This is a genomic window from Aeromonas sp. 600479, from assembly GCF_049175515.1.
In the GTDB taxonomy this organism is placed as follows: Bacteria; Pseudomonadota; Gammaproteobacteria; order Enterobacterales; family Aeromonadaceae; genus Aeromonas; species Aeromonas veronii_A.
In genome coordinates, this window is record NZ_JAAKVF010000001.1 from 173,015 (window position 1) to 230,685 (window position 57,671).

Consider the following 57,671-nt stretch of genomic DNA (forward strand, 5'->3'; position numbering starts at 1 on the left):
ACGCGATGGAACAAGAGTTGCAGTGCAGTTTACGTTTAGGTAAGGTGCAGACAGGATTTAGTTCACCAAGAAGTCTGTATGAACAACAAGGATGAAGGACGGCGCTTCAGCATCAGTGAGCTGGCTCGGGAATTTGATATTACGACGCGCAGCATCCGCTTCTATGAGGATCAGGGATTACTCAATCCAGCCAGGGAAGGGCAGACCCGCATCTACAGCAAGCAGGATCGGGTTCGCCTCAAGCTTACCCTGCGCGGCAAGCGACTAGGTTTCAGCTTGGCCGAAATTAGAGAACTGTTTGATCTCTATGATGCAGATAAGAGCAGCCGTACCCAGCTGCAAACCATGCTCGGGCTGGTCACCGAGAAACGGAAGACGCTGCAGCAACAGATGGAGGATATCAGGATGGTGCTGCTGGAGCTGGATGCCGCCGAGCAGCGCTGCCAACAAGCGCTTAGCCAGCTGGGATAACCGGTTGTGGCTGTGGCTGACCTGATTGTTCTTTCAGTCCGCTCACAAGATTCCTTATAGCAAAAAGCCACTCCTGAGAGTGGCTTTTCTGCTACCTGACAGTTCGTGATTAAACGCGAACGAAGTCCAGGTGAACCAGCTTGTAACGTACAGGGTGACGCTGGATAGCTTTCACTTTTACGTTAACTTCTTCGCCGTTGATAACCAGGGTCAGTACAGACTCGTAGAATTCCGGCTTTTCTTGGGCCAGGATGAATTTCTTGTGGTCAACGGTGATGGACTGGGCTTCTTTACCTGCACCATAAACGATGGCAGGAACTTGGTCAGCTTGACGCAGGCGGCGGCTCGCACCTTTCCCCAGGTCAGAACGGACTTCAGCTTGGAATACGAAAGACATAGTATGTATCTCTTTTAAAGGAATGTATGGTGCAGACTGCGACCGGTCGGCACCTCGCAAAACGAGCGCGAATACTACCACGGGCCAAATGCGGATACAAGGTACCGATTCTGCATTTAGCGTCCCTGCTCCAGTCGGGCAAATTGCTGCTGACGCTGGGCCGGGCTCAGGGCATCAAACTTCGCCAGGGTCTCGGCGCGCGGACAGTAAAGGCCATCCCCCGTTCTGACCCGAATGCTTTTGCCAAGCCGTTGCTGATTCTCCGCCACCAGCGCCAACAAATAGCTGTAGGTATCAGCCCCCCGGGCACTGGATAGCTGGTTGGCAATGCGCCACAGGGTCTCCCCTGCCGCGACCTGATGACACACGGTTTGTGGGTCGCCTGCTGCCGGATCAGAGAGGGTGAGCATGGCATCACTGCCTGCGGATAAGCTAGCCTTGCTGCTGACGAGCGCCATATCGGCGCTCGCTACTCCCTCATATCCTTGTGCACCACTCATCCCCGCAGTGCGAAACGTCACGCCTAATTGAGCCAGCAGAGGTTCGCTCTCGTCGGTATCGGTGGAAATATCGACACCACCGAACGTGTTTTGGGGTGTGCGGAACTCGGCGATAAAGGGCGCGATGGATTGCGCGCCATAACCAGGGAAACCACTCCCCTGCTGCACGATTGCACCCACCTGACCAGGTACGACCCCGTAAGCCATCTCATCGATGCGTCGCAGCCTTGCCAAATAGGTTTTAGAAAGCTGCGCCTCCCCCTCGAACAAATCGAAAGGGGGGACCAGCCGGGCGGGAAAGAGGATCTGCCAGCGACCATGCTTCTGCTTCAGGGCCAGTGGCGGGAACTGGTTGCCACGCCACGCAACAAACATGGCGGGCGGCGTGCGTGTCAGGGGGTAATATTCCGGGTTCAACTGCACCCAGGTTTGTTCCGCGATGGGCTGATAACCGCTGATCACCACCTGCGCCACGCTCAACCAGATCCCCAGCATCCTTGCCTCCCTGACTTCCGTTTAAAAGGGCCCGCCACCTTGGCAACCCCTTCCCACACTCTATATCACGCAGTTAAAACAGACAGATAGCAGCTTAGCACTGAGCAATGGCGTTCAGCACCCGTTTATCGGAGACCGGATAGGGGGTCCCCAGATTCTGGGCAAAAAACGACACCCGCAGCTCCTCGATCATCCAGCGAATATTGGCCACCTCGGTGGGAATAAGCTGGGATTTGGGGATCTTGGCCAGCAGCGCCTTGTACTCCGACTCCACGCTGTGCACCTTGAGCATGTAGACCCGATCCCGGTTGGGATCGATGGCAAGCTTCTCGAGGCGCCGTTCGATGGCCCGCAAATAGCGCAGCAAATCAGGCAACCGCTGCCAGCCGGTCTCGGTGACAAAGCCTTTGTGGATAAGGTTGCCGAGCTGCTGCTGGATATCCGACATGGCAAAAGCGGTGTCGAGCTGCATCTTCCCCTTGAGCCGCTTCTTGATCTCATGGGAGAGCGTCAGCACGGCTTCCACCTGCTTGGCCACCTCCACTACCGCATCGTTGAGCTCGGCGCGGACAAACTCCTTGAGCGCCTCGAAACCGGCCTCGTCCCAAGCCAGCCCGCCATGCTGTTCGATCAGCTTGTCGCAGCCACAGGCGATACAGTCATCAATCAGCTCCGCCACCTTACCAAAGGGGTTGAAATAGAGCCCGAGCTTGGCCTTGTTGGGCAGCTTCTCCTGCAGATACTTGATGGGAGATGGCACGTTGAGCAGCACCAGCCGGCGCTGGCCCGCCCACATCAGCTGCTGCTGCACCACCGGACTCTCCACCAGCTGGATGGCGACCGAATCCTTCTCGTCTACCAACGCCGGATAGGCTTTCACCTCGAAGCCACCGCGCTTCTGGCTGTACTCCTGAGGCAATTCACCAAAGCTCCACAGAGTGAGGCCGGACTGCTCGATGTCATCGTCCGCCACTTGTGACAGGGTCTCCTGCACCTTGCCGCGCAGCGACTCTTTCAAGGCTTCCAGATCTTTGCCTTCCGCCACCTTCTTGTGTTTGTCGTCCACCACCCGGAAGGTGAGTTTCAGGTGATCGGGCACAGCAGTCCAGTCCCAGGATTCACGAGGTACGGTGACGCCGGTCATGCGGCGCAGCTGACGCTCCATCTCGTCCAGTAGCGGCCCCTGTTCGGGGTTGATGCTGGCTAGCAGCGCATCGGCATAGTTGGGGGCCGGTACGAAGTTCTTGCGCATCGGTTTTGGCATCGACTTGATGAGGGCTACCAACAGCTCGTGACGCAACCCAGGGATCAGCCACTCGAACCCCTTCACCTCCACCTGATTCAGGAGCGGCAGCGGAATATGCAGGGTCACACCATCAGCCGCCTCCCCCGGCTCGAACTGATAGGTCAACTTGAGCTTGAGGCGCCCCTGCTGCCAGAAGTTGGGGTAGTCGAGATCGCTGATGTGGGCCGCATCCCCCTTCATCAGCATCTCTTTTTCGAAGTTGAGCAGCTCGGGATCCTGCTTTTGCGCCTCTTTCCACCACTTGTCGAAGTGACGGGCAGAGATCACCTCCTCCGGCAAACGGGCATCGTAGAAGCGGAACAGGTCCTCGTCATCCACCAGAATGTCGCGCCGACGGGATTTGTGCTCCAGCACCTCCACCTCGGCCAGGAGCTTGCGGTTATCGCTGAAGAAACGGTGGCGGGTCTCGAAATCTCCCTCCACCAGGGCGCGGCGGATAAACAACTCACGGCACAGCGCCGGATCAATGCGGCTGAAGTTGATGGTGCGCTCATTGACCAGGGTCAGGCCATAGAGGGTCACCTTCTCCTTGGCCATCACGGCGCCGTTTTTCTTCGACCAGTGGGGGTCGCTGTGGTGCAGCTTGATGAGATGGCCCGCCAGCGGCTCCACCCACTCGGGCTCAATCTTGGCGTTGATGCGAGCGTAGAGGCGCGAGGTTTCCACCAATTCTGCGGCCATCACCCACTTGGGTGGCTTCTTGAACAGGCCCGAGGCCGGGAAGAGGTGGAAACGGCCATTGCGAGCACCGAGGAACTCGGGCTTTTCCAGATCCTTGTTGCCGATATGGCTCAAGAGGCCGGTCAGCAGGGCGCAGTGCACCGTCTTGAAATCCGCCGGTTCATGGTTGGCTTTAAAACCAAGCTCCTTGACCGTCTGACGCAGCTGGAAGTGAATGTCCTGCCATTCACGCACCCGCAGGTAGGAGAGAAACTCCTTCTGGCACATGCGGCGAAACGGGTTGCTGCCAAGGGTATCCTGCTGCTCTTTCAGGTAATTCCACAGATTGACGAAGGCGAGGAAGTCGGAATCCTTGTCCTCAAAGCGTCTGTGCTGCTCATCGGCAGCCTGCTTCTTCTCCATGGGCCGCTCGCGGGGATCCTGAATGCTGAGGGCCGCGGTGATCACCATCACCTCGCTCAGGCAGCCGGTCTGCGCCGCGCTGATCACCATCTTCGCCAAACGCGGATCAAGGGGGATGCGCGAGAGCTGGCGACCGGTCTCGGTCAGCTGCAACTTGGCTTCGCGCTCGCCGGTGGCGGGCAGCTCGCGCACCGCCTCCAGCTCTTTCAAGAGAGTCAGGCCATCCTTGATATGGCGCGACTCGGGTGGCTCGACGAAGGGGAAGGCCTCCATATTGCCAAGGCCGAGCGCCAGCATCTGCAGGATGACCGATGCCAGGTTGGTACGCAGGATCTCGGGGTCGGTAAAGGCGGGACGGCTGTTAAAATCCTCCTCCGAGTAGAGACGGATACAGATACCATCTGCCACCCGGCCGCAGCGGCCTTTACGCTGGTTGGCACTGGCCTGGGAGACCGGCTCGATGGGCAGGCGCTGCACCTTGGTGCGCCAGGAGTAGCGGCTGATGCGGGCGGTGCCCGGATCGATGACGTAACGAATGCCAGGCACCGTCAGCGAGGTCTCCGCCACGTTGGTGGCGAGCACGATGCGCCGTCCGGCATGTTGCTGGAACACCTTGTTCTGCTCGGCGTTGGAGAGGCGGGCGTAGAGCGGCAGCACCTCGGTATCGCGCAGGTTGAGTTTGCGCAGGGCATCGGCAGTATCGCGGATCTCCCGCTCGCCGTTCATGAAGATAAGGATGTCCCCGAGCCCCTCGCGGGACAGCTCTTCCACCGCGTCGAAGATCCCCTGCAGTTCGTCGCGCTCCTCCAGCCCCTCACTCTTGTCACTGCTTTTTTTATCAACAAACAGTGGGCGGTAGCGCACCTCCACCGGATAGGTGCGGCCGGAGACCTCGATCACCGGCGCCTTGTTGAAATGGCGGGAGAAGCGCTGGGGGTCGATGGTGGCCGAGGTGATGATCACCTTGAGATCAGGGCGCTTGGGCAGTAGTTGCTTTAGATAGCCCAGGATGAAGTCGATATTGAGGCTGCGCTCGTGGGCCTCATCGATGATGATGGTGTCGTACTGGGTCAGCATCCGGTCATTCTGGATCTCCGCCAGCAGGATACCGTCGGTCATCAGCTTGATGTGGGTCTGCTCGCTCACCTGATCGGTAAAGCGCACCTTGTAACCCACGTAGTGGCCAAGCTCGGACTCCATCTCCTCGGCAATACGGGCCGCGACGGTGCGGGCCGCCAAACGGCGTGGCTGGGTGTGGCCGATAAAGCCCTTCACTCCGCGCCCGAGCGCCAGACAGATCTTGGGGATCTGGGTGGTTTTGCCCGAGCCTGTTTCCCCTGCAATGATCACCACTTGATGCTCTTGAATGGCCTTGGCGATTTCAGCCTGCTTCTGGCTGACCGGCAGGTTGTCCGGATAAGTGACCTTGGGCACTCCGGCCAGACGGGTTTGATAGCGCACTTCGGCGGCGGCCAAATCAGCGGCGATGGTCTCAAGCACGGCGGCCTGTTTGCCTTCAGGCAGCTTCTTGACCCCGTGCAGACGGCTGGAAAGGCGGCGGGCGTCGAGATTCATGCAGGCAGAGAGACGGCGGCGCAGCGCCTCGATAGAGAGAGACAAGGTACAAATTCCTTAAATAGGTGCCCAGAGGGGCCATATCGATAAGCTGGGAGCGATCCTAAAGAGCGAGCGGGGGCGGTGCAAGCCTTAACGTAGCGTTATATATGGGAAGACAGAGAGATTGGCCGCTCCTCAAACATGACAAAACAACCATTGTAAGATGGCATAACATAGATAAATGGCAGCATATGAAATAGCCAAGGCAAGCCGAAGCTTGCCTTGGGAGAGAGAAAAACAGGGTTAACCGTGTGTGTGATGGACAAAACAGGTAGTGAGCTGGGCGTGAATGGCCTGCATGACGTTGTGGCGATTGATGACACCGAGCAGACGCCCTTCCTCCACCACCGGATAGATCTTCGGCTTTTGCCCCATCATCATCTCCGCCAGGCTCAAAATGCTGGTATCGGGTCCCACCGACAACACCTCCTTGCGCATCACATCCTTGACCTGCGCCACCTGTTCGCAGTGATAGGCCTCCTTAAGCAGCACTGCGATGCAATCCTGCTCGGAGATCCAGCCAATCAGATGGCCCTGACCATCCACCACCGGGCCACCGAGCTGATGACTGTTCAGAAATTTCTCGACCGCAGCTTGCACCATCATGTCGGCAGTGAAGGTGATGGGTCTGCTCTGCATATAATCCTTGGCTTTTAGCGATTCCATATCTGCTCCCCTACGGTAGTCCATCAAGCTGGCGTCTTGTGCGCCGGTACCGGCACCATGCTCGGCTTGTTCCAAGCATAGCTGGCTCGCGGCAGTATGAGTCAGCGGCCAGCCTCTCCCTCAATTGATGGCATGATCCGGCTCGCGATCCGGAATGGCTGCCATCATCATCTGCGGCAGGTGATCGGCCAGCACCGCCACCACAGCGGGATCGACCCGCCCCTGATCCGCCAGTTGCTGCATAAAGGTCAATGCGTCACGGGCAGGCAGGCCGCGCCGATAAGGTCTGTCCTGCACCATCGCCTGAAAAATATCAGCGACCCGCAGGATCCGCGCTTCGAGCGCCATGGCGGATGCCGGCAGGTGGAACGGATAGCCCTCCCCATCAGGCTCCTCATGGTGATAGGCCGCCCAACAGGCAATCTGTTCAAACCCTTCGATATGACGCAAGATCTGGTAAGTCTCGAAGCTGTGGGTATTGATGATGGCCCGCTCCTCCTGCGTCAGGCTGGCTGGCTTGTCGAGGATTTCGTCCGGAACCCTCAGCTTACCCAGATCGTGCAGCAGCCCGGCAATTTCCAGCATGTCGCAATGCATGGCACTGACCCCCATCTGCTCTGCCAATGCCCGAGACAACCTGCTAACACCAAGTGAATGGGTCATCGTGAATGGACTTTTGGCATCGACGATGCCGGAGAAGATCCTCGCCAGCACCTTCAGCTCACCATTGTTTGTGATACAGGGTTCTCGCTTTTGCAGCATATCCAGCATGTAATCGTTGATTGCACGCGCTTCCAACTGCAGCCAGAATGCCTCCGAACGAGACGCTTTGAGGAAAGCATCCACCAATTCTGGGGCAAAAAATTCGCCACTACACGCTGCCAGCCTCTCCCGGATCTCGGCGGTGTGCATCAACAGCGAACCGTCAGCGTAATAAGGAGCGGCCAGTGCATCGCAGCGATCAACTAGAAAGATAAGATTGGCCTGCCGGGCAACCTTGCGGTCAACTGCCACCATGTCACGCAACAGATACCAATGGGTATGGTGATAACGGATAGGCAGTGCCAGCGGGGCCAACAAACGAAAATCTTTGAGCAACTGATAACCCACCTCGCAATGACGCTGGGAGGACTCCCAATCGAACTCACTGACCAGATGGTGGTGTGTAATGGTCGAGGATACACCTATATCGTGCAGCACTCCCAGCTCAAACAGCAGACGACGCTCCGCTTCACTCATCCCCAAAAACCGGCTGCACTCGGCGGCCATGATCCCGACCCGTTTACCGTGGGCCACATCGCCAATGCCCACCAAGTCCAGTGACGCAGACAAGGCATACACCACCTGTCTGAGATCTACCGGTAACGAGAACAATCTGGCTCCCTGCACTCTATTCATGATCTCTGTCCCACGCGATGTTGTCGTATCAAACTGATGCTGTTTTATGCCTTGCCTTCTATCAATCTAGTCAATAGCACAGCCTTTTACCTTGTTTTTATAGGCATTTATGACCCTGACACCTTGCAAAGACAAAGGTCACAGCTGGATTTATTTGGCCACTCCCATTCAAGTCATTTTTATCCTTTCAAAAATATGCGAGCACACTCTTTTAAATATCGCGATGAGATTGTGAGCAGTTTTAAAACTCATCTCTGAGCGAAAAAATCAACACCTCCACTTTACTTAATTATGACTTAATCAGAATTAAAGAGTGCTCGGCTTGCCAGTAAGATATTTGAATAAAGACACACCACTACGGACATAGCAGCCCTCATCTCCTAAATTGATTAGCCGAACTGTGAACTCCACCACCCATTTATTCGCCTTATCGCCATCGATAGCGGTAGATACCTCATGCCTTCTCGATACAGCCTTCCATGCGCCCTCCAGCCCACCCGATAGCCGGCGACTGAAGGGCTAGAGAAAAAATATCGGATAACCAGCGGTTATATTCGCTGTTAGGCGACAAGGATAAACGGGATTTATAGAGTGAAATGGTTTAAAGCTGATTTCCAAGCTGCGGTTAAATGGGGCTATTCAGGTCATATCACTCTTTATAGATCATAACGACAGCGATAAAGGGAAATGTGCCCATCTGGGTATTCCATTCCCTCCAACAGCCTGTACGGGATGATATTTCCAATGTGTTAAACGCACGCGGCTTTCATCGCATATTTTGTGTACCAATTCACATCAGATTAGGATGTGGAGCCAATAATGGCCACCGCTGGTAGTACCACAGCAGCCGCCAAGCCCAATATCTTGCCATCATGAGCGATGACATCGGCTACTGAAACATCAGTGCCTACAACCGGGGATGGTGGGCTGCCAGACCCCGAACCTGGACAGGATCGCCAATGAAGGGGCCCTCTTTACCGATCACTACTGATGTCATTAAAAAATCATCACATCCTGAGAGATAGACTGGTCTTATAGACTCGGTTAACAGAGCAGAAATGCACAAGATGTCGGGATCAACTGCCCAATAAACCGCCACCTGCACGGCTCGCCCTTCGTTCTGTCTGCGCTATGGTTTACCATGCAGGCAATTGTGGTGCCTGGCACCGCCCACCCTGGCGCCAGGCGCCGTCATCGGATACCTCATCTCGAGCAACATGAGCAAAACAGCACACGCGGGCAACGAGCCAACCTTCTACTTCCACGTTTTGCAATATGTCTTTTTTAATGACCTGATTTATAAAGGTTTATGGCTCTAACGCTGATGAGAGTGGTACACAACTGGGACGTGGTGAAATTTGAGGGGCATTGCTACAGATAGTAACACTCTTCGACTGAGCAACTTAACCGACAGGATTTCATCCGTTTTTGCCGTACGTTTTTGCCGTAATAGAGCCAAGCCAGACCCGTCCAGCTGTTTCATATTTGAAACACCACATGCAGAAGTTCGTGGGCATAAACTGCAGAAGTTCATTTTCCTGTTATATTTAAATCAGTTGCTGAAAAATTCAAACAACCTCACTCGAGCCTGAAAGGCTCCCCCATGTAGAAAGCCCCCACCAGCAGACCATAAACAAGCCGCACTCGCTCATCCCTGCCCAGCAGCACACCGAGTAGCACTTCGCCGCTTGCCAAATCGTCACCATGCCAGAAGCACCAGAGGGCTGCCTCCACTACATCCAGCCAGCTGGCATGGCCCAGCTGATTGCGAGACTTGCGCCGCCAGCTACCACGCACCACCGAACCAGTATTCGGGGATCTGGCCGCCAGCGCCCGCTGCTCCATCACGCTTGGTGTGAGTCCATCCAGCTTGGCCTGACGGCTGCCGCGCCCTCCTCGCAGCAATTTGTCGAGCAGTAGTGCCAACAAGCGCAACGCATCCTGATCTTCAAAGCTGGCATCCTCCCCCAGCAAATCGGCAGCACCCGCCATCAGTTGCTCACGTCCCCAGTAGATGGGCTGTAACGTGCGCTCCAGCCGATGTTGCTCGACATGGATAGCCAATGTCGTCACCACCGCCAGCGGTGAAGTCTCACCCTCTTGGTGACACGCGCCTCTGGCAAGCAGAGCGGTCAGCTCCCTAGCTCGCTCGGCTGACAGTAGGCAATAGATCCCCCTGATCAGTGGCATGGCCAGCTGATCCAATCCCGGCGTCAATGTCATGACACTCCAGTGATGATTGATAATGAAGCAAGGTTGGCTCATCAAGATGCCTGGAAACTGCAACAGAGCTCGGCGATAAAGCGCGTCTCGCCACCAGGGAAAAACAGCGCTTGTCTCTTCCCCATCGCAGCAAATGCAGGCGGATCTATCAGACGGTCTTAACACCCGGGCCAACCAGCAAGGCCACGGACTTGTCATCGCCGGTAGTGCGTCGCCATAACTCACCCTGGCTCAAGCACTCATAGAGCTCGCGTACGGTCACCTTCTGCTCAACCCACTGATCGAGCATGGGGGCAAACCGACTCTGTGCGTTGCTATAGAGTCGCTCGGCAGCCCCGTCACTCATCGCGACCACCGCCTCCACCCTGCCTGCGGGCTCAGCACCCCAACTGACCTGAGCCATACTCAACTGCGGATCGATGAACGCAGTCTGGTTGGCAAACTCCCCCTTGTTCGCCTGGCCCAGCTGACGCCAGGACGATTCAGCGTAACCCCGCTCCCGTAACGCCAACAGGCCATCGCCAACTTGCAGCCAGAACAGGGAGTGCTTGCCTGCTACTGCTAACAGCAAGGTGGCACGAAAATCATCGCCACCGCGCCGACCGGCTGCGGCCAGATCGGCATTGATCCCCTTGGCATGCCGTACCAACAACATGGCCAGTTGCGCCAGCTCAGCGCTCTGTTCTTCCTCATCAAGCCACTTGGCCAAACAAGGTTCCAGCGAGATCAGCAGCCGCCGTAACCCCTCGCTTAACGTACGGGCCCCCAACTCGGCGCACAGGGCCGATCCTGCCCCGTCGCACAGCACCAGCAACGGCCGTCCCTGACAGTGGATGACCCCATGATCCTGACAGGGCAAACCATGCTGCAGATGGCGGTAACCCACCGCCTGGCTAGCCACCCCATGCCAATCCGACAGTCCCAGCGGCGCTGTTGACAACTGCTCAAGATAACGAGGCAGTTGGGCCAACAGGGGATGATAATAAGACGCCACCGTCATAACAGGCTCCTCAATGGCCAAATGGGGGGCTTGCGCCCCATGCAACGCATGCTCTACCGGTCTCCTGTTACACATCGATACTGTCCCAACCTGAGGTGGCAGGCAGTTGCACCTTGTCACCGGGGATAGATGCGCTCACCCGCTGCATGCTTTGGGAGAGCCACATAAAAAACTCGGTAAAGCGCAATCCGGCCAAACGCTTGGGTGGCAACAGGGCGCAACGCGACAGCTCACCGATATCCGCCTCGGCACCGATGGCCACACAGAGCACCACCATCTTCTTCGCCTGGGCCAGCGCCCTGAGCTCAGCCGCCCGTACCGGCCAACCACTGTCAGTGGGCACCCCGTCACTCATGATCACCATCCACGGCTGGTAATAGCTCACCCCTGCCTGTTGATAAGCCTGCTTGCGCTGCGCCAATCGTTCGATGCCGAGGGCAATCGCCTCTCCCAGTGGCGTCACTCCATCAGCCACCAGGGCCGGGCGAGAATCGAATTCGGCGACCGAGGCCAATGGCTGAAGCTCCTGTACCTGGCCCCCAAAGCTGATAATCCCCAGCTCCACCGAACTGGCGGCCACCTCATCGCCCTGCAGCTCGGCGATAAATTGCCCGACCCCATCCCCCAGCTCGGCAATAGGGCGTCCCTGCATCGACCCGGAGGTGTCGAGCAGCAACATACAGGGGCAACGCGGGGCGGGGTTGGTGAGCAGACTCTGCTCGAGATGGGCAAGTTCCATCATCTTCTCTCCTGTGACAAAGCCGGATTGGCTGACGGAAGAGATAATGACAGCGTTCAAAGGGAAACGGATTGACACCAACTGGTAAGAAAATGAGCTACCTAACACATGCAATGCGAAGCTGTCAATGCAAAACATTCTTGGATAATATTCCCCTACTTTAAAAAATAGGTGAATTTAAATATCCTATTAAATTAATACGTTAATAACGCATATCATAATCCTGGTCTGAAATATGCTTAAATGGCGTTTTTTTATCCCCAGACCTATTCACTGCAGTGGATAAGTTGCATCAATAAAAACAATGAGTTATAAAATGCTTCAGTCCTACTGGACTACGCCCTGACTAAAGGGATTAAGACGTTGTTTGCCATTTGAGTGGCATACCGGAATGTGAGTCCTACTGGACTACGCCCTGACTAAAGGGATTAAGACCATAGCCAGCAGTACGCATTGCGATTTCGTTGTTGGTCCTACTGGACTACGCCCTGACTAAAGGGATTAAGACGAGTATCCTCGGTGATGTTCCACTGACCGATGAAGTCCTACTGGACTACGCCCTGACTAAAGGGATTAAGACTTATCCTCCTTGCCGGACGACAGGTAGGGATTGCGTCCTACTGGACTACGCCCTGACTAAAGGGATTAAGACGTAAACGGTTTTGTATTCACCGCCTTCGCAGACCGTCCTACTGGACTACGCCCTGACTAAAGGGATTAAGACACCAGAGGTCTGCTCGGTGTAGGTCAGCATCATGTCCTACTGGACTACGCCCTGACTAAAGGGATTAAGACGGAACGGGTACGGGAGTTGTGGCGACGGGATTCGCGTCCTACTGGACTACGCCCTGACTAAAGGGATTAAGACTTGATACTTCTTTGCATCGCACGGCACGTTAAGGTCCTACTGGACTACGCCCTGACTAAAGGGATTAAGACCCAACATAGCGGCCGTTGATGAACCCGTAGTACTGGTCCTACTGGACTACGCCCTGACTAAAGGGATTAAGACCCTTATTTACTTGCAAGTAAAAGATAGTGTTTGAGTCCTACTGGACTACGCCCTGACTAAAGGGATTGGCTGATTGGCAAAAGCAAAACGCCCCACCCGGTGATCACCGGGTGGGGCGTTTTGCTATTCAGCGGCTATCTAAATAACTGATCCTAATAGTGCTACATCTTGCCGGAAGCCTTGTGGCGTAAGGCATTTGTGCAATCTGGCGAGAAAGCCTGAAGTGACAAGGCTTAGCGCACGATGCGTGCTCCATGTCACTTGTAGAAGCTGTACGAGCGCAGTGATCTACTATTCGGAACAGCTATTTAGCGTGGGGCGGGCTGGCCACCTTGGCCTGCGCCGGCCACAGTTCATCGCTGAGATGGCCCTGATGGATACTCCAGCCATACTGTCGCAACCGGGTCGCCAGCTCGCTCAGGGGCACCCGCCCGGCGGGTTGGGTCACACCAACACCGAAGGTCTGCATAAAGATGGTTTTGAGCTGGTAAGAGAGATGGCTCCACCAGTTATACCAGGGACCCAGCGGCACCGCCCCCTGACTGCCGGGCCGGATCGACTGGCCATAGGGGAAGTGGCCCTGACGGATATTGTCGGCCACCCGACTCCCCCCCACATGTTCGAAGGGATGACGCCCACTCATCAGCACCATAAACACCAGCACGGTGAGCGAGAAAGTGTCGCTCTCTGGTGTACGCCGCACCGAGGCGAGATCCTGACCCTGATGTTCCGGGGGGATCATGCTCTCCTCCCCCACCGGACAGGGGTAACGGGTGTTATCCAGCGTCAGTTGAAAACTGTCACAATCGATCAGCCAGAAGCGACCATTGGCCATATCAAGCAAAAAGTTGTCCAGATTGATATCCCCCAAACAGATCTGATGACGATGCAGCACCCTGACTGTCTCTATCAGATCGCACAACGCAGTGGCCAGCAGGGCACGCCCCAGACCGGGAAAGTCGCGCCGCACCAGTGCCGGATTGCGAAAACCACGGATGGGCCGCCCCTGCGCCCGTCGCATGGCATACCCCAGCCAGTTCCCCTGGCTATCAAACACCGCTAACTGGGGCCAGGCGAGCGGTAACTGGCTCAGCTCGGGAATGCGCTGGCGCAAGATGATCGCCGCCTCTATTTTCGCCTGCAACCTGCCCCCAGATTGTGCCAACCGGGCCGGATGGTAGAGCTTCACCAGCACATCGGGCCTGCCTGCCAGCGGATAGACACTTCCCTCCCCGCCACTGGCCAGCAGCGGACCCAGCGCAACCGCTCTGCCGGTGGCATCGAATACCTGCCGGTGCAACCCTTGTTCACGGTTCGCCACCCTGGTGGGTAATGCCACCCGAGCCTGCTGCTTGCCCGATATCGGCCTATCCAGTGCCCCCAGTATCTGATTGAGCCAGCCCTGTGTATCCATCTCTCACCTCGTTGCATTAGATGAAAGGACTTTAGCAATCACTCGACAACCATTATGAGTGACCAATTAGTCAGAAGATTGATTGACAGACATGATCGTAGGATTGGAAACACGATGCCATTAAATGGGCCAAGAACTGATTCACTTTCCAATTTCGTGATGTTCCGCTCAGATTGATCAACTCCGACTGGATGTGTTGGTCAAAAACTTTACAAATTAATTAGTTAGATTAAAAATGGCCGCATTTGAATATTGCAAATCTCTTCAGGTTTCGGCCCTGCTTAATGGAACTCTATAGGATGCCTCATGTTCACTTATCTCTTCGAAGCCAAATCGATACAGTCCTACCTGTTCCGGTCAGGTAAGTTAAAAGATGTAATTTCAGCCAGCGAGCGGTTGGATCGTCTAATTGATAATCACCCAACCTCCGTTCTGGCTCACGTTATCGAACAGTGTGGCCTTGAGTCAGATCTGCTGGTCCCACCTAGCACACAACACGATGAGCAAATCCATTTTGTACGCTGTAAAGGGGGGGCCTTTTATGCGTGGTGTCACAGTAAAGCCCCGCTGTTACAGCTGCGAAGCCTCTGGACGCTGACTGTCCAACAACTGTTTCCTGGCCTGACGTTTTGTGATGCGTTGTGTGAAGACGCTTCTTTACAGAACGCCTTACAACTAGGGCATGTGGCACTGGCAGCGGCACGTAATTTACCGCGCCCTCACTATCCGCTCAGTACTGCGCCTTGCGTTGCCTCACCACGTACCGGATTAGCGGCAGTGCCTCTTTCGACTGCGGCACGGCGCGAAATTGCGCCACAGGCTAATGAAAGTGAACAGCACATTGATCTCGATACTGAATTGCATCGGCAGTGCTATCGCTTTCTAAGATTACGTGACTCACTGTTACTGCAAAAATTCAGTACCAATATCGATCTCCCCGCCGATCTGCAATTTCCTCTGGATACCAGCGCTTTTTACAATGCGCACACCGAACAAACCGAGGATGCCGATTTGCGCGATCTGGCCCTGATTCATATTGATGGTAACGGCCTTGGTAAACAGTTAAGAGCTCTGCGCAAGGCCCTTGAAAATCAGCCAGATGATGTATTTTCTACGGCATTTCGCCAATTTTCAGATGCATTAGCTAAGGCCACAGAGCTTGCCGCGGCAGAAGCCACGCTATGGCTCTATCAAACACAGCTAAAAAAAGCATCTGTCACATACCTCGCTATGCGCCCATTGGTGCTAGGGGGCGATGATATTACGCTGCTGTGCCGCGCGGATTTAGCCTTAGGTTATGCCACGCGTTTTTGCCGCGCTTTCCGTAAGTACTCTGCAGAACAACTCAAAGGTCTACATACTCGCTACCTTAAAGGCAGCGCTGATTTGCTGCCTTACTTGACCGCCAGTGGCGGCATTTTGTACCACAAAGCCAATCACCCTTTCATGCTGTGCCATCACTTGGTTGAAGGGCTATGCAGTGAAGCTAAAACCGTGACCAAAGCAACCCCTACTGTACTACCGGCTTCGTTGAGTTTTTATCGCATCAGTAAAGCACTGGCAGAAGATATTCGCGTATTGCGTGGGCAATCTCAGCAATGGCTCTGGAAAGGTAAGCCGCTACAAGGTGCGCTGCCAGGTTATCTGATCACTGACAACGAAGATCAATTTAACTCCAGTTTAGCGGGGCCATCATTAATTGAACTTGAGCGTATGCGTCAGTTCTTGAGCCAAAAAGTGAAGAGTAACGCGCCGTTGCCGTTGTCTATCAACAAATTCCGGCAAATGGCCACAGAGCTAAGTCGCGATAACAGTGATGAAGCCATGCGGATCTATGATCGCGCCCTGAGCCAACTCACGCCGACTCAGCGCATCGAGTGGGATAAACACTTGGTGTCATTGATGCCTGCAGCGCAGCACGCAGAGCCAAACTGGTTCTGGTCTCAAACCGATGATATGGGTGAAACCCGATATCACAGCTGGATTGTCGATTTACTGGTTTATGAACACTTCATGCCAGAGCAGGAGGGTTGCCAATGAGTTCGCTGCATTTTTGCCTCAAATTTGATCTGCGCAGTGAATGGCATGTGGGTACCGGCCGTGAAGGGGGTGCTTATGCCGATAGTTTGGTCTTAAAAGACCAGCACGCCCTGCCGGTACTCAGTGGAAAAAGTATCAAAGGGCTATTGCGCCAAGCCTTTCGTGAAGCCTCTGAGCTGCAATGGCTTGAAGGTGCCGATACTCACACCTTAACGCAACTGTTTGGTTGCGAAGGTACACACGCACAAGCCCAAGGGGCGCTGCGCATCAGCAGTGCCACATTAAGCCCCACCGAAATCTCCTATTTCAACGCAAATCCAAAAGATAAAGAGCACCTTTATTTAGTGCGCCACGCCACCGCAATTGATAGCCACACGGGTGCGGCTAAAGAGGGGTCATTACGAGCAATGGAAACCGTCGTACCGTTAGCTCTGCATGCCCATCTCGAGCTCAATACCACCTCTGCAGAAATACAGCAGCAGTTTGCACATTGGCTTTCTAGTGTGCTTCCGCTGATTAATTCCGTCGGGGGGAAACGCCGTCGTGGCCTCGGTGATGTGATTGTGACTGTAGAGGAGCAATAACTGATGCGTATTTTTTATACCCTAACCACGCTCGAACCTGTGATCATTAGCCGCAGCTCTGCAACCACACAGCACCAAACGTTGGATCATATTCCGGGTAGTGCATTACTCGGCGCGGTGGCCAGTAAACTGTATCCACAACTGAGCACAGAAGACGCGTTTACCTTGTTTCACTCCGGTGAATGCCGTTTTTCCCCCGCCTACCCTGTGGTAACCGGCCCAGATAACCCACAATACGGTGAAATTGCCCTACCGGCTCCCGCCAGTTGGCATACCCCAAAAGGGGAGAAAAACGCGCTAACCAACCATGCGGCTCGCCGCTTTGCGCGTAATGAATTAATCCAATACCAGCAAATCCGCCAAGGTTTTATCTCTTCGGCGCGGACCTTACAGTACGCTGCGGATATCCGCACCGGCCTGACCGCCCGCACGGCACTAGACAGTGACACTCAGCGCGCTAAAGAAGGGCAACTGTTTCAATATGCCTTCATTCAGGCTGAACAAACATTTGCCGGCTGGGTTGATTGTGCAGAGCCTGCGCTTGCGGCATTGCTCGAGCAAACTCTGCACGGCGAGTTCGTTTTAGGGCGATCACGAAACAGTGAGTTTGGTAAAGTCAGCCTGAGCCTGTACCAACCACAAACACAGCCTCAACCAACGGCGGCTCGCGGTAACGAGTTGGTGATCTGGTGTTTAAGTGATGTAGCTTGTTTAGATGCCTTGGGCCAACCAACCCTCACCCCAAGTGCACAAGATTTACACCCTGAGCTGTGTGGCGAGCTCGACCCAACACGTACCTTTATTCGTAGTCGCCGTGTCCGCCGCTTTAACCGCGCACGAGGTGGATTAAATAGCGAACAACTATTAATTGCAGCCGGTAGCGTACTGACTTACCAGTTACAAGATGCGCCAACAGAGCAGGCGCTACAAGCCTTAACGGAGCAAGGTTGTGGCTTCGCCAGAGAGCAAGGCTTAGGCTGGGTCATGATTAACCCCGCATGGGCAAACCAAGTAACACCTGGTACTGGAGCTAGCGAATTGTTTACGCCGTTTGCCGTGACATTGCCACAGCCGACCGCTCTACATGAAACGCCGACCAACCACGCAACATCTAGCCCACTGCTGGCATGGGTGCAAAGCAAGCAGGCAAAGCAAACTCGCACTATTGAACGCAAAACGCGTTGCCAATCCATGCACCACCACATTGCCGATGCATACCAGACTCTGCGCCGCTATCACCGCACACCACCGGCTTATCAGGCCGGACCTAGCAGCAGCCAGTGGCGTCGTTTAGCCGATCTTGCTCGCTCATCGCATGCCGACCGAGCCCAGCACCACGGCATTCTCGATTGGAGACGTGCTGTCTTTGAGTCAGAAAGTGCCATCTGTAAAACCACCAACGATCCGAGCGGTTGGGGTATCGAATGGCCAGAAGGTGATCGATTAGTCACCTTTGCACAACAGTTTGATGCGGCCGTAACGCGTCACCAACTGGATCTTGATGATCTGCGTTTACTGCTTGAAGAGTTATGCCGTTACGATCTGTCAACTGATGACGGTCTGCGCGCCTACCGTAAAAAATATGCGGCCAACAATGCTACCCATAATGCAGACAACCAGCAGGAGGCCGGACAATGAAACGTCTTTGGTTAGCCAGACTACTTTTTGAAACCCGCTCGCCGCTTGCTATCCATTCTGGTGACCGCGATACCGGATTTGATCAACAATTAGTGCGTGATGCCAACGGGCTGCCCTATATTCCTGCCACCAGCTTCGTCGGCGTATGGCGTCAAAAAGCCACACAACAGTTGGGCACATCACCCACGCTGGGTCAGTCCATTGCCGATTACTGGTTTGGCACTACCGATAATGAATCCGCACAGCTTTCGGTACATCACGGCTTGTTACTGAACAGCCAAGGTAAACCGGTTCAAGGTTTGATGACCGAGCAAGATATTCATCAAGACCCTCTACTTAGCCGCTTATACCAAGCCAACCCGTTACACCGTGAACGCGTTCGGATCAACGATAGAGGCTGCGCTGCGGATAAAGGAAAATTTGATACCGTATTACTGCCGCGCGGATTACGTTTTGTCGTCGATATTCGTTGGATGCAATGTGATGAGTCACCCGAGCGTGAAGCACAGTGGCATGCATTACTGGCGCTGTTAGCCGATCCGGCCTTTGCACTCGGCGCATCAACCCGCAATGGGTTAGGCAAATTAGGCTTAGTCAGCAGTGAGATCACGCCACTGACATTGCAAGGCCAGCCACAGGCGGGCGCACAAATGCTGCGTTTTGCCCAGCGCGATACCTTACCGCAAGGCCAAGCTCTGCCCCCCTCAGAGGCCACACCTTTTGCTCGCCTCGGCGTGACGGCACTCGGCGGCTGGCGTGCGGGAAGTGGTGCTCGCCCAATCGGGAATGATACCACTGAACATACGGATACCTTCACGTTCACTGAAAGTGCCATTCAATGGCAAAAACAGCACGCCACTTGGTGCGATAAGCCTCAAGCTGTGCTCTGTGGTAGCACTATTAAAGGTATTCTCGCGCACCGTACCGCGTATAACTTGCGCCGACTTAACGGTGACTTTGCCGAACAGCTTACCGAAACCGATAGCAAGAGCTGGGAAAACCGCCCAGCAGCACTGGCTGAATTGTTTGGTAGCGAAGATAGCGATGCACCCTTAGCGGGCCGACTAATTGTGGATGACTGCGTGATTTTGCAACCACATCCCCTGCATCGCACGCATACCAGCATTGATCGCTTTACCGGTGGGGTTCGTCAGGGCCGATTATTCAGTGAAGAGATTTTGTGGCAACCGGAAATAACGCTGACATTGCACGTACTGCCGGGCAAACCGTTATCTGCGAAGGTACAACAAGCCTTCGAGGAAACGCTCAACGACCTCAAAGAGGGCTTATTGCCATTAGGCGCAGCCAGTGGGCGAGGCTTATCTCTGGTGATGCATCAGCCACATCAACCGTGGGACATCGACTTTGCGCAATTAACTGGCAGCGGCAAGGAGTAAATACACATGCAAGCAGCATCCTCATTGAAAACCTATAACTCGCTCGCGCAATGCAGCCAACAGCAACCGGAAGTTCTCGGTTGCCAACTGCCTACGCTCATCAGCGGGCATCTGCAAATTGAAAGTCGCCGTGGCCAACGTGAAGAGTTAAACGCCTTATTGGCACAATGGCCGCAGGCTGAAGGTTGGTATCAAACCGCCAGCCAATTAGCTCTGGGCTTACCCACCCACACGGCAGATCTGCTAGAAGGCCAATGGCACCAAAACGGAAACAGCCTGCATATTCAGCACGAGCACGGCACAACCTATCGAATCACCTTGTTGAATAGCCTTGATTGTAATGGCAATAGCCATGGCAACAGCACCCTCATTCAAGCTTACCGTGAGCAACGTCTGGTATTACGCCAAGATCTGCCACACGCCCAAGGCCGAGAGCTGGTCTACCGTCTGTGGTGGCAGCAAGGACAAACCGCCACAACAGAAGGCCTGTGGCAACCGCTGGTGCAACAGTTTGCCGGCTTTGCGCAAGGAGATAAGTAATGACGCAGGTTCATGCCCCTTACCACTTTGTTCCGTTATCACAGTGGGTTTACTCACCGGACTGGGCACATCAGGTCAGCCATGACCATCCTCTGCAAGACGGTGTTGATGGCATTATCGAATTCGATCTGACTAACCTGACCCCACTTTTGGTGGGTGCAGGCAGTGATCGCACGCGTGAACATCATCCGGCCCATGTCCACTGGGCGCGCGATCCTCAGGGTAATCCTATTATCCCTGGCAGTAGCCTTAAAGGCATGCTGCGTAATGTTTTGGAAATTGCCAGTTTTGCCAAGTTTAGCGAAACCGACGATCCTCAATTTTCGTTTCGTGATATCTCTAACGCAGAAACAGCCTACAGCAAAACGCTACAAGACTCCGATCTGCAAGCTGGCTGGCTAAAATACAGTGCAGAAAGCAAGGCATGGTTGTTCACTCCTTGTCAGCATACGGTGCTCTTTAGCGATGATATTGAACGCTTCACCAAAGTAAAAATCCCCAATGACAGTCACCTTGGTGCATTGGAAAAATACCAAAAGTTCCAGAAAAACTGGCCAACCCACACTCTGCCCTTTAGTTTGAGCGAACGTACGCTACGTGGAACGAAAGGCAAACCGGTTACCGTGGCCTGCGCCAAATTAGAACGCACCGCAGAGCTAGAAGGTTATCCGGTTTTTGTTGGCTATCGCCCAGGTAAAAAAGAGTATCAAAATGAACGGCTGAACTTTCACTACCTGTTCTACCGTGCAGAAAACGAAAGCCAGCGTTGGGATTCGGAAGAAGACACCTTACGCATTAGCCGTATGTTTGCCGCTCACAATGAACAATTAGTGAACTACCTCAAACACAGTGCCTACCCGAGCATGGGGATCCCACTTTTTGTGCGCAAGCATAAGCAAAGCGGGAAAATACTGGCCACAGGATTGGCAAAAATGCCGCGCATGCCATACGAAAAGAGTGTGGGTGATTTACTCTTGCAGCAACAAAAAGCCCTCAATAGCGCCAGCATTTTTGACCTGCCAGGGCTGATGTTTGGCACCTTATCGCACTCCGGCTTCTCATTAAAAAGCCGCGTCGCCATTGGCGATGCACTCTGCCGAGAAAATAAGGGCACAGCCACATCGACGCCGGTGATTTTAGGGCAACCGAGAGCCAGTTATCTGAATGCGTATCTGGAGCAAAGCCAGCAACAAGATCAGGTCAGTGAGCTAAAAGACTATACAACAGGCAACAAAATTGCCGGTTGGAAACGCTATCCGGCTCAAAACGCGTTCAATGCACATCTTCCTGCTGATTTACAAAATAAAACCAGCGTACAAAGCACGCTAGAGTTGATGCAACCGGGCAGCCGCTTCACAGGGCGCATTGTGTTTCATAATCTCAACCCTGTAGAGCTCGGTGCACTGCTTTGGGCCATTACCCCAACACGCAATGAGCAAGATATTGCGCGTTTCTGTCATGGTTTGGGGCATGGTAAATCATTGGGGGCAGGCGCAGTGCAACTCACTGCCCGTTTAGCGCGTACACGTGGTCTTGAGAGCCACCATACTGTCGAAAGCTTGCGTAGCCTCTTTGTTGAGCATATGAATCAGGTATACCCTTCAGCCACAAAATGGCAAGACAGCCCACAAGTGCGCCATTTACTGGCCTTTGGTGACAAACAGGATAACGAAGGTAAAAACCTCACCTACATGCCATTAACGAGCGGTAAATTCAGTGATGCGATGTCATACACTGACTCGCAAAAAGGCCGTATTAAATCTCTGTTACCGGCATGGCAACAAAACGGGGAAAAACTCAATCGTAGTGAGTCGTTAACTAACCCGGTAACGCTGATCGGTCAAGGCCGTTTAGCCGCATTGCTACAAGCCCTGCCACAAGACGAATTGTCTCAATTCGAAAAAGAGAGCCTAGCGCAAATGCAACAAGCGCAAGCGCACGCTAAAGAGCAAGCCTTGTTTGATGCAGCGTCAGAGCCTTTTCAAATCTGTTTACGTTTACAAAAACGTTTAGAACCTTATAAAGGCCAAACCACGCAAGATGCCAACAACCAGCGAGAGGGGGCCGCGGGCGAGATTGACCGCCTGCTGGATATGGTAAGCAACGATAGCAACGTTAGCCCCCATGAATGGAAACATATCCTAGCTTTTGCGCTGGATATGGTTTTTAGCGGCTATTTCGATACCACAGTGAAACCAAAAGAGCTCAGCAAGAAAGCAAAAGAAAAATATCTCCTGCGAAAGCAGCGATTGACTACCTTGCAGCAACGGTTTTGTGCCACTGAGGTGCTGGCTTGATGTTGCCTCAAGAGATCTATGAAGTCACCGAGCGGTTTTCCTATCTCAGATTACGTTTCTATATTCGCCTGCAACAGGATGGCCGCCTCCCCCCTTTCAAGGGGTCACTTTGGCATGGCTGGCTGGGTCATATGATAAAGGGGGCCCCCCCCCTTTATCAGCTTTTGTACGGCAATCATGCCGTTCAACAGCCCAAACCCTACCAAATCCAAACAGATGGCAATCGGCAAGAACTGTGGCAACAAGACGATATTGTCTCATTTGATCTGGTCTTGTTGGGGGCTGCATGTCAGGCAGCAGAACAGCTGGTCGCCTGCCTCGGCCGTTCACCATGCCTGCCACTGGGAGCACAAAAGATCCCGGTCACCATTCACAGTATCGCGACAGTCACTCCCTTTGGTCTTCACCCTGGCATCCACATTGGGCAACTGTATCACTGGTTGCAACCACAGCCGGTTTCAATCTGGCATGAAGTAGCTCTGCAACTGGAGAGTCCATTGCGGATGAAATATCAGGGCAACATTGTCAAAAAAATCCCTCTACCATTGCCATTTTTACTCGAACAGATCGCTCGTCGCTTGGCTTTACTCACCCACTACTGGGTGGATGAAAGTGAACATCTGCTATCCACCATACCACTGGCTATCCCCTCACTGGGTGAGTATCAGCAACAAGGCACCTGTGTTCGTTTTGAAGATTGGCAGCGCTTCTCGGTACGCCAAGGCGAACAACTTCCTTTTGGGGGTCTTATTGGTCAACTCTGTTATCAAGGCGACATTGCGCCTGCAATACCTTGGTTACAAATCGGCCAACAGCTCCAGATTGGTGGCAAAACCACATTTGGACTCGGGTGCTATCGCTTAATCGCCTGATCCCACCAATTGGCCAGCGCCAGCAAGAAGGTTAGCTGGCGCATAATGGCAACCATTCAAGCTCAAGGAGTTCCCATGCAGACTATCCATATCAATCTGGTCTCCGATCAGTTGCTGCCCAATCTGATCCCGGCCTTTGCCGATAAAGAGTGCCGGGGAGTCGTGCTGGTACTGGGCGACAATACCCTGCACAACAAAGCAGACAACCTGACCCGACTCTATCAGGGACATGGACTACCGACCCTCAGGATCAGTGAAGGACGTAGCAGCCACCGCCCGGTACAACTGCAACAGCAAGCCAGGGAGCTAATCGACTGGTTGGCAACCCACCACGGCGACAAACGCTGGATACTGAACGCTACCTGTGGCACCAAGCCGATGGCGCTGGTCTTTGCCAACGCCTTCAACCGCTTTAACAGCGAGCATCCCGAGAGCGCCAGCGGCGGCATTCCCCGCGCCCTGATCTTCTATACCGACAGCCAAAACCGTGAAATCCAGCTGCTCAACGACGGGGTCGATTACGCCCTGAAATGGCAAGCAGTGCTCTCTATGGACGAGATGCTGGCCGCCAACGGGTTTGAACGCCAAACCTGGATAGGCCCGCACAATGATAACGAGATCCGGGCTCGCGCCGAGCTGACCCGTTATCTGGGCAAACAATTTCAACGGGAATGCCGCTACTTTATTGGCCCTTTGCAAGGTGCCGCTCACAAGGCGGTGGATCTGCACGACTGCCAGGCTGAACTGGATAAAACCCCCAATAAAGATGCTGAAGCACTCTGCTTAAGATTGCAGCAAGAGGGCTTGTTACGGTGGTCTGCTGCTCACAACAAATTCCTGCAATTTACCAGCAAAGACGCTTGCCGCTATCTGGCCGGACGCTGGCTCGAGGAGCTGACCTACCTCACCGCACAGGAGTGCGGCTTTAGCGAGGTGGCCATGAGTGTCGAAGGTGAGTGGCAGACCGAAGCGCTCCGGCAACAGAGTATTCGCGGTAAAAACAACGAATTCGATGTGCTGATCTGTCACAACAACCAGCTGCTCACCATCGAATGCAAGGCCAAGTACTGGGGAGATAAACAGCAGGGAGAGAGCACCAATCAGGATGTGGTACTCAAGCTCGAGAGCCTGGGACGCAAACTGGGGGGACTGTTTGGCGAGCGCCTGCTGATCAGCGCCCGCCCCTTGCCGGACGAGATGGTACAGCGAGCAAAGGATAACCGTATCGAAATCTGCGACAGGGCGGATGGCCAGGCAATCCACACCACCTTGCAGAGCTACTTCAACAAGATGCAATAAGCGGGGGCGTCATGAACTACCTTGTCAGCCGTCATCCCGGCGCCATCGCATGGTGCCAACGCCAGCCGCTGGCCATCGATGCCATCTTGCCCCACCTCGATCCGGCACTTATCTGTGCCGGCGATCGGGTGATCGGAACACTGCCGCTCCCCATGGTGGCAGAGGTACAGCGACGTGGCGCCCGCTATCTGCACTTGTCGGTGCCCGTTCCCCCTGAGCTGCGGGGTCAGGAACTGAGTGCAGATCAACTGGAACAACTGGGTGCTTCATTGACCGAATATCAGGTTGAGGCACTGCTTTGAATATCCCGACTCATCAAGGAATCGCTATGGAACACATACTGCTGGCCGTTTCGGGCATGACCCCGCAAATCATCACCGAGACCCTCTATGGTATCTACCGCCAGGATCCCGCCAAATATCCCTCACGCATCGAGGTGATTACAACCGGCGAGGGGCGCGAGCGGCTGGTCAAAAATCTGTTGGGTGATGACAATCCACTGACCCGACTGCAACAGGACTACCAACTGCCACCGCTTATTTTTACCTTGGCCGACATCAAGGTGCCTTGCGGTGACGATGGTCTGCCCCTCGAGGATGTACGCAGCGAGCGCGAGCAGGAGATCATTACCGACTTCATCACCCGTCATGTTCGCACCCTCACCGCCGATCCGGATCTGGCAATTCACGCCTCGCTGGCCGGTGGCCGCAAAACTATGGGCTTTGCTCTGGGTTATGCCATGAGCCTTTTTGGTCGCCCGCAAGATTGCCTGAGCCATGTGCTGGTAAGCGAACCTTATGAGCGGGTGCCCGATTTTTACTACCCGACGCCGACCCCAGTCTGGCGCGCGGATGCCAAAAAAGAGGGAAAACATGACCTGAGTCAGGCCGAAGTGACCCTGGCAACCATCCCCTTGGTGCTGATGCGGGAGGAGATGCCAACCGACCTGATCCGCCGTGATGAGCTCAGCTACACCCAGACGGTGGATCGCATCAACCGGGCCAATGCCCTTACCTTTGAACGCGCCAGCGTCACCCTCGATTTTGAGCATATGAGCCTCTGGTGTGATGACATCGAAGTGCCCCTGAAACCGGACTGCTTTGCCTTCTATAGTTGGCTGGCCCAAGACAGCAAGGAGAACCCGGGCGAAGGGCTGGATGCACCGCGCGAAGGGATGAAAGAGCGAGAGCTTGACGGACGCCTGGCCGCCTTCTTCCGAGGGGCAATTCATCCCGCGACTCTGGTGGATGACAAGATCTCACTCGCAGATCTCTTTGAATTGGCCACTGATGCCGTCTCTCGCATGTGTCAAAGAGAAGCGGAGCGTTTTAACGCAGGCGATATACCCGATGCCAAGCGGGTATATCGCAGCAAATGGTTGCTGCAAGAAAACAGCACTACCCAATTTTTGTACACAGAACATCCCCAGCGCGATCTGGCGACCCTGCTCAAAAACCATAAAAACCTCTGGGTACGGCTGCAAAAAGATACCAATGAAGCGCTGACCCATGCGTTGGGACCCCGTCTCGCCAGCTACTACCAAATAGTCACTGTCAGCAGCATCAAGGAGAAGGGCCAACGTACCCCTTACGAATGCAAGGGGCTAAAACTGCAGCCTGACCATATTCACTTCCGGTAATCCCACCAACTGGTCAGCCAGTTGGGCCGATGGCGGCACGCTAGCATGGATAAAATCCCTGCCGGAGCGCCGCCATGACCACCCTGCTACTCGATCACCCCGACTACCAACTCACCCTGCAAGATGGTTTGCTCCATCTCGCCCACCCTGACCTCCCCTCCCGTCTCTACAGTCTTGGCCAGATCAGCCGCCTGATGGTGGGCCAGGGCATCACCCTCTCCAGCGATCTGTTGCTCAAGCTGGCCGAGCGAGGCATCGACTTTATTGCCATGGGGCGCCGCAGTTGCACTCATCTCTGCTCGCTGCACCATGCCCCCGACAGCTTGCGCCTGATCCAGTATCGTGCCATCACCCAACCTGATTGCCAGCAACAACTGGTACGCCGCTTGCTCAACGCCCGACGGCTCGGGCAGAACTGCGTGTTGGCTCAACTGGGCGAGCCCCCTCTGCCACCACTCAAGCCGCTGCACCATCCCATGCTGGCTGAAGCCGAATTGAGTCAGCGCTACTGGCAGGGATGGGCCAGGCAATTGGCCGGCACCGGCTTTACCGGGCGTCAGCGTCAACCACCACGCGATCCCGTCAATGCCCTGCTCTCGCTGACCTCCACCCTGGAGGACAGTGCACTGCTGCCACCGCTGCTGGCCGAAGGATTCGACCCCCAGCTGGGATTGCACCATGTGACCGGCTACCGCAGGCCCAGCCTGCTGCTCGATATCAAGGAGTTGACCCGGGCCGAGCTGGAACGCTGGCTACTGCAGCTATGGCAGAGTCATACCCTGACGGCGGAGCACTTCACCACCTCGGATCAGGGCTGTCGATTGACCCGGGCGGGCCAGCAGCTCTTTTATCCCCTCTGGTTTGGCTGGCAAAAAACGCGTAAGCCCCGGCTCAGACAACTGGCCCGAGTCTGTCGAAAGGTACTGGAGCAGACCCTCAAGCGGGAGGTTGGCCATGACCACTAAACCGCTCTGGCTGATCGGCTATGACATCAGTTGTCCACGGCGCCTGCGCCGGATGCAACGCCGCTGTGCCGAGGCCGGCTGGCCACTGCAAAAATCCCTCTATCTGCTGCCGCTGACTTCTGCAGAACGCCTCGCCCTCTGTGATGAGCTGAAGGGGCTGATCGAGCCGGAGCAGGATCGCCTGCTCTGCCTGCCCTTTTCCGTCGTCGAAGGAAGCTTTCATCTGGGCCCTCGTGGTCCGGTACTGCTCTTTCACGACGATCCCCGGCTGGCGGATTATGTATTTTGACACTCACAAATCCCTCGCCATTGCAAGATAAAAAAACGAGAGGCCTGCAGTGAGGCCTCATAAAAATGGTGGTAAATATAACTTTTTTAAAAACAGTTGGTTGAAAAACACAATAAACCAATGGGCATAAAAAATGCTTAAAATGGCATTTTTTCATCCACAACCCTGTCCACACCAGTGGATAAGTTGCATCAATAAAAACAATGAGTTATAAATGGCTTCAGTCCTGTTGGACCACGCCCTGACTAAAGGGATTAAGACACGATAGTGGACGAGAATAGACGGTTAGCATAAAGTCCTGTTGGACCACGCCCTGACTAAAGGGATTAAGACCAGGAATACTGGAGCAAAAGTCCAACGAGACTTGAGTCCTGTTGGACCACGCCCTGACTAAAGGGATTAAGACTCGTCGTCATCGCGACCATTGTAGATCACGTCTGAGTCCTGTTGGACCACGCCCTGACTAAAGGGATTAAGACCTACGAGCTGCCGGTGCTCTGAAAAAGGTCGTCTGTCCTGTTGGACCACGCCCTGACTAAAGGGATTAAGACCATGGTGGTGTGTGGTTTATCGGTACCGGCCTCGGTCCTGTTGGACCACGCCCTGACTAAAGGGATTAAGACTTCCATCTTTGGCCACAGTGAAAAAGAACCGCTCGTCCTGTTGGACCACGCCCTGACTAAAGGGATTAAGACCTGGCTCAGACACTCGTGGAGGTTCGAGGCAATCTGTCCTGTTGGACCACGCCCTGACTAAAGGGATTAAGACTTGGCCTTGGCTACCAAACGACGATGGTCTTTATTGTCCTGTTGGACCACGCCCTGACTAAAGGGATTAAGACGGAGAGTACCCCCCTAAACACCTGTCGCCTTCCGGGTCCTGTTGGACCACGCCCTGACTAAAGGGATTAAGACGGAAGGTAATCATCATCTAGCTCCTATGTTGGTTTAGTCCTGTTGGACCACGCCCTGACTAAAGGGATTAAGACCCGTTCATCAGAGAAACACCACCCAGCAGCATAGCGTCCTGTCGGACCACGCCCTGACTAAAGGGATTAAGACCTTATACCGGTAAGGTGTAGGAAAAATGGTTTAGGTCCTGTCGGACCACGCCCTGACTAAAGGGATGAGAGAAATGCCCCCGGGCTGGCCAATTGGCCAGCCCGTTTTTTTTACTCGCCACCGCTATCCTCTTTCCTGTGCTTATTACAGAGGAAGCGACCATGCTCCATACTCCCCAGGCCCAACTGCAACAGCGTCTCATAGCCCTGCAGCAGACCTTGCAGGCCACCCCGGCTGGCATGCCGCTGGCCCGGACACTCGCCAGCTGGCTGACCCGGCTACACGACCAGCCCGCCACCTTGCTGCTGCTTGGCAACTACAACGCAGGCAAAAGCACCCTGGTCAATGTGCTTAGCGGCGAGGAGCTGGCACCGACCGGCGATATCCCGCTGACCGGCCGGGTGATCGACTACCCCTGGCAGGGGCTCTGCCTGCGCGATACCCCGGGGCTGAACGCCCCCATTCCCCATCAGACGGTCACCGAGGCGGCGCTGGCCAGCGCCGATCTGGTGGTCGTGGTGGTGCGCAGCGGTGATGTGGATGAGGCGTGCCTCTATCGCCAGCTGGCTTCCCTGCTGCAACGTGGCAACCCCTTGCTGATCGTGCTCAATGGCGATAGCAGCGAACCCGCTTTACTCGCCTGTTGGCAACAGCAGCTCTGCCGCCATCTGCTGGCGCTGGAGCAGGAGGGGATCCCCCCTGCGCAACTGGCCGCCATCCCGGTGATCCCCCTTAATCTGGAGACCGCCTGGCAGGCCCGCCAGCAAGGCGGCCCCCTGCTGGCCGCCAGTGGCTACCCACTGCTGGCAAGCACCTTACAACAGTGGGCCACCCGACAACTGGCCGGCGAACCCTGGCGAGCCCCGCTATTGGCCTGTCTGCAACAAGGGCTGACCCAGCTGTTGCAACAGGGGGCAGCAGAGCCGGCGAGTCAGTCGCTGCTGACGGCGCGACAACAACTGCAACATCTGGCACAGCGGCTACAAAAACAGGGGCGGTTACAACTGACCTGCCAGTTGAACGCGCAGCGCCCCGCGCTGACGGCGGCGCTCCACAGCACTGACCCACAAACCCAGGTTGCCATGCTGGTTGAAAGGCTCTGTCACGGGCTGCAAAGCTGGCTTGCCAGCGAACAACCCGATCGGCAGTGGCGCGCCCTTAATCCGATGACGCAGCCATTGCCTCACACTGCCCCGGCGGGGCCGCTCACCGATCCGGTCGATGAGGCAATGAAGCTCGGTATGCCGCTGCTACAGGGGGGGCTCGCCAAGGTGGGAGGGCGGCTTAATCTGGCTATCTCCCTGCTGCTGGGTGCTGCCGAGATCTATCGCCAGCAGCGTGAACAGTCACGGCAAGCCGAGCTGGCCCGCGATGCAAAGCTGCTTGAGATGCAACAACTCAGCGCCCTCAGCCAACAGCTGGAAAGCACGATCGCACTGGCACTGGACGAGGCGATCCGGGCCACCCTGGCCGAGCCGCTGGCGAGACTTGAGCAACAGCTGGCCGAACTGGCTCGCCAAGCCAGTGCCGATGCCCGGCAGCGGTTGATGTGGCAGCAGTGGCTGGAGGAGATAGCCATCATGCTGGCCCCGCAGGATGCACCATTTGGTGACATCACCGACAGCCCAAGTGCGGCGTGATACTGACTCATACCCTAGTGACAGGAGAGACCCCCATGCTGCTCGATACCCTGCTTGGCCGTTATCCGGACCTGCATGATCAGATCGCCCCGCTGCAGGCACTGTACCGCGCCGATCCGCGGCCAACCGTCGCCGCCATAGGCGACTACAACACCGGCAAGAGCGCCCTGCTCAACGCACTGATGGAGCGTGACCTGTTTACCGTGGCCGATCGCCGGGAGACCCGACAGTTGCAAACAGGAGTGGCCCACGGCCTCTGCTGGCTCGATACCCCCGGGCTCAATGCCGACCCGAGCGGCGCGGATGATATGGCCAGCCTGCAGGCGATGGCGCAGGCCGATCATCTGTTGATCCTCCATGCCCTCGGCAACGGTGAATTGGCCCCCGACCTGCTTCCCTTGCTGGAGGAGCACGATGCCACCCTGGTGTTAACCCGGATCGACGAGTGCAGCGAGGAGGCGCAGGAAGCAGCGCTGGCCGCCATTTTGCAGCAGTGGGATGGCCCGCTGGTACTGTGCAGCAGTACCCGCTGGCAACTGGGTAAACGAGTGGGTGAAACGTCTGTGCTGGCCAGCAGTGGCATCCCGGCCCTGCGCCAGCAATTGATGGCTGACGCTGCCGGCTGGCTTGCCCGCCGTCACCGACGCTTTGCCAGACTCAAGGGTGCGATCGAGCAGATCCTGCAGGCTCGCCAGATCCAGCTGCAAGCCAGGATGTTGAAGGCGCAGTTGCAACCGCTGTCGGCTCGGGAAAACCTGGCCGATCGTCTCAACCAGATCATCGATACCCTCAACCGTTAAGGAGCACATGATGGCAGCACCTCTTTTTTGGCTCGGCGGTCTCCTGGTGAGCGGCGTAGTCACCTATCTGGCCACCCGTGAGAGCAACACCGATAGCGAGCAATATGAGGATCCGACACCGCAAGGACCCAACCCCGCCAGCCGCCGTCAGGGCGAGTTGATGCTGGAGCAACTCTGCCGCGAGCTGAATGTGGCCAGCCCTGGCATCACAACACTGCAGGCAGACCCGCAAGGCTGTTATGAAGCGCTGCTGCACAGGATTGAGCGAGAGGCCGAGCAGGCCGCCGCCCCGCTGGAACGGGAGTTGGCCCAGCTGGTTCAGCTACAAGCAGCGCTGGCGGCGTTGACCCTGCCAACCCGAGGAGCAGACCATGAGTGATCCCTTCACCCCTTTTCAGCTGAGACTGGCCAAGTTGACCGATGCCTCACGGGCTGCCCATGATAGAGAGGCGGGGTTACTGGCTCAGCTTGACCAGTTGCAACAACAACTGGCCTTGCCCGCCCCGTTGGCAGCGCGAGCCGCCAACTCTGCGCTGGCAGCCGATGCGGCGCAGCTCACGACGACTCTCAGCAATCTGGCCACCGGCTGGCAGCAAGAGTGGCAAAACCAGGCACCGATGCGAGCCCTGAGCGAACAACTGGCCGACCGGTTGGTACTGCTGATTTATGGCAAGGTGAACGCCGGAAAATCGAGCCTTATCAACTATCTCAGCGAACGACTTGGCGCCACGCTGATGGCCAGTGCGCAGGCCTTTATCCTGCGTGAAGGCAGCCTTCTCCCCCACCCTTTACCACTTGCGGAAGGGGCCACTGAAACCACCCGCGAGATTGCGGTGATCCTGATCGGCGACAAACTGGCCTTGATCGATACCCCGGGGTTGCACTCGGTCACCCGGGCCAACGGCGAGCTGGCAAGGCGCTTTACCGATAGCGCCGATGCCCTGCTCTGGATCACCCCCTCCACCAATCCGGGACTGATCCATGAACTCGATGCCCTTGCTGCAGAGCTGACCCTGGGCAAGCCCCTGCTGCCGGTGATCAGTCGCAGCGACATCCAGCAAGAGAGTTGGGATGAAGCCAGCCATCAGGTGGTGAGCAAGCTGGTTGCCAAGTCCCCCGAGCGACGTGAGCAACAAGAGGAGGATCTCTATCAGCGCGCACAGCAGCACCTGCTCAGCAAGGGGACGCTACGTCAGGCTATCAGTCTCTCCGTGGCCTGCGCCAAAACAGCTCCTGATTCTGATCATGGTCTGGACAGGCTGGGAGAGGCGCTTGCCACCCTCACCGAGCAAGCACTGCGCTATAAACCCGCCAAGTGGCAAGCTCAGCTCGATTATTTTATTCAGCGCAGCGTAATCGCTCCCCTTGAGCATCAGTTAAAACCAGCACTGACCCGGCTGGAGCAGGCCTTGTGGCGGATCGAGCAAGCGCTCCCCATCCTGCGGCAAACCCTGCAAGAAGAAGCGCTGATCTCGCTGCTTGACGCCTGGCCGACACTGGTTGAACGCCATCAAGAGGGACAGCAGCGAGACCAACTTCTCAACGACTATCGGTCGCTGCGTGAACAGACACTGGCAACGCTGATCGAGCGCCATCTCGCTCCACTGCTGGCCACACTCCCCACCCCAGCCAGCCTGCTTCAGGTGAGCGAATTGGGGGAGTACCGGGATCGCTATGTTACCTGGCAGGAGCCTGCCCATCCGGGCAGGCACAGCCTAACCGGCCTGGGCGCCGGCCTGCTGGGAGGGTTGGCGGGAGCACTGGGTGGCCCGGTTGTCAGCGCAATCTCCGCGCTGGCAGCTGCAGCTATCGCAGATAAATTTATGGGAGCGCCGACCGAGCATACCCGTAGACAACGGGTTGGGTTTGATAACAGCGACCTGCTCGGTAAAGGGTGCTCGGCCATCGAGCAGGATCTGCAGAGGGCAATCGATACCTTGATCGACCAGATCCGGCAAGATTACCTCTCCCCCCTGCAAAGCTATCTGGATGGCGTGACCCAGTGCATCACCGCATTGCCCCATTGCACCACGCCTGTCGAACAGAGTGCATTTTCATAAATCATCCAGAAAAGCGCTCACCAACTGGTGATGTCTTCAGTGCCTCCCGGACAACATTAGGATATCCACGTTGTCACTCACCCATACGGAGGCTACATGAAGACACTGACCCTGACCAACAGCCGCCAGATGCAACCCTATCTGGACCAGGTCTGGGCATTGCTGGTCGCCAGTTATGCCGAGGTGAGTGGCGGCCTGCACTATGCAGAGCCAGCGGATCTGCTGAGCAAGACCCAACGCTGGCGGCTGGTGACCTATCGTGGCCGGGTCATAGCCAGCACCCTGTTCAAGGCCAAGCGTGGTTGGAAACTGGTTGCCATGGCCAGCTGCCGGCAACATGGCCTGCGGGCTCGTCATGCTCTTCGTCGCCTTATTTGTGCCGATCTGCCCCGAGCCTGGATGGAACTTTCTGAGCGCGCCGAACGCTTTGTTCTGCGTTGCTGCGGGGGGCATCACTACCTGATCCATGCCAGTCTGGCCGCAACCTTGCTGGACAAACCCGTAGAACCTGTCGCTGAGGATGGCTATCACTACCGCCGCACCGTAGCGGGGCTGCTGAAAGCCAAGGTCATCGTGGGAACCCCGCTCCCCTGCTAACCCCGCCCCCGCTTCGCCATGACGGCCCACCATTTGGCACGCCGCTAAATGCGGCCCACACGGCGTTATCTTGCCCCCCATGAAATGGACTGAGGAGAGAGCAAATGCAACTACGTTTTGACTATATTCGCCAGTTGATCACGGTTTGGCTGGCCCACGGTGGTAACCGAAAAATCGAGCTTGCCGCACTGGAACCCTTGCTGTGGCGAGATGGCAACCATCAACTGGCTGATCTCGTCGCCTACCTTAAAGAATGTGGTTGTACGGTATCGCTCACTACCAATGGCAGCCTGCTGGCTCGTCATGCGTTGCCGCTCAAGCAGGCCGGCGTTGATCTCGTACGTTTGAGCTGGCACACCATGAACCCCGACATCTTTGCCCAGATCACAGGTCAAAACCTATATCACCGCTTTATCGATGGTCTGGAGAGTGCTATCGCCAATAGGCTTCCTCTTGCCATCAATCGGGTATTGCTGAAAGGCCACTGCGCCGATCTGCCAGAGCAGATTGCATTTATTGATCGCCACCAGCTCAGGCTCAAATTATTGGATCTCTACTGGATGCCAAGCATGGCGGAGCAATATGAACGCTTTTATATCTCTCCACATGAAGCACTTAACCAGTTTGCCGATATCAGCATGCTGAATGCCCCTGGCCGTAGCGCAAGTCAGCACGGAGGACGTGACCGTATTCGCTATCAAACTCGGCACGGTGGCATTGTCGAGTACAAGTTAGGGGATGAGGCGCGCCGTGACGCGCAGCAGTGCCGGCACTGTCCGCAACAGGCTGACTGCCTGGAGGGCTTCGCTGATTATCTGCGGGTATTTCCTGACGAGAGTATCTCGCTCTGCTATATGCGCAAGGAGCTTGGTCATTCGATGCCCTCTTCAGAACTGGCAACCCTGCCAGCCTGGCTGGCACAACATCAGCAGGAATTGCAGATGCCGCTGCGGCTGGTACTAACCGGTCAATGCAACTTCAACTGCGGTTTTCCTGGCTCAACCCGCTCGTGGTGCCTCAAGCAAGGGCGAGGGTTTAGCTTTCCGCCCCGTCAGCCTGCAGCGATAAATGAGGAGCGGATCTATGTCCAGAACGCTTAAGTTGCAGTTGCTCACCATGCTGCAACAGGAACTGCGCCGGATGTGCGAGCTGGCCATCGCAGGTGCTCATGAAGCACAACAGGAGGCCAACTATCACATTGGCGCCATGGAATCGCGCTATGACACGTTCAAAGAGGAAGCACAATATCTGACTGAAGCCCAAAAATTGCGACTACTGACACTTCAGGGACAACTGCAAGAATGCATTCGCTTGCATAGCCTGCTAGCAAAACAGCAACGCCCCTACCAGCACATTCAACTTGGAGCCCTTATCACCCTGCTCGAGGAGGGGCAAGAGAGAGTGCAACTCTTTATTGCACCTGCCAGCCTTGGCAAGCCGCACGAATGCACACAGGGCAAGGTTATCTGTATTACACCAGATACCCCTGTTGTCTCCCCCGCCATGGGACTGACTGTCGGCGAGGAATATCAGGTCTTTATCGGCAACGCCATCAGGAACTACGACATCATTGCCATCGAATAATATCTTGGCACATTCATCCAGCCCAATCATTTACCAACAATACCATTTGTATGGAGATGGTATTCACCTGACAGTTGCCCACAAAAGGGAGTGGTCATACGGCTTCAAACCGGATAACAAAACGGTACCCCTACCGTGTTATCCGGAGTCACCGTATGACCACCAACGAGAAAGTAGCACGTCGCAAACTCAGCCTGCTAGAGCTCGCCAAAGAGCTCAATAACGTCAGTAAAGCCTGCAAGCTCATTGGCTACAGCCGCCAGCAGTTCTACGAAATTCGCCGTAATTACCAGACCTATGGCGCCGAGGGCTTGCTCGACAAATTGCCGGGCTGTAAAGGGGCTCATCCCAATCGGGTTGCGCCCGAGATTGAACAGGCCATCCTCGATTACTCCCTCACCAGACCAACTCATGGCCCGCTGCGGGTCGCCCAAGAACTGGCTCTGCAAGGCATCAATGTCAGTGCCGGCGGCGTGCGTGGCGTGTGGCAACGTCACGACTTGCTCTCCAAACACGACCGCTTGTTGCGCCTCGAGAAAACCCACCGGGAGCAGACCATTGAGCTCAATGACGAGCAAATTCGCCTGTTAGAGCGCTTCAGCCCCGAGTTTCGCGAACGTCAGATTGAGGTCCACTACACCGGGGAACTGGTGGCGGTCGACACCTTCTTCGTCGGCGCGCTCAAGGGGGTCGGTAAGGTGTATCTGCAAACCGTGCTGGACTGCTACAGTCGCCACGCCTGGGGACGGCTCTACACCAGCAAGCTGCCGGTGACCTCGGTTCATGTGCTCAATGAAACGGTGCTGCCGTTTTTCGAGGCCCATGAGGCACGGGTCTATACCATCCTGTCGGATAACGGGCGCGAGTTCTGTGGACGACCTGACCACCATCCCTACGAGCTGTTCCTGCAACTGGAGGGCATTGAGCACCGGACTACCAAGGTGCGCAGGCCGCAGAGCAACGGCTTTATCGAGCGACTGCATCGCACACTGCTGGATGAACACTTCCGTATCAAGGGGAGAACGACCTGGTATGAGTCGGTAGAGCAGATGCAGACAGACCTGGATAGCTACCTGGAGCACTACAACACCCAGCGGCCACATCAAGGCAGGATGATGTAGGGTCAAACCCCCTACACCATGTTCAAGAAGGGTCTGAAATTGATACCGAAGGAAGTGCGCACTAAAGTAGCGTACACAAGACACCGGTTTGAGGCCGGTGTCAGGTGATAACTAGATCTGTACAACCAATTGGTCACACCACAAGCCCCCTATTCAACGTCCATAATATAGCTGTTCCCTAACAGGGTTGAAAAACAAAGGAGCCCATCATGTTCGAACTGCTTGAAAAATTGTTGGAGCAAGCCAAAGAGCTTGAAACTGACAAAGTTGTCATGCTCAGCGTTGTTGTCGTTGCTCTCGCCATTGTCAGCAAAGAAGCTAGATCTCAATAAATAGCATACATGTGTCGAGCACTATCAATGACGCATCGATAGTGCTCAGCCTAATTGGAGGATAATATGATGCTTCTCAATAAAAAAGAACGCAGCCACCTTCCATTAAAATATATGCCCTCTATTGTTAAACCATTTAAGTCTTAACAAGCAGTAGCCGTCTCTCAACACTACAGCATGGCTTCCTCTAAAATTCAACATAACATCCTTGATGTGTTAAGCAATAATCACCCACAAGAAAATATTAACCTTGCCTACATGACAAAATTTAATGTCACGCCCTAATCAACTGTTCTTAATGGAGTGCTACATCTTGCCGAAAGCCTTTAGCGTAAGGAATTTGTGCAATCTGACGGCAACGCTTGAAATGACAAGGTTCAGCGACGATGTGTGCTTCATGTCACCTGTAGAAGCGGTACGAGTACAGTGATCTACTATTCGGCACAGCTATTTAGTTCAACAAGCTGTTATGCCGCAAGGGACATCAACAAACCAAGCCACCACCATTAAAATACCATTCTTCATGCAGGTTAATTCCAAGCCTTGTTTGATGGCATATAAAGGGCCAATTGCCATATTATGGCAATTTTTATCGAAAATTCCCCCAGATTTTTGCATGCAAATCGTTATGGTTTTATCATGTACACAAACCCTAATCATTAAAAAATGGCGCTTTATAAAACAAGGCCTTAAGCTAATGAAACTACTATCTCAATGCCAAAAATCCGTGCCACTATATGGCAATGAACATTTTTGCGCTGCCATATGGTGGCAGACACTCCTACCCAACGACTTGCTGAGCCTGTTCACCATACAGACAACTCAGAAAAAACATAAAATTATGAAGATAAATCGACTGGATATGCAATAACCAACCCCTCCATACTCATCTCAGCATCTTGTTCCAAGATAGTACAATGGGATACCATTAATTATAACCAAGCCGCCTTTTTGCACCCAATCGAATCCCGACCAAGGGGTGGTTTATTATGCATTTCATGTATGCCTTCGACGCCATCTTGTAGATGCTCAAGAATTATACCTTTTCATTCTGACCTTCATTTACATCCCCTGTATTTCAAAATTAAATACAATCTATATAGAAAACCATCTTAAATAAGATGAATGCTGAGTGACCACATATATTATCTCACTTAGTATCACGCTGTGATGATATATTTGATTTGGTTATTTGTTCAAGGTAAGTGATAGGGCTATAGATTTTAGCTGCTGGCGAAAAAAACCAATAAATTACGCATTGTTGCCCAGAGTGGGAATTGAATAAGCCTGCATCTAAAATATAATAAAAACAACGATTCCATCAATATCTAATTCTGGTAATTATAATATACAGACCTATTCAACTTGACGACTCAGGAGTAAAGCAGCCGATAATTGGTGAATACAGACTGAAAACGGGGTCAGTTTTATCGACCACAACATTTCGACATCCCCCCCTCTGCACCAGACCCTACAAAAATTTCCATTTTTTGCCCCCTGTCAGATGGCTTCAATTTTCATACATTGTCGCTATCCAGTAAGTCCACTGGAGATGACAAGGAGAACCATCATGAGCAATAACAAAAAGCCAATGACCCCAGAAGCCGTATCACGTATCCATAGTGCTGAAGCGCGAAGTAACGGAGGTGGTGTGAGTAAAGACAGCTTCACCGCTCGCGCACAAAAAACTGTTGCTGTTCCCCCGTTAAAACCAACAACGAAATAGTAAGGAAATCACATGTCTAAAAAGGATGACGACGATAACCGTTCGCGTCAATTAAACCCCGAGCACGATGCCTATTGGCAGAGTCGGGGCTACGATGAGCGTCCTGATGAGGAAGATGAATGATTTTTTCAGGGAGCCTATGGCTCCCTGCTGCCGATCGCTTCATTATAAAATCGTTGATAATGACTAAAGCATGTAACTTGAACATTATTAAATTCAGAGGAGTGCGTTACTTTAATCCATCCGGACAATATATCCGCAACACACCAAGCCGGCTCACAGTAATTAAGTACTTCAGCTTCGTCAAGGTCTTTCTTTTGTGATAGTTCCTCAAATGCACCAAAGAACCATTTTTGCACGGTTTTAAATTTCAGATTCCTTTCATTTGCATAAAACTGACGCAAGTTGGTTTTTATAGAGTCTTCATTACAATTAGCATACTTAGCAAATGCTTGATAACCAACCCTCTTAGACTCAAAAGCCTGAAGCAATGGTTCAAATATACCTGACTTATGGGGTATCCAATCCTCAAGAGGAGACGTAGGCATCAGTTTTAAAAATAGAGACTTCTTATTCTCCATCGATACCTTGCTGTTAAAATCAGCGTCAAACGCGGCAAACACCTTAATAAACATGTAGATGTTTAGATAATGTAAAATTTTAGCCAGAGTCTCATTATCTTCAAGCTCTATACTTACATCACAATCATTGACAACCGACCCAACGCCCAGCTCAGTCAGACTTGACAATATCCAATCGTTATCAATTATTTTCTGAATTCGCTCTTGGCCCTCAAGGCCATCCAAGCTATCTAATAACTCCAGTAATCTACCAAGCAGATGATTAGCTTGTATACATGCCTGCTGATAATACCCATTAACTTGTAACGCGTTAAATAAGGCTGGCCATTTAACCCGAGCAGAGAACTGAACCCTCAGAATAGGTTCGGATGACGGCTCCAGGTATTCAGGCTCTACACCCAGAGAAACAAGGCATTCTTTTAATCTATGGAAAAACTTTTCAGCCTGAGGAGTTACCTTTACTGGTTCATTTAATGAAAATAACTTCTTGAGTGTTTTTGCACATGGTACATGCAACTTTTTTTCATTCAGTAATGGCGAGCTAAATACCCCATGAAAAAACTCCCCTTGTGAAGGATAGCCAAGCCATTCAATATACTGTTCAGGATCATAAAGAAACATTTAATAGCCCCATCGGTTAAACGCCAGTGGCATCTTATTCAGCTTCTCTCGATGCTCTCTCCAATTTGGCAAGTGCAAATCCATCAGGGAGATAAATCGCTGGTTATGTTTGCGCTCTAACAGATGCACCATCTCGTGAACAACAATAAATTCCAGACATTCAGGAGGCTTCTTGACTAATTCGAGGTTAATCCAGATACGAGCAGTATCTGTTTTGCAGCTACCCCACATGGTCTTCATGCGTTTGATACCGACAAAAGAAGGTGCAACCTTGAGCATCTCCTGCCACTTGGTAATAAGTACCGGAAGACGCTGGCGTAGAAGTTGACGATACCACTCTAGCAACAATGCCTCGCGACGAGCTGCATCATAATGAGCGGGCACTCTCATGCGGATCCAGCCGCCCTGCAACTTGACGCTATGGTCACCATCGGTCTGGATGACATCCAGTCGGTAGCCTCGTCCCCAAAGATAATGGGTCTCTCCGCTACACATCTTGCGCTCGCTCTGACGCGGCTGGGCAACAAACGCCGCCTGCTGCTGTCGGATCCAGGCCAGTCTTCGCACCACTGCAACACGAATGGCGGTATCTGACAAAGAAGCAGGCGCGGATACCCGCACCCGTCCATCAGGGGGCAATACATTGATGTGCAAGTTTTTGATGCCCTTGCGCTGCAACTCGAACGTCAGCTCACCAAAGGTAACCAACGCCATCAGTGGTACTCCGGCTGGGCTTTTACCAGGGTCATCACATCTGCGACTGTCACATCGTACTCTTTGATCTCTTCGGCAATAGCAAAGGCAACCTCCCGCTCTTTGAAGCGATCACCGAGCCAGTCAGCCTTTTTGGTATATCTGACGGCTGTATCGATCTTGGTCACCAGCACTTCATCGCAGCCCAAATTGTCATAGAGCGCACGCTTGGCTGAGGTATCAACACTCGCAGGATAGGTCTGTGCGCCCCCGCTGGCTGGACGTTTCACCTTCATGGCCAGCTCGCGTACCTTTTCCAGATACTCCTGGTAAGAGATAGCCTGAGAGCGACGCAGCTCAATCAGCTCATCGAGCAGCACCGACATCTTTTCGTAGTACTTGGGGTTAACCGGATTCTCGTCGACGATGGTCCGTCGCACGTTGTTTTCAATCGCCTCAGCCATAGCCTCGGGGTCTTTACGCAGTCCCTCAGGCGCCCCCTCAAGCCCTTCAGCTCCCCGCTCGATGATCAACTCCAACAGTCCCAGCTCTTCAAAGTCCATCAGGGTTTCACTGGGGTCAGCATCAATATAGAGATCCAGCATCTGGCGCATCGCCGGCTCGAACTGCTTCATATCGACGTGATCATTACTGGCTACTTTGATCATGTCGCGCACCTTGCTGTAGTGCTCCACCTCACGACGGATTGCAGCAACCTGGCTCGCGCTATAACCGGCCTCTTCCATCTCCCCCGCCAGCGCGGTGAACGCACGGATAAGCTTGGCGACATATTGATAAAGGGTTAGACGCAGCGCCTCCTTGTCGAGCAGCTCATCTTCGTTTGCCCCCGGAGCACAGCAGAAGTAGTGCTGATAATCCAACTCTTCGCGAGGAGCCTTGACCGGTTCGCAGAGCGTTCGAACTGCCTCCAGAGCGTCGTCAAGATCCTGCCGTCCTTGCGCCAAGCGATCTTTGAGTAACCCAGCGACATCCTCCTTGTCATAGCCTTCAAACGCCTCGGCCGTATAATCCTTGACGGTCTTCTCAAGAGAACGAAACAGGTCCTTGTAATCGACGATGTAGCCATACTCCTTATCGGCACCATCGAGCCGGTTGACCCGACAGATAGCCTGAAACAGGTTGTGATCGGCCATCTTTTTATCGATGTAAAGGTAGGTCGCCGACGGCGCATCGAAACCGGTCAACAGCTTGTCCACGACAATCAGAAGCCGCATCCGACCAGGCTCCTTGATAAAGCGCTGTTTGACCGTTTTCTCAAACTCCTCCACCCGCTTGCCAGCCTCATCCTCGCTCTGGCCGAAAAAGTTCGCCAGCATCTTGCGATAGATATGGTATTTCGCCAGCATTTCGGTCAACCCCGCACCGGTCGTCTGTCCTTTGATGTTACTGGCATTAGGCTGATAGCTGGTGATGATGGCACACTTGTCAGCAAATCCTGCCTGACTGAACAGCTCATAGCTTTTGCAAGCCTGATAGACACTGGAGCACACCAGCATGGCATTGCCACGGCCATCCGCCAGGCGCTGTTTACGGTCAAAATCGAGCAGGATATCGGCCACGATCTGCTCGAGTCGTGAGCGGCTCGAGAGCAGCTTCTGCATCGAGGCCCACTTCTCTTTTAACTCCTGGCGACCAAGTCGGGAGAGCGCCTTGGTCTTCACCTCGAACCATTCATCCACCTTGGCCTGGGACTTGACCCGTTGGTCAATGTCGCGGGCCTCATAACGCAGGTCCAGCACCACCCCATCGCTTACCGCCTCGTCAAACTTGTAGGTGTGAATGAAGGGTCCAAACACCTCTACGGACTTCTTCTTATCCTTCTTCATCAGGGGTGTGCCGGTGAAGCCAATAAAAAGTGCCTCGGGCAATATGCTCTTCATGGCCCCATGCAACTTGCCCGACTGGGTACGGTGGCACTCATCCACAAACACAAAAAGTTTGCCCTTGGCCGCAAAATCGGCCGGCAGGCTGGCTTTGAGCTCGGCGATAAATTCATCGTCATCTCGCTCAGCCATCTCATCTTCTTCTTCCGTGTGTCGGCCAAATTTGTGTACCAAAGAGCAAAGCAGCCAAGGGTGTGCCTCGTTAAGACGGCGTACCAGATCGGCCCCACTCTTGGTACGCAGGATCTCCTCTTCAACCCCGGCAAATACCTTCTCTATCTGCTCATCGAGTTCGGTACGGTCAGTGATGATCAAGACCCGACTGTCAGCAACATTCTCTCGGATCCACTTGGCCAGCCACACCATGGTCAGGCTTTTACCGCTGCCCTGGGTATGCCAGATGATCCCGCCCTCATGACGTTCAATAAACCGCTTGGCTGCCGTGATCCCGAAATACTGGTTAGGGCGACAGGTTTTCTTAACCCCACTATCGAAGACAATAAAGTTGTGAATTAACTCAAGAAAGCGCCCCTTCTCGCAAAGCTGGGCCAGGTGGCGATCCAACGGATTTTCATCCTGCGAAGAGCCGGCCTCTTTCCACTCCAGATAATATTTCTCAGGGGTTTCGATGGTACCGTACCGCAGGCCCTGACTGTCGTTGCCTGCCATGAGCAACTGTTGAGTGGTGAAAAAATTGCGAATGAAATCCTGTTGCTGGTTGTCGAGGTTTTGCCGGATCCCTTCACCGATAGATACGGTGGATCGCTTGAGCTCGATCAGCCCTAGCGCAATACCGTTAACGTAGAGCACCAGATCCGGCCGCTTGGTATTCTCCCCCGCGACCGTCACCTCCTCGGCGATGGCAAAGTCGTTAGCCTCAGGATTGGCCCAGTCCACCAGCCAGACGGTCTGATGCTGCTCACCCGCCCCGCTCTTCTCCTTAACGCCATAGCGCAACAGGCGGTAGACCTCTTTATTGGCATCATAGAGCTGACGCCCCTCCCCCAGGCTGGCCGCCCGCTCCAGCTGGCGCAGGACTCGGGGAATAAGCGCGGCATCCACCCCACGTCCAGCCAACCAACTGGTCAGCAAGGCGGGCTCGACATTACGATTGTTCGGGCGGGTATGCCAGTTACCGAGGTAGTGCCACCCTAATCGTTGCTGAAAAAAGGTGAGAACGCGTTGCTGGGTGGCCAGCTCTTTTTGACCAACTTTTCCCATAGGAGAAATTCCATGTGGACAACAAGATGGCCGAGGCTGCATAGCCAAACAACCAACCTGAAAGAGATGATATCCAAATCAAGAGGGCTGCAAAGGCGGCCCTAATCTTGATTCAATAATTAAGACAATGAGATACATTACGACGGAGTCAGACAAGACTACCATATTTCAAGAACATGGCGGTTGCCACTCATCAATGACAATCAGAAAACCCCTGCTGTAGGCGCGTGAGTGCAATCTGCAAACTCTTGTCATCAAACAAGCCAGCTTTGCGCCGTGCCCATTTTTCCCCTTTCGGCCAACGCAGGAGCCCAGCCCGCAGCGCCTCGACGGTGGGTTCGCATCCCTCTTGGTTTATCAGCCAGTCAACGGTTGCTAGCAGCTCCATTCCATAGGGCGATTCAAATCCGTCGATAAGCGCAGCAGCTTGCTCCAGCGCGGGTAAGTAAGCTCGCGCCTCGGTATGCAAATAGGCGGCAAGTTGTTGCTTCTTGTCATCATTGAACCAGATGACATCGAAGGGTTTGCTGTCCGGGATCCGCTTATCTGATTTGAGATAACTGCCGTCCATTGCATTCAGCAAGTGGGCCAGATTATTGGCATAAGGCCCGTAATGGTGTGCAGTGAAGTGCAACTGCAGCGGATCTTGTGGCACCGTTTGACGAATAAAGCGCGCCAGAAACCATGCCAGTTTTTGAATTTCCAGCAGGCTGCACTCCATGCCAAGAAACCAGTAGCGACGGACCAGCTCGGCAATCAAGGCACGGGCCGGTGTGAGATGTTCGACGCCAGTACGTTTGGCAACATTCTGGTACTGGTTGCTGGGTTCAAACAGCAGGATCTCAATATCCAGATCACCGAGAGCCCCTTCAATGGCCTGTTTTACTTCAGGCCATGGTAGGCCACCATTCCCTGCCCCAAGCGGAGGGATGGCGATAGATTTGACGTGATTTTGCACCAGCCAATGTCGCAGATCTTGCAAGCCTTCCTGAATCCATACCATCAGGGATGGAGATCGCCAATGTTGCTTGGTGGGAAAGTTGATGATCCAGCGGGGGCCGAGTAGCTCACCAGTTTCGGTGATGAACATCTTGCCAGTGGTCACTTGCCCTGACTTACAGGCAGCCGCATAGCGAGCCATGTTGTCGGGAAAGCGCTCTTTAAACATCAGCGCAATGCCTTTACCCATGACACCAACGGTGTTCACTGTATTCACCAATGCCTCAACAGGCGCATCCAGCAAGTTGCCAGTGGTGTATCGAATCATCAGAAATACCATCCAGAACGAACATGAACCGGTCGGGCGACACCCAATTGGGCCATCGTTTGCTCAACCAGAGCCTTTGTCTCTTCGTTGTAACACACCACGCCGACTAATGCCTCAACGGGACAGTGTTGATGCACCAACGCCTCTGCTTGGTAGCGTTCGAACTTGGCGGGGTCATCTGGGTTTCGTTTGAAGTCACGCCGTTGCAAAATAGGCCAGTCGATGCGGTTCAGTTCCCCCAGATCATCGTAGAAATTGGCCCATTGATAATAGGCGTGGCTGTCGGTAAACAGGAATGCCAACTCCAGCTCGGCAATTCGATGCAGACTGGATACCAGGATCAGGATCTCGTCATTACTGCGCTGCGGCACGCCCCTCCCTGAGTGGATATTGCTGAGCATGGGAGAAAAGGGAGTGAAATAGAATGGCACGTAGTCGTTCAATACCCCGAAAGGTGCCAGCGGCACCGGATGATGGGCGCGCTTGCTGATCAACTCGGCCAAACCAATATGTACCCAAGAATCACTCTGCTCGGTTGCGTTGCCCGCCCACAGACCATGAGTCAAAATCCATGGCAGATTATCGCGATGCACGATACGAAAGATCAGCGCCTTCTCTGGATTGAGACTGCGACTGTAGTCATATGGCATTGGTCTGGTTCTCCCGTATTATGTCTGGTCGCATGGCAAAGCATGTAATAGAACATCTAACATCTCGTCTTCATGGCGTTTCATTGCCTCAATGTGCCAGTCATCTGACTCCATCATCAAATATTGTTTAATGCTGTCGATGACCCCACCTGCGTAGTGTTCTTGTTTGGCTTTGGGCAAATAGTCACTTAGACGTGAATTTTTTTCATGGCTAATCAGACAGAGATTGCCAAATGCATTCAGGTGCTCACTTGGCCATAGCTTCCCTCCTCTAGGATGCTGTGGGTAGTAGTGTTCCACCGAACTGCGAGAGGTGAATTGAAAGTTGGCAATAGTGCTGTCTTTGTTAGCCGCTCTACGATTCCTTTGCCATAAGAGATAATCGAGAAAGTTAAAGACCAGATTGTTCTCTATCTGCCCGTAACAGAGACGCTGCCTCACCATATTTCTGTCGATCTGCTCTTGTACTGTTTGAGGCAGGTCTTCCTGCCGATAGATCATATCGAAATAGTCGGCCCCGGTGTCAGCCAGGAAACGGTCAAAAACAAACCTCTTGGCAACCGACTCCAGATAGACCAGATAGTCAGCGGCTTGTATCGGTTGCTGCGCGTGATTGAAGAGCCAGTGAAGTGCCGCATTGAGCCAATGCTTATAGACCATAGTCGGAGCGGAGACATGAAAAGCTGCCAGCAACATCGCAAGTTGCTGATTGATGTCATTCTCACCCTTTTCATTACTAAATGATTTCGGATAGTCGGTGCTTCCGCCACTGTCTTTCTTGTAGCTTTTCAGACTCCAGCCTGTCTTATTTGCAGCGTATTCACGCTTGATAACATACGAGTCAAACAGATGCTTGCAGCGCAGTAAGGCAAAGGTGAATGCCTTGGTGCCTTCAATAGCTTGCGCCTTTCCAATCACCCCCTGCGTTGGGTTGCCACGGAGCAGATAGTCGTCAAAGGTATCCAGCAGCCGTTTATCATCGAGGGGAATATCCTGTTTGAGCAGGACACGCAGCACATGCAGCAGGAAATTCGGGAAGTTGATCACTGAGTGGAAGCGTTTCGCGCCATCATCATCAAGTTGCTCAGTGTGTTTGCCCACCGGTTGTTGGATCAGCGCTTCAAGACTCAATGAAATTGGTCTATCCATCACGGCAGCTTGCCCATCCCCAAGCAGCTCACTCAAAGCGTCAAAGCTATCGACACGCAGTTGATGCCACTCTTGACCAAACAATTTCGACCGCTCGGAGGTGGTAAAACCAGCTTGCACATACTTGTCGATATTGGCGCACGCGTCCCACACCTTATGCAGAGCATACTCGCTACAGGCTTTTTCAACTGGGTCAGGGATTTGATTCATTACTGCCAGCAGACGGGCTTTAAGCACTTCATGTTTTACGAGCTGCTCACCGCGACTGTTCATCACCTCGAAATAGTGGTTGAGGTCTGTCTTTGGCGGCACACCGACTCGCAGGATCTCGACACGGTTTAGTAGATAATCCGAAAACTCGATGGGGCTGATATTACGTGCCTTTAACTTGTTTCTCAGCACGTTGTGAATTATCCGGTAACCACGCAGGATGGCGTCATTAATCTCGGTCATACCCGTTAACTGAGGCGGGTTACCTTCCAGTTGGCCATTGAACAGTGCAGAAAGGGTTTGGCGGGAATGCTCACGGCATTCGAAGTCGATATTGGGTTGACGATACCAGTCGAGTTCAACACCGAGCGATCGCCCCTGATTGCGTAAATAGGTTACCAACAACGACAGCGTTGTCAGTCGTTGCTGGCCATCGATCACTTCATATATCGCTCGATCGGCCTCACGCTCCCGTGCGGATACCACCAAGCTGCCGATATAGTAGCGCTTCCTCTTGGGCTGATAGTCGAGCACATCCTCAATCAGCTGAATTATCTCGGCATCTTCCCATGCGTAGTTGCGCTGATACATAGGGATCAGATAGCTCACCTGCTCCTCTGGCGGGGTGTTACCCAGCAGCTTGCCCACTGAGAGAAGGGTGATCATCTCATCGCTCATCGAGATACCCCATTTTGTCAAATAGTGCTTTCAATTCATCAATCTTGGTGCCATTAACCTTGGTCACGGTCGGCACCTCATATTGCAAGAACAGCTGGGGATTAGTCGCCTCACGTAACACCTTGAACATATTTTGTCGCCCGACTACATAGTTATCCATACTGGCCAACTGCACAGAATACATATCAAGGCGCAAGGCATAGGCCCAGATAAAGATCTTCTCTATCGCTTTGGAGAGGTGCGTGGCGCCGAACTTGTCGAAGTAGTAGAGCAACAAACAATCGAACATTGTTCGCACATAGCGATCACCGGTACGATGGCGGCCCTGGTAGTCGGCAAGCACCATAAGTATCTCGCGGGCATAGCCCTCGAGCTTATAACGCTCCATCAACACTGAACCGTTAAACAGAAATGTCAGCCCCTGATAGTGCTTAATCATCTCGAAGAAACGACGACCGTTGATAATGGTTTGATCCAGCTGAAACGGAAACGCCATATGCAGTTCATCAACCTTGTTATGAACTATCCGCAACGCGGAGATGCAAGGAAAGGCTTCGCTGTTGGCCAGATTAACCCCTTTGAATAGCGCCACGTCATCCTTGCCAAAGTAACGGGCAGGTTTCCCTGTAATCCAACGTCTAATGCGATAAAGATGTTCACCAAACAGGGCTTCTAATAGATCCCCATTACTATTTTCCCAACTGGATACAGTGGCAGTTTTAAGCGGCTCATCCAACGCTGAAAATTCTCGTAGATGGAAAGCCTTGAGCAAATCATGGGGGGCCAGATCTCGTCCGCGTGCATTTTGTGAATCAAAAAACTGGAATGCTTCTGAGATATCAAACAGCACCACCTGTACCAGTTCACAGCGGTTCAGCAGAAAGTCGATCTGTTTCTCATCAAAATCGGCGCGCACGACCCGCCTGCGGATCACCTGATAGTTCTCCCGGATATTGTGTTGTGACACTGTGTTAGTGAAATCGGGATGTATCATGCTCGATTTCAGCGTGTTCAACTGCTCTCGCAGGTTAGGGGCGGTCACTGCGGCGAGTTTCTCATTGAGTAGCGCATGAAGGATTAGCAGCAGTGTGATGGTCCGTTGCTGACCATCGACAATGTCCCGGATACGCATGCCCGCTCCAGTATCTTCCTGAGAAGGGCGCTCATATAACACTAACGTACCCAATCGATACGCATTTTTTTCTTGGTGTAAGGCCAGATCATCCAGCAGTTGCTCGACATGTCTGGTCGTCCACTTATAGGGACGCTGGTAGGGCGGGATCACCAACGTGGGGTCAGCCAGTAGCTGGCTGACCTTGATCACCTTGTACTGCAAGGTGTGGGGATGGGTCACTGATACGGCTGTCATTCAACCTGTTCCACAGGCAGGCGGATACGGCCGGTCAACAACTGCTGCATCATCCCCTGCTTCACATCACGGGCCTTGGCCAGCTTCTGCTCCAGCGCTGTGAGCTCGCTATCCATATCGGAGAGAATGGTGGCGATGGTGGTTTGTTCGAGTAATGTGGGGATTACTATCATCGTTGCACGGATAATTCCGTTATATAGCCTTGATATGGTACTGCCCTCTGGTGAGGCCCATCGAATCAATTTATAAGCGTGATATAAATACTCATTACAAATCTTGCTTTTATCGATTTTCAACCAGACAATGTTTGAGTCTTGAAAGTATGCAGAACACCCATCATAAATAACAGTTTTACCCAAAGTACCTGCTGCAGATATCAATATATCTCCCTTTTCAGGAAATGAGTATTTATCTCTAAACTTCTTATATAAAGAAACAGAGATATATGCATCAGGCTCTCCACCAAAGGTTCCTATTTTATAGAAAGGTATCTCACCAACTTCCACTGTCTGACTAGAAAATATACGCTTACACATACAAACTTCAGAGATATCACCTAATGTTGTTGCATCCCAATCTTCAGGAATTTGTCCCAGCTCGCTGGTTTTATAACCTTTTGGGGTGCCATCGGGGCGCAGGGCGAACTGCGGCAGGCGGGTTCGACCGGTCAGCAGTTGCTGCATGGCGGCGGTCTTGATGGCCTGTTTCTTGGCGATCAACTGCCCCAAGCTAACAATCAGAGCATCACTATCGGAGAGTACTGTCGCAATTGCTAATTGCTCTTCCGTTGGAGGAATTGCGCATTGTATTCTTTCAAGAGAGGCTTTATTTAATTTAAATCGCCCAGCACCCTGCCGAGTTAGATAAATAGAGATATCGCGATTTCTGAAAAACCAGTAAAACCACTTTGCAGAACCAACATTTCCCTTAATCAGGTGTACATGATTGTTAACGTTGAACTTACCACTAACCAGTTGGGTCTGATTAACTGAGTCAAACTTTAAGAAATGGTCTCCATCCTCACCAATCAGAGCGAATTCACCCTCAACTCGATATTCATTAATATAGCCTTGTATCTTCGTTGGACCGTAGTATGGATAAGAACCACTCATGCCATCACGTACTTTAGAACTAATTGGCAATCTTAGATTGTTACAAACAGTAAATGAATCACCCACAAGCATAACTTCCCAATCCTTGGGAATTACCCCCACCTCGGTCTGCTTATAGCCCGTCGGAATAGCCTGCGTGGCCACCTTCTCGCCTTCTTTATGCTGAATCATCTGTTCCGCCATTATGCCCACTCCAGCCCCATGGCCTTTAGATGGGCCGCCACCTTGGCCTCCAGCTCGCTCACGTTTTGGGTTAGTTGTGGCAGGGAACTGCTGTAACGCTCCTCAAGCTCCTTGACCCGGTTGGCAAGCTGCTGGGTGACCCGCTCAATCTCGGCTTCCAGCGCGCCGCACAGGCTCGCCTGCCATTTATCTTCCACCAGCAGGGTTTTGATCTCGTTATCCTGCAGTTTGGGGTAGTGGGCAAACACCGCTTTATCGAGGGCGTCGCTGGCCTCCTTATGGGCTTTCTTGGCCCGGGTCTCGGCGTCGAACAGCTGCTGCGCCTGCTTCAGCGCAACCAGCTCCTCCTTGTCGGTGGCGGCCTTGATGCGCGCTTTGACGCTGGCGGCGGTGACCTTCTCCTTGTCGTTCATCGCCTCGACCAGACCGCCCTCTTCCCCGCTCTGCTCCTCGATAAAGCTCTCCAGTGCCTGGCAGGCCTCATCAAGCGCGGCTTGCAGGGTATCGAGCTCTTTTTGTTCATTGACAAAGAAGCGGGCCACCAGCAAGGCGGGTGGGATCAGCTCCGCCTTGTACTTGGCCTTGCCAATCACCAGATCTTGGCTCTCTTTGATCTTTTCGCCCTTGTCGGCAATCAGCTCGCGCAGTACCCGACCTGCAGGCCAGCCATCCTGAGAGAGCACATAGAGATCGTCTTGCAATTGGTTCTGCCAGTAGTCCATCAGCAGCTGATAGATGGCGTAGGGATCGAGCAGCTCACCGGTCGCCTCGGTGCTCGCGCGGTAGTGCTCAAGCAGTGCTTCACTCACCTCGTCGATCAACGCCTTGGGCGAGTCACCTTTGGCAAACTCGCCGAACTGGCACTCGCTAAACCACTGGGCGAACGGCGCCAGGGCCGCCTGTTTGAAGCGGGCAAACTCCTCACAGGCCAGTATGGTGCTCTTGACCTTGGAGGCGGCTACCCGCGCCTCACTGTAACCGGGCCGCAGCGGGGCAAACAGGGTAGCCTTGAGGGTCGGGAATACCCGCCAGTAGGGGCCAAGCGCCGCGATATCGCGCTCGGGGATCCCCCCTTGCAGGTGACCGGCCAGATCGTGCAGGTCTTCCCCTTCGCTGCCATCGATATAGCGCGGGATATTGAGGTTGTAGTCGTTGCGGGCGATCTCGCCAAGCGGTACCCAGCGGCTGTAACCCTCCAGGGTCAGGCCACGGGTGAAGGTGTCGACAATCTTGTGGATGTCCTGCTCGCGCAGCCGGTTCTTGTTGCCATCTTTGATAAAGCCTTTGCTGGCATCGATCATAAACAGCCCTTGCTCATTGCCAGCCAGAGCATTGAAGGCGCGGGAGTGGGCGCTCTCTTTATCGATGACGATGATGCAGGCGGGAATACCGGTACCGTAGAAGAGGTTGGCAGGCAGACCAATGATCCCCTTGATATAGCCTTGTTTCAGCAGGTTCTCGCGGATACGCGCCTCGGCATTACCGCGAAACAGCACGCCGTGGGGCAGGATCACGGCGCCCTTGCCGGTACTCTTCAGGCTCTTGATGATGTGCAGCAAAAAGGCGTAATCGCCGTTTTTCTCTGGCGGCACACCCCAGACAAAGCGGCCGAACTCGTCGTGTTCAGCATCGAGGCCGCTGGTCCAGTTTTTGTTGGAGAAGGGCGGGTTGGCTACGGCGAAGTCAAAGGTTTTGAGCTGGTTGTTGCCCTCCTTCCATTGGGGTGCGGCCAGGGTGTTGCCCTTCCAGATTGCTGCAGTGGGGTTGTCGTGCAGGATCATGTTCATCCGCGCCAGCGCACTGGTGGCGTTGTCCATCTCCTGTCCGTAAATACTCAGTCCCTTGGGGCCTGCCTCGTCGCTCGCCTTGAGCAGCAAGGAGCCAGAACCACAGGTGGGGTCGTAGACTGTGGCATCTTGCGGAGTCTGACGGCTGATGCCAATCACCTTGGCCAGAATGCGCGACACCTCAGCCGGGGTGTAGAACTGCCCCTTGGACTTGCCAGACTCGGTGGCGAAGTGGCGCATCAGGTATTCGTAAGCATCACCCAGCAGGTCATCCCCTTCGGTACGGTTGGCCGACAAATCCAGCCCCTCGAAGATAGCCACCAGCTTGGAGAGGCGGTCGATCATCTCTTTGCCCTTGCCGAGTTTGTCTTCATCGTTGAAGTCGGCAATGGTGATCACCCCTTGCAGATCGTTGGCGGTCGCCAGCGCACTGATGATGGTGTTGATCCCCTCGCCTATCTCCTTGCTGCCCTTGAGCGCCACCATGTCATCAAAGCTCGCCCCTGCCGGTACCTCGATCATGGCGTACGGATTGCCCTTGGCCTTGTCGGAGACGTATTTCACAAACAGCAGGGTCAGCACATAGTCCTTGTACTGGGAGGCATCCATCCCGCCGCGCAGCTCATCGCAGCCAGCCCAGAGGGAGGAGTAGAGTTCGTTCTTCTTGATAGCCATGAGTCAGGTATTCCGATAAGAGTCTGTGTGCGCCAAGGGCGCAGGGAAAACGAAAAGAGGCAGAGATTCACAACTTTGCCGGTTGCGGTGCCAGAAATTGCCAACGAGTTTACCCACTTGGCCCCGTTGCAACCATGCCTGATATCACATCAGAGGGTGATGCGCCGACCGTTTGCTGCAAAAGCCATCATTTGCCTTCAAGCAAGGCTGGCGGCGTACTCTCGCCACGGCATTTGAGTTGCCCCAGCGCGTTGGTTCGGCAGACGGTGCCATCAGAGGCACGCAGGTTACCGAGACTATCCTCACGCCACGTCACCCGTTCGCCGGTTTTGGCATTGCTGCCACGCACATGGCCCAGTGCGTCTTTGCGGTAGGTGGTGCCATCGCTGCCCTTGAGGTTGCCCAACGGATCGGTGCGCCAAGTAATGCCGGTACCCGAGTCTTTGATGTTGCCCAGTGCATCCTCACGCAGAGTGCCCTGTTTGCCATCATCACACTGGTAGATAGTGTTGCCCAGCGCATTCTCCCGATAGGTGCAGTCTGCAGCAAACACGATTTGCGGCGTTAGGCCCAGCAACAGGGCGATTAATGACAACGGGCGTGTCACTAACCAAAAGCCGGGTTGGTTACTCATCGCATATCCCCTCTGACGTGAACTCGGCTGACTATAGCGGGCCAGCCGCACAGCTTCGATACTGGGGTTTTGCACATGTCGTGTTTTCAGGCGGATACAACTTTGACTCTAAAGAGTGTGAACAAGGAGCTCACTGCAATAATTTGAGCCGTGTTACTCTAGGCCAAATGGAACTTGCTTGAGGGATATCATGCCGATACAACCACCCCCTTCTACTTATCGCTGTCCAACCTGTGGCTGGCACAAGACGGTCGTTCCCAAGAGCGATGTTATGGTACGTGGCCACACCTGGTTTGAGGCCTGTCCCGAGTGCCACCATGCCCCACTGGAACAATCGTCGGCCACCATGGTGGAGCTGGCCATTGCAACGCTGAAGGGTGTCATCCGCAAGTAGCCACTGCTATCACCACATTGCTATTCCAGCCAGTTCCTCACCAACCTGATGATCAAGCAGCAGGACAGAGAGTCTGGTTGTCAAAGATGGCTATTCATCTGATCGAGAAGGAGATCGTCGTTGAATTTTGAACAGTTGAAAACTCGTCACCGGACTCTGCGTGAACACTCTCCCAGCAACCTCAACCTGCGAGTTCATCGTGCCTTAAGCTGGCTGCAACGTGCTGAAATGGCCGAAGATGAAGATGGCCGCTTTATCTTTCTCTGGATTGCGTTCAATGCAGCTTATGCCACTGAAATCGATGACGATCGTCGCCTCTCTGAACAGGAGACCTTCAAAGGCTTTCTGGAGAAACTGTGCGATCTGGATGAGCACAAAAAGATCGAGCATCTGGTTTGGCAGGAGTTCTCTGGCAGTATCCGCATACTGCTGGATACCCCGTTTGTACTGCAAGGCTTCTGGGATTATCACAGCGGCAAAATAAGCGAAGCCCAGTGGAAGGAGCGGCTGGCACAAGGCAAGAAGATGGCAAACCAGGCCCTCGCCAGCAGCAACACCCCACAGTTGCTGGGCGTGGTGTTTAACCGCCTCTATACCCTGCGCAACCAGCTAATTCATGGCGGTGCGACCTGGAACAGCTCGGTCAATCGCAAACAACTGAAGGATTGTGCCAACCTGCTCGGCAAACTGGTGCCGGTGATCATCGAGTTGATGATGACCCATCCCGATACCCTGTGGGGAGATGCCTGTTATCCGGTGGTTGAGCTGGCTGGTTAATCAGCCGCAGGATGGCGGGATACGATGGCGCCGCGGCTTCAATCTGTCCGATCTGACAGATAGAAAGCCCCGGCTAACAGTCCATAGACCAACCGCACCCGCTCATCCCTGCCCAGCAGCACACCGAGTAGCACTTCGCCGCTTGCCAAATCGTCACCATGCCAGAAGCACCAGAGGGCTGCCTCCACTACATCCAGCCAACTGGCATGGCCCAGCTGATTACGAGACTTGCGCCGCCAGCTGCCGCGCACCACGGCGCCGCTATTCGGAGATGTGGCTGCCAGCGCCCGCTGCTCCATGACGCTTACCGTTAGTCCATCCAGCTTGGCCTGGCGACTGCCACGCACTCCTCGCAGCAATTTGTCGAGTAGCAGCGCCAACAGACGAAACGCATCCTGATCTTCAAAGCAGGCATCCTCCCCCAGCAAATCGGCAGCACCGACCATCAGTTGCTCACGCCCCAGATAGATGGGCTGTGACGTGCAATCCAGCCGATGTTGCTCGACATGGATAGCCAATGCCGTCACCACCACCAACGGTGAAGTCTCACCCTCTTGGTGAAACGCGCCTTTGGCAAGCAGAGCAGTCAGCTCCTTGGCTCGCTCGGCTGACAGCAGGCAATAGATCCCCCTGATCAGGGGCATGACCACCTGACCTGATAACAGACTTGCGTTCATAGCGCCTCAGTGACGATCGCGTTTGAAGTGAGTGGTTTTATGACCGACGGTGGCAATCTCGCCGTCATGCAGGACCAGATAGTGACGGTGCAGCCGCTGGCAGCATTCCGCGGGCAATCCGTACTCGGCTTGCAGCATCGCCACTCCTTTGCGATCGAGATAAACCAGTTCGCGCCCTTGGTGATAAGCAGAGCGTCCAAGGCTCAGCAGCCTATCCACCAGCTCGGGTGCTATACCGCGCTGCTGCATCCAGCACGCGGCGTGATGGCTGTACGCACTATCCAGCTTCCCGTTCATTACATGCTCCTTTGACGCTCATTTCGATGGATTCATTATATGTAGCCTGTATACTCATGCCGATACTGATTACATAAACATGTCGCATTTTGGAGCACGTATGGCACCCAAAGAGCTCACCTGGGATCAAACCCTGCGCTTTCGTCTGTTGGAGATCGTATTGCAGTGGGAGGGACGGCTGACCACCAACCACCTGACAACCGCTTTCAATATCGGCCGTCAACAGGCGTCACGGGATATCAACCACTACCTGACACACTACTCGCCGGAAGGGCTGGTCTATGACAAAAGCCTGAAGGGATACAAACCCACAGCGCACTTTGTGCCGCGTTTTAGTGAGGGAAAAGTCGATGAGTACCTGATGCTGCTACACCGTGAAAAGCAGCACCAGCGCCAACATGAAGCGGGCCTGTTGACACTGCCGCTGATGGATCTGCGCTACGGCCACATCGAGATCCTGGATGTGCCAAACCGCCATATCGACCCGAAAATCGTGCGTGGCTTGGTGCAAGCGGCGCGCGGCCAACTGCGGGTCGATGTCGATTACGTATCCCTCAGTTCAGAGGAGCAGAGTGGCCGCAATATCGTGCCTCACACTCTGGTCTATGACGGGATCCGCTGGCACGTACGCGCCTACTGTGAGAAGAAAGGGGAATATCTTGACTTTGTGATGAGTCGTTTTCGGGGCGAACCGGATCTGCTGGATGCCTCCCCTCACGGCCGGGAGCAGGATCTGGAGTGGAACACTCAGGTGACTGCGGTAGTCGTTCCCAATCCCGGGCTCAGTGAAGGACAACAGGCCATCATTGCCAGAGACTATGCCATGACAGGGAACCAACTGTTGATTCACCAGCGCATCCCTTTGATGCATTACGCACTGGAACGGATGCAAGTGAGCTATAACGGCGAACACCAACAACATCCCCTGCTCTACCCGCTGGTGCTGGCCAACCGGGAGGAGCTCATCCAGCAAGGCTGTACCTTCAAGCTCAAGAGTGCAGACCTACAAATGCGACCAGGTTAACCCTGGTGCCAGGATGTCCGGCTTCTCCGCACATCCGGCAAAGAGAGATAGAAATAAAAAAGGCTCCCGACATGGCGGTAATGCCGATCAGTTAAGGATCCATTGACCGATCCTTCTGATGTGTGAAAATCCGAAACCTGTTGATTTGGTTTCGGATTTTTATGCGTATCGACCAGGCTCTCGATTTCCTGCACGCCAGTAATGCCGCTCAGTTTGAGTCACTTTCTGACCTCATTCCTCCCGAGCTCATCACAACGCTGCTCGCCGAAGAGGATGTCGCGACCCTGCGTCGCCGCCGTATGCCCATGGAGCGCCTGGTCTGGGCCATCATCGGCATGGCTATCTTCCGCCACATCCCCATGACCCAGCTGGTCAATCAGCTCGATATCCTGTTGCCCGGCGACCGCCCCTTCGTTGCCCCCAGCGCCTTCCTGCAAGCTCGCCAAAAACTGGGGGACAAGAGCATCGAACGGCTGTTTCACGAGACCGCCTCTCTCTGGCACCAGCAGGCCAATCACCCTGGCTGGGCTGCAGCTGCTCGCCGTCGATGGCGTGATGTGGCGCACGCCCGATACCCCTGACAATGCCGCTGCCTTTGCCAAGCCCGGTACCCAGCATGGCGAGACCACCTATCCGCAGGTGCGCATGCTTTGCCAGATGGAGCTGACCAGTCACCTGCTTGTGCAGGCCGTCGTGGAGAGCTGCGCCGTCAACGAGATGGTGTTGGCCGAACAGCTTGTCGCACGCACGCCGGACCACTCGCTGACCCTGTTCGACAAGGGGTTTTACTCTCTCGGTCTGCTCCACGCCTGGCAAACCACTGGCAGCGAGCGGCACTGGCTGCTGCCACTCAAAAAGGGCACGCAATACGAGGTGGTGCGCAAGCTGGGGCGTCAGGATGTGCTGGTGCGTCTCAAAACCAGTCCACAGGCGAGGAAGAAGTGGTCGCAACTGCCAGAGACGCTA

47 protein-coding genes, 2 pseudogenes and 2 CRISPR repeat arrays (1 of these 51 cut by a window edge) are annotated in these 57,671 nt (G+C 54.1%); of the genes and pseudogenes, 27 read left to right on the forward strand and 22 right to left on the reverse strand.

The genetic code is table 11. The annotated features are described in order from the left end of the window. The first annotated feature begins 78 nt into the window (after positions 1-78). On the forward strand, positions 79-471 hold the full coding sequence (locus tag G5149_RS00770) for a MerR family transcriptional regulator (protein ID WP_216978731.1): 393 nt from the start codon (positions 79-81) through the stop codon (positions 469-471). 109 nt (positions 472-580) lie between these two features. Here the strand turns inward: G5149_RS00770 and rplY are convergent, their stop codons facing one another. The 9 genes from rplY to G5149_RS00815 all read right to left on the reverse strand — a co-directional run bounded on the left by rplY (position 581) and on the right by G5149_RS00815 (position 14,321). Continuing rightward, complete coding sequence (gene rplY / locus G5149_RS00775) at positions 581-868, reverse strand: 50S ribosomal protein L25 (protein WP_005345280.1); 288 nt, start codon at positions 866-868, stop codon at positions 581-583. 116 nt (positions 869-984) lie between these two features. Then, positions 985-1,863 (reverse strand): hypothetical protein, encoded by an 879-nt coding sequence (locus G5149_RS00780; RefSeq protein WP_337072194.1) that lies wholly within the window; start codon positions 1,861-1,863, stop codon positions 985-987. 94 nt (positions 1,864-1,957) lie between these two features. After that, entirely contained in the window at positions 1,958-5,872 is a 3,915-nt protein-coding gene (hrpA, locus tag G5149_RS00785; protein ID WP_337072193.1) for an ATP-dependent RNA helicase HrpA, read from the reverse strand. A gap of 240 nt (positions 5,873-6,112) precedes the next feature. Further along, positions 6,113-6,535, reverse strand: coding sequence for a CBS domain-containing protein (locus G5149_RS00790; RefSeq protein WP_005333273.1), 423 nt, complete (start codon positions 6,533-6,535; stop codon positions 6,113-6,115). A gap of 120 nt (positions 6,536-6,655) precedes the next feature. Next, the gene (locus G5149_RS00795) at positions 6,656-7,933 is read right to left on the reverse strand and encodes an HD domain-containing phosphohydrolase (RefSeq protein ID WP_216978728.1); all 1,278 of its coding nucleotides are present in this window, start codon (positions 7,931-7,933) and stop codon (positions 6,656-6,658) included. Positions 7,934-9,511: 1,578 nt separating this feature from the next. Next, positions 9,512-10,156: an ADP-ribosylglycohydrolase gene (locus G5149_RS00800; protein WP_421211137.1), complete on the reverse strand. Its 645-nt coding sequence runs from the start codon at positions 10,154-10,156 to the stop codon at positions 9,512-9,514. A 148-nt stretch (positions 10,157-10,304) separates the two neighbouring features. Next, the gene (locus tag G5149_RS00805; protein ID WP_421211139.1) at positions 10,305-11,156 is read right to left on the reverse strand and encodes a PP2C family serine/threonine-protein phosphatase; all 852 of its coding nucleotides are present in this window, start codon (positions 11,154-11,156) and stop codon (positions 10,305-10,307) included. Between the two features lie 67 nt (positions 11,157-11,223). Continuing rightward, positions 11,224-11,898, reverse strand: coding sequence for a vWA domain-containing protein (locus G5149_RS00810; protein WP_088869012.1), 675 nt, complete (start codon positions 11,896-11,898; stop codon positions 11,224-11,226). A 321-nt stretch (positions 11,899-12,219) separates the two neighbouring features. Then, positions 12,220-12,979: direct repeats of the CRISPR family, unit length 38 nt; unit sequence GTCCTACTGGACTACGCCCTGACTAAAGGGATTAAGAC. Positions 12,980-13,211: 232 nt separating this feature from the next. Then, positions 13,212-14,321: a hypothetical protein gene (locus G5149_RS00815; protein ID WP_421211142.1), complete on the reverse strand. Its 1,110-nt coding sequence runs from the start codon at positions 14,319-14,321 to the stop codon at positions 13,212-13,214. Between the two features lie 306 nt (positions 14,322-14,627). On the opposite strand from G5149_RS00815, the gene G5149_RS00820 reads away from it, so the two are divergent. From G5149_RS00820 to G5149_RS00920, 21 genes and pseudogenes are all read left to right on the forward strand, one after another. Continuing rightward, positions 14,628-16,361, forward strand: a complete 1,734-nt coding sequence (locus G5149_RS00820) for a Cas10/Cmr2 second palm domain-containing protein (RefSeq protein WP_421211144.1) — start codon at positions 14,628-14,630, stop codon at positions 16,359-16,361. Then, a complete protein-coding gene (locus G5149_RS00825; protein ID WP_088869015.1) occupies positions 16,358-16,945 on the forward strand; it encodes an RAMP superfamily CRISPR-associated protein in 588 nt (195 codons plus the stop codon). The genes G5149_RS00820 and G5149_RS00825 overlap by 4 nt, the downstream gene beginning before the upstream one ends. A 3-nt stretch (positions 16,946-16,948) precedes the next feature. Further along, positions 16,949-18,583, forward strand: a complete 1,635-nt coding sequence (locus G5149_RS00830; RefSeq protein ID WP_421211146.1) for a hypothetical protein — start codon at positions 16,949-16,951, stop codon at positions 18,581-18,583. Next, positions 18,580-19,980, forward strand: a complete 1,401-nt coding sequence (locus tag G5149_RS00835) for an RAMP superfamily CRISPR-associated protein (protein WP_320655037.1) — start codon at positions 18,580-18,582, stop codon at positions 19,978-19,980. Before G5149_RS00830 ends, G5149_RS00835 begins: the two co-directional genes overlap by 4 nt. A gap of 6 nt (positions 19,981-19,986) precedes the next feature. Then, on the forward strand, positions 19,987-20,520 hold the full coding sequence (locus G5149_RS00840) for a hypothetical protein (protein ID WP_088869018.1): 534 nt from the start codon (positions 19,987-19,989) through the stop codon (positions 20,518-20,520). After that, entirely contained in the window at positions 20,520-22,817 is a 2,298-nt protein-coding gene (locus G5149_RS00845; RefSeq protein ID WP_421211148.1) for a TIGR03986 family CRISPR-associated RAMP protein, read from the forward strand. The genes G5149_RS00840 and G5149_RS00845 overlap by 1 nt, the downstream gene beginning before the upstream one ends. Next, on the forward strand, positions 22,817-23,689 hold the full coding sequence (gene cas6, locus G5149_RS00850) for a CRISPR system precrRNA processing endoribonuclease RAMP protein Cas6 (protein WP_408744844.1): 873 nt from the start codon (positions 22,817-22,819) through the stop codon (positions 23,687-23,689). Before G5149_RS00845 ends, cas6 begins: the two co-directional genes overlap by 1 nt. 75 nt (positions 23,690-23,764) lie before the next feature. After that, a complete protein-coding gene (locus G5149_RS00855) occupies positions 23,765-24,988 on the forward strand; it encodes a Card1-like endonuclease domain-containing protein (RefSeq protein ID WP_408744843.1) in 1,224 nt (407 codons plus the stop codon). Between the two features lie 11 nt (positions 24,989-24,999). After that, on the forward strand, positions 25,000-25,290 hold the full coding sequence (gene csx16, locus G5149_RS00860) for a CRISPR-associated protein Csx16 (protein ID WP_088869022.1): 291 nt from the start codon (positions 25,000-25,002) through the stop codon (positions 25,288-25,290). A gap of 26 nt (positions 25,291-25,316) precedes the next feature. Next, positions 25,317-26,627, forward strand: a complete 1,311-nt coding sequence (gene csm6 / locus G5149_RS00865) for a CRISPR-associated ring nuclease Csm6 (protein ID WP_421211151.1) — start codon at positions 25,317-25,319, stop codon at positions 26,625-26,627. Positions 26,628-26,701: 74 nt separating this feature from the next. Next, positions 26,702-27,592, forward strand: coding sequence for a CRISPR-associated endonuclease Cas1 (gene cas1 / locus G5149_RS00870; protein WP_321149727.1), 891 nt, complete (start codon positions 26,702-26,704; stop codon positions 27,590-27,592). Further along, entirely contained in the window at positions 27,582-27,881 is a 300-nt protein-coding gene (locus G5149_RS00875) for a CRISPR-associated endonuclease Cas2 (protein ID WP_088869025.1), read from the forward strand. Before cas1 ends, G5149_RS00875 begins: the two co-directional genes overlap by 11 nt. Before the next feature lie 223 nt (positions 27,882-28,104). Next, positions 28,105-29,014: direct repeats of the CRISPR family, unit length 38 nt; unit sequence GTCCTGTTGGACCACGCCCTGACTAAAGGGATTAAGAC. Between the two features lie 89 nt (positions 29,015-29,103). Next, positions 29,104-30,582: a GTPase gene (locus G5149_RS00880; protein ID WP_421211154.1), complete on the forward strand. Its 1,479-nt coding sequence runs from the start codon at positions 29,104-29,106 to the stop codon at positions 30,580-30,582. Between the two features lie 35 nt (positions 30,583-30,617). After that, positions 30,618-31,382 carry a GTPase gene (locus G5149_RS00885; RefSeq protein WP_421211156.1) on the forward strand — a complete coding sequence of 255 codons (765 nt, stop codon included), beginning with the start codon at positions 30,618-30,620 and terminating at the stop codon, positions 31,380-31,382. Between the two features lie 10 nt (positions 31,383-31,392). Then, complete coding sequence (locus G5149_RS00890; protein WP_408746757.1) at positions 31,393-31,761, forward strand: hypothetical protein; 369 nt, start codon at positions 31,393-31,395, stop codon at positions 31,759-31,761. Beyond that, positions 31,754-33,442: a hypothetical protein gene (locus G5149_RS00895; protein WP_421211158.1), complete on the forward strand. Its 1,689-nt coding sequence runs from the start codon at positions 31,754-31,756 to the stop codon at positions 33,440-33,442. The genes G5149_RS00890 and G5149_RS00895 overlap by 8 nt, the downstream gene beginning before the upstream one ends. A gap of 96 nt (positions 33,443-33,538) precedes the next feature. Then, positions 33,539-34,039 (forward strand): hypothetical protein, encoded by a 501-nt coding sequence (locus tag G5149_RS00900; protein WP_088869031.1) that lies wholly within the window; start codon positions 33,539-33,541, stop codon positions 34,037-34,039. Positions 34,040-34,143: 104 nt separating this feature from the next. Next, the gene (locus G5149_RS00905) at positions 34,144-35,139 is read left to right on the forward strand and encodes a radical SAM protein (protein ID WP_325782205.1); all 996 of its coding nucleotides are present in this window, start codon (positions 34,144-34,146) and stop codon (positions 35,137-35,139) included. After that, entirely contained in the window at positions 35,123-35,623 is a 501-nt protein-coding gene (locus G5149_RS00910) for a hypothetical protein (protein ID WP_321150928.1), read from the forward strand. The genes G5149_RS00905 and G5149_RS00910 overlap by 17 nt, the downstream gene beginning before the upstream one ends. Before the next feature lie 155 nt (positions 35,624-35,778). Continuing rightward, positions 35,779-36,852, forward strand: a pseudogene (locus G5149_RS00915) (IS481-like element ISAs19 family transposase). Between the two features lie 101 nt (positions 36,853-36,953). Continuing rightward, entirely contained in the window at positions 36,954-37,076 is a 123-nt protein-coding gene (locus tag G5149_RS00920; protein ID WP_257621998.1) for a hypothetical protein, read from the forward strand. A gap of 456 nt (positions 37,077-37,532) precedes the next feature. Here the strand turns inward: G5149_RS00920 and G5149_RS00925 are convergent, their stop codons facing one another. Beyond that, a complete protein-coding gene (locus G5149_RS00925; protein ID WP_161653784.1) occupies positions 37,533-37,694 on the reverse strand; it encodes a hypothetical protein in 162 nt (53 codons plus the stop codon). 952 nt (positions 37,695-38,646) lie between these two features. On the opposite strand from G5149_RS00925, the gene G5149_RS00930 reads away from it, so the two are divergent. Continuing rightward, positions 38,647-38,802, forward strand: a complete 156-nt coding sequence (locus G5149_RS00930; protein ID WP_201984444.1) for a hypothetical protein — start codon at positions 38,647-38,649, stop codon at positions 38,800-38,802. A 137-nt stretch (positions 38,803-38,939) separates the two neighbouring features. On the opposite strand, the gene G5149_RS00935 is transcribed toward G5149_RS00930, so the two are convergent. The 10 genes from G5149_RS00935 to G5149_RS00980 form a co-directional block, all read right to left on the reverse strand. After that, positions 38,940-40,004: a hypothetical protein gene (locus G5149_RS00935; protein ID WP_421211161.1), complete on the reverse strand. Its 1,065-nt coding sequence runs from the start codon at positions 40,002-40,004 to the stop codon at positions 38,940-38,942. Then, on the reverse strand, positions 40,005-40,718 hold the full coding sequence (locus tag G5149_RS00940) for a M48 family metallopeptidase (RefSeq protein WP_241416268.1): 714 nt from the start codon (positions 40,716-40,718) through the stop codon (positions 40,005-40,007). After that, on the reverse strand, positions 40,718-43,822 hold the full coding sequence (locus tag G5149_RS00945) for a type I restriction endonuclease subunit R (RefSeq protein WP_421211163.1): 3,105 nt from the start codon (positions 43,820-43,822) through the stop codon (positions 40,718-40,720). The genes G5149_RS00940 and G5149_RS00945 overlap by 1 nt, the downstream gene beginning before the upstream one ends. A gap of 193 nt (positions 43,823-44,015) precedes the next feature. Then, the gene (gene darG / locus G5149_RS00950) at positions 44,016-45,089 is read right to left on the reverse strand and encodes a type II toxin-antitoxin system antitoxin DNA ADP-ribosyl glycohydrolase DarG (protein ID WP_139426886.1); all 1,074 of its coding nucleotides are present in this window, start codon (positions 45,087-45,089) and stop codon (positions 44,016-44,018) included. Then, positions 45,089-45,739 carry a type II toxin-antitoxin system toxin DNA ADP-ribosyl transferase DarT gene (gene darT, locus G5149_RS00955; protein WP_118881380.1) on the reverse strand — a complete coding sequence of 217 codons (651 nt, stop codon included), beginning with the start codon at positions 45,737-45,739 and terminating at the stop codon, positions 45,089-45,091. Before darT ends, darG begins: the two co-directional genes overlap by 1 nt. An 18-nt stretch (positions 45,740-45,757) precedes the next feature. Beyond that, a complete protein-coding gene (locus G5149_RS00960) occupies positions 45,758-47,776 on the reverse strand; it encodes a GmrSD restriction endonuclease domain-containing protein (RefSeq protein WP_421211165.1) in 2,019 nt (672 codons plus the stop codon). Further along, positions 47,766-49,145: a DUF262 domain-containing protein gene (locus G5149_RS00965; protein WP_421211167.1), complete on the reverse strand. Its 1,380-nt coding sequence runs from the start codon at positions 49,143-49,145 to the stop codon at positions 47,766-47,768. The genes G5149_RS00960 and G5149_RS00965 overlap by 11 nt, the downstream gene beginning before the upstream one ends. Continuing rightward, positions 49,142-50,440: a restriction endonuclease subunit S gene (locus G5149_RS00970; protein ID WP_421211169.1), complete on the reverse strand. Its 1,299-nt coding sequence runs from the start codon at positions 50,438-50,440 to the stop codon at positions 49,142-49,144. Before G5149_RS00970 ends, G5149_RS00965 begins: the two co-directional genes overlap by 4 nt. Beyond that, positions 50,440-52,902, reverse strand: a complete 2,463-nt coding sequence (locus tag G5149_RS00975; RefSeq protein ID WP_421211171.1) for an N-6 DNA methylase — start codon at positions 52,900-52,902, stop codon at positions 50,440-50,442. The genes G5149_RS00970 and G5149_RS00975 overlap by 1 nt, the downstream gene beginning before the upstream one ends. 187 nt (positions 52,903-53,089) lie before the next feature. Beyond that, positions 53,090-53,497, reverse strand: a complete 408-nt coding sequence (locus tag G5149_RS00980; protein ID WP_042029645.1) for a hypothetical protein — start codon at positions 53,495-53,497, stop codon at positions 53,090-53,092. A gap of 229 nt (positions 53,498-53,726) precedes the next feature. Here G5149_RS00980 and G5149_RS00985 point away from each other — a divergent pair, with 229 nt between their 5' ends. Both G5149_RS00985 and G5149_RS00990 read left to right on the forward strand, forming a co-directional pair. Further along, positions 53,727-53,930: a hypothetical protein gene (locus tag G5149_RS00985; protein WP_139443821.1), complete on the forward strand. Its 204-nt coding sequence runs from the start codon at positions 53,727-53,729 to the stop codon at positions 53,928-53,930. 120 nt (positions 53,931-54,050) lie between these two features. Beyond that, a complete protein-coding gene (locus tag G5149_RS00990) occupies positions 54,051-54,707 on the forward strand; it encodes a HEPN domain-containing protein (RefSeq protein WP_068979527.1) in 657 nt (218 codons plus the stop codon). Between the two features lie 38 nt (positions 54,708-54,745). Here G5149_RS00990 and G5149_RS00995 read toward each other — a convergent pair whose 3' ends face one another. Then, on the reverse strand, positions 54,746-55,384 hold the full coding sequence (locus tag G5149_RS00995; protein WP_421211173.1) for an ADP-ribosylglycohydrolase: 639 nt from the start codon (positions 55,382-55,384) through the stop codon (positions 54,746-54,748). Between the two features lie 6 nt (positions 55,385-55,390). Next, complete coding sequence (locus G5149_RS01000) at positions 55,391-55,681, reverse strand: DUF4258 domain-containing protein (RefSeq protein WP_408744970.1); 291 nt, start codon at positions 55,679-55,681, stop codon at positions 55,391-55,393. 100 nt (positions 55,682-55,781) lie between these two features. Between G5149_RS01000 and G5149_RS01005 the strand changes: the two genes are divergently transcribed. Next, positions 55,782-56,705, forward strand: coding sequence for a WYL domain-containing protein (locus tag G5149_RS01005; RefSeq protein ID WP_408744971.1), 924 nt, complete (start codon positions 55,782-55,784; stop codon positions 56,703-56,705). 161 nt (positions 56,706-56,866) lie between these two features. Next, positions 56,867-57,671, forward strand: a pseudogene (locus tag G5149_RS01010) (IS4 family transposase) (it continues 519 nt past the right edge of the window).

Excerpts from the sequence above, each read along its gene's own strand:
- cas6 (WP_408744844.1), top strand. The coding sequence starts at position 22,817 with ATGTTGCCTCAAGAGATCTATGAAGTCACCGAGCGGTTTTCCTATCTC.
- G5149_RS00920 (WP_257621998.1), top strand. The coding sequence starts at position 36,954 with ATGTTCGAACTGCTTGAAAAATTGTTGGAGCAAGCCAAAGAGCTTGAA.
- G5149_RS00895 (WP_421211158.1), top strand. The coding sequence starts at position 31,754 with ATGAGTGATCCCTTCACCCCTTTTCAGCTGAGACTGGCCAAGTTGACC.
- G5149_RS00925 (WP_161653784.1), bottom strand. The coding sequence starts at position 37,694 with ATGCAAAAATCTGGGGGAATTTTCGATAAAAATTGCCATAATATGGCA.
- G5149_RS00880 (WP_421211154.1), top strand. The coding sequence starts at position 29,104 with ATGCTCCATACTCCCCAGGCCCAACTGCAACAGCGTCTCATAGCCCTG.
- G5149_RS00970 (WP_421211169.1), bottom strand. The coding sequence starts at position 50,440 with ATGGCGGAACAGATGATTCAGCATAAAGAAGGCGAGAAGGTGGCCACG.
- G5149_RS00840 (WP_088869018.1), top strand. The coding sequence starts at position 19,987 with ATGCAAGCAGCATCCTCATTGAAAACCTATAACTCGCTCGCGCAATGC.
- G5149_RS00795 (WP_216978728.1), bottom strand. The coding sequence starts at position 7,933 with ATGAATAGAGTGCAGGGAGCCAGATTGTTCTCGTTACCGGTAGATCTC.
- csx16 (WP_088869022.1), top strand. The coding sequence starts at position 25,000 with ATGAACTACCTTGTCAGCCGTCATCCCGGCGCCATCGCATGGTGCCAA.
- csm6 (WP_421211151.1), top strand. The coding sequence starts at position 25,317 with ATGGAACACATACTGCTGGCCGTTTCGGGCATGACCCCGCAAATCATC.
- G5149_RS00960 (WP_421211165.1), bottom strand. The coding sequence starts at position 47,776 with ATGAGCGATGAGATGATCACCCTTCTCTCAGTGGGCAAGCTGCTGGGT.
- G5149_RS00790 (WP_005333273.1), bottom strand. The coding sequence starts at position 6,535 with ATGGAATCGCTAAAAGCCAAGGATTATATGCAGAGCAGACCCATCACC.
- rplY (WP_005345280.1), bottom strand. The coding sequence starts at position 868 with ATGTCTTTCGTATTCCAAGCTGAAGTCCGTTCTGACCTGGGGAAAGGT.
- G5149_RS00875 (WP_088869025.1), top strand. The coding sequence starts at position 27,582 with ATGACCACTAAACCGCTCTGGCTGATCGGCTATGACATCAGTTGTCCA.
- G5149_RS00905 (WP_325782205.1), top strand. The coding sequence starts at position 34,144 with ATGCAACTACGTTTTGACTATATTCGCCAGTTGATCACGGTTTGGCTG.
- G5149_RS00805 (WP_421211139.1), bottom strand. The coding sequence starts at position 11,156 with ATGACGGTGGCGTCTTATTATCATCCCCTGTTGGCCCAACTGCCTCGT.
- G5149_RS00835 (WP_320655037.1), top strand. The coding sequence starts at position 18,580 with ATGAAACGTCTTTGGTTAGCCAGACTACTTTTTGAAACCCGCTCGCCG.
- G5149_RS00800 (WP_421211137.1), bottom strand. The coding sequence starts at position 10,156 with ATGACATTGACGCCGGGATTGGATCAGCTGGCCATGCCACTGATCAGG.
- G5149_RS01000 (WP_408744970.1), bottom strand. The coding sequence starts at position 55,681 with ATGAACGGGAAGCTGGATAGTGCGTACAGCCATCACGCCGCGTGCTGG.
- G5149_RS00900 (WP_088869031.1), top strand. The coding sequence starts at position 33,539 with ATGAAGACACTGACCCTGACCAACAGCCGCCAGATGCAACCCTATCTG.
- G5149_RS00940 (WP_241416268.1), bottom strand. The coding sequence starts at position 40,718 with ATGGCGTTGGTTACCTTTGGTGAGCTGACGTTCGAGTTGCAGCGCAAG.
- G5149_RS00975 (WP_421211171.1), bottom strand. The coding sequence starts at position 52,902 with ATGGCTATCAAGAAGAACGAACTCTACTCCTCCCTCTGGGCTGGCTGC.
- G5149_RS00910 (WP_321150928.1), top strand. The coding sequence starts at position 35,123 with ATGTCCAGAACGCTTAAGTTGCAGTTGCTCACCATGCTGCAACAGGAA.
- G5149_RS00935 (WP_421211161.1), bottom strand. The coding sequence starts at position 40,004 with ATGTTTCTTTATGATCCTGAACAGTATATTGAATGGCTTGGCTATCCT.
- G5149_RS00965 (WP_421211167.1), bottom strand. The coding sequence starts at position 49,145 with ATGACAGCCGTATCAGTGACCCATCCCCACACCTTGCAGTACAAGGTG.
- darG (WP_139426886.1), bottom strand. The coding sequence starts at position 45,089 with ATGATTCGATACACCACTGGCAACTTGCTGGATGCGCCTGTTGAGGCA.
- G5149_RS00890 (WP_408746757.1), top strand. The coding sequence starts at position 31,393 with ATGGCAGCACCTCTTTTTTGGCTCGGCGGTCTCCTGGTGAGCGGCGTA.
- G5149_RS00985 (WP_139443821.1), top strand. The coding sequence starts at position 53,727 with ATGCCGATACAACCACCCCCTTCTACTTATCGCTGTCCAACCTGTGGC.
- G5149_RS00855 (WP_408744843.1), top strand. The coding sequence starts at position 23,765 with ATGCAGACTATCCATATCAATCTGGTCTCCGATCAGTTGCTGCCCAAT.
- G5149_RS00845 (WP_421211148.1), top strand. The coding sequence starts at position 20,520 with ATGACGCAGGTTCATGCCCCTTACCACTTTGTTCCGTTATCACAGTGG.
- G5149_RS00825 (WP_088869015.1), top strand. The coding sequence starts at position 16,358 with ATGAGTTCGCTGCATTTTTGCCTCAAATTTGATCTGCGCAGTGAATGG.
- darT (WP_118881380.1), bottom strand. The coding sequence starts at position 45,739 with ATGCCATATGACTACAGTCGCAGTCTCAATCCAGAGAAGGCGCTGATC.
- G5149_RS00780 (WP_337072194.1), bottom strand. The coding sequence starts at position 1,863 with ATGCTGGGGATCTGGTTGAGCGTGGCGCAGGTGGTGATCAGCGGTTAT.
- G5149_RS00930 (WP_201984444.1), top strand. The coding sequence starts at position 38,647 with ATGAGCAATAACAAAAAGCCAATGACCCCAGAAGCCGTATCACGTATC.
- cas1 (WP_321149727.1), top strand. The coding sequence starts at position 26,702 with ATGACCACCCTGCTACTCGATCACCCCGACTACCAACTCACCCTGCAA.
- G5149_RS00770 (WP_216978731.1), top strand. The coding sequence starts at position 79 with ATGAACAACAAGGATGAAGGACGGCGCTTCAGCATCAGTGAGCTGGCT.
- G5149_RS00945 (WP_421211163.1), bottom strand. The coding sequence starts at position 43,822 with ATGGGAAAAGTTGGTCAAAAAGAGCTGGCCACCCAGCAACGCGTTCTC.
- G5149_RS00820 (WP_421211144.1), top strand. The coding sequence starts at position 14,628 with ATGTTCACTTATCTCTTCGAAGCCAAATCGATACAGTCCTACCTGTTC.
- G5149_RS00830 (WP_421211146.1), top strand. The coding sequence starts at position 16,949 with ATGCGTATTTTTTATACCCTAACCACGCTCGAACCTGTGATCATTAGC.
- G5149_RS00995 (WP_421211173.1), bottom strand. The coding sequence starts at position 55,384 with ATGAACGCAAGTCTGTTATCAGGTCAGGTGGTCATGCCCCTGATCAGG.
- G5149_RS00810 (WP_088869012.1), bottom strand. The coding sequence starts at position 11,898 with ATGATGGAACTTGCCCATCTCGAGCAGAGTCTGCTCACCAACCCCGCC.
- G5149_RS00885 (WP_421211156.1), top strand. The coding sequence starts at position 30,618 with ATGCTGCTCGATACCCTGCTTGGCCGTTATCCGGACCTGCATGATCAG.
- G5149_RS00815 (WP_421211142.1), bottom strand. The coding sequence starts at position 14,321 with ATGGATACACAGGGCTGGCTCAATCAGATACTGGGGGCACTGGATAGG.
- G5149_RS01005 (WP_408744971.1), top strand. The coding sequence starts at position 55,782 with ATGGCACCCAAAGAGCTCACCTGGGATCAAACCCTGCGCTTTCGTCTG.